This is a genomic window from Acinetobacter lwoffii, from assembly GCF_024129735.1.
Lineage (GTDB): Bacteria > Pseudomonadota > Gammaproteobacteria > Pseudomonadales > Moraxellaceae > Acinetobacter > Acinetobacter lwoffii_H.
Genome location: NZ_JAMXXK010000004.1, coordinates 1 through 57,671 on the forward strand (window position 1 = coordinate 1; position 57,671 = coordinate 57,671).

58 protein-coding genes and 2 pseudogenes (1 of these 60 running past the window's edge) are annotated in these 57,671 nt (G+C 44.4%); 24 read left to right on the plus strand and 36 right to left on the minus strand.

Going from position 1 to position 57,671, the window contains the following annotated elements; genetic code table 11:
- Positions 1–122: 122 nt before the first annotated feature.
- Positions 123–1,139, minus strand: a complete 1,017-nt coding sequence (gene tsaD / locus NI469_RS01965) for a tRNA (adenosine(37)-N6)-threonylcarbamoyltransferase complex transferase subunit TsaD (RefSeq protein WP_004280030.1) — start codon at positions 1,137–1,139, stop codon at positions 123–125.
- Positions 1,140–1,286: 147 nt separating this feature from the next.
- Here tsaD and rpsU point away from each other — a divergent pair, with 147 nt between their 5' ends.
- Entirely contained in the window at positions 1,287–1,502 is a 216-nt protein-coding gene (gene rpsU, locus NI469_RS01970; protein WP_001136722.1) for a 30S ribosomal protein S21, read from the plus strand.
- A gap of 33 nt (positions 1,503–1,535) precedes the next feature.
- The gene (locus NI469_RS01975) at positions 1,536–1,982 is read left to right on the plus strand and encodes a GatB/YqeY domain-containing protein (protein WP_004280076.1); all 447 of its coding nucleotides are present in this window, start codon (positions 1,536–1,538) and stop codon (positions 1,980–1,982) included.
- Positions 1,983–2,051: 69 nt separating this feature from the next.
- On the opposite strand, the gene NI469_RS01980 is transcribed toward NI469_RS01975, so the two are convergent.
- The 13 genes from NI469_RS01980 to NI469_RS02040 form a co-directional block, all read right to left on the minus strand.
- The gene (locus NI469_RS01980; RefSeq protein ID WP_005107293.1) at positions 2,052–2,411 is read right to left on the minus strand and encodes a hypothetical protein; all 360 of its coding nucleotides are present in this window, start codon (positions 2,409–2,411) and stop codon (positions 2,052–2,054) included.
- A gap of 107 nt (positions 2,412–2,518) precedes the next feature.
- The gene (locus tag NI469_RS01985; protein ID WP_253174307.1) at positions 2,519–3,961 is read right to left on the minus strand and encodes a M48 family metalloprotease; all 1,443 of its coding nucleotides are present in this window, start codon (positions 3,959–3,961) and stop codon (positions 2,519–2,521) included.
- Between the two features lie 116 nt (positions 3,962–4,077).
- Positions 4,078–5,043 carry a 2-hydroxyacid dehydrogenase gene (locus NI469_RS01990; protein WP_253174309.1) on the minus strand — a complete coding sequence of 322 codons (966 nt, stop codon included), beginning with the start codon at positions 5,041–5,043 and terminating at the stop codon, positions 4,078–4,080.
- 22 nt (positions 5,044–5,065) lie between these two features.
- Complete coding sequence (locus NI469_RS01995; RefSeq protein WP_253174311.1) at positions 5,066–5,710, minus strand: hypothetical protein; 645 nt, start codon at positions 5,708–5,710, stop codon at positions 5,066–5,068.
- A 204-nt stretch (positions 5,711–5,914) separates the two neighbouring features.
- Positions 5,915–7,804 carry a M48 family metalloprotease gene (locus tag NI469_RS02000; protein ID WP_253174313.1) on the minus strand — a complete coding sequence of 630 codons (1,890 nt, stop codon included), beginning with the start codon at positions 7,802–7,804 and terminating at the stop codon, positions 5,915–5,917.
- Between the two features lie 89 nt (positions 7,805–7,893).
- Positions 7,894–9,429, minus strand: coding sequence for an amidophosphoribosyltransferase (purF, locus tag NI469_RS02005; protein ID WP_180038885.1), 1,536 nt, complete (start codon positions 9,427–9,429; stop codon positions 7,894–7,896).
- 24 nt (positions 9,430–9,453) lie between these two features.
- Positions 9,454–10,035, minus strand: coding sequence for a CvpA family protein (locus tag NI469_RS02010; RefSeq protein WP_005246742.1), 582 nt, complete (start codon positions 10,033–10,035; stop codon positions 9,454–9,456).
- A 5-nt stretch (positions 10,036–10,040) separates the two neighbouring features.
- Positions 10,041–11,042 carry a quinone-dependent dihydroorotate dehydrogenase gene (locus NI469_RS02015; RefSeq protein ID WP_004729961.1) on the minus strand — a complete coding sequence of 334 codons (1,002 nt, stop codon included), beginning with the start codon at positions 11,040–11,042 and terminating at the stop codon, positions 10,041–10,043.
- A 90-nt stretch (positions 11,043–11,132) separates the two neighbouring features.
- Positions 11,133–11,612, minus strand: coding sequence for a type II secretion system protein GspM (gene gspM, locus NI469_RS02020; protein WP_253174315.1), 480 nt, complete (start codon positions 11,610–11,612; stop codon positions 11,133–11,135).
- Positions 11,612–12,751, minus strand: a complete 1,140-nt coding sequence (gspL, locus tag NI469_RS02025) for a type II secretion system protein GspL (RefSeq protein ID WP_253174316.1) — start codon at positions 12,749–12,751, stop codon at positions 11,612–11,614. The genes gspM and gspL overlap by 1 nt, the downstream gene beginning before the upstream one ends.
- 30 nt (positions 12,752–12,781) lie before the next feature.
- Positions 12,782–13,237: a phosphohistidine phosphatase SixA gene (gene sixA / locus NI469_RS02030; RefSeq protein WP_253174317.1), complete on the minus strand. Its 456-nt coding sequence runs from the start codon at positions 13,235–13,237 to the stop codon at positions 12,782–12,784.
- A gap of 76 nt (positions 13,238–13,313) precedes the next feature.
- On the minus strand, positions 13,314–14,387 hold the full coding sequence (locus NI469_RS02035) for an NAD(P)H-dependent glycerol-3-phosphate dehydrogenase (RefSeq protein WP_253174319.1): 1,074 nt from the start codon (positions 14,385–14,387) through the stop codon (positions 13,314–13,316).
- A 33-nt stretch (positions 14,388–14,420) separates the two neighbouring features.
- Positions 14,421–15,002: a nitroreductase family protein gene (locus NI469_RS02040; RefSeq protein ID WP_044112675.1), complete on the minus strand. Its 582-nt coding sequence runs from the start codon at positions 15,000–15,002 to the stop codon at positions 14,421–14,423.
- Positions 15,003–15,261: 259 nt separating this feature from the next.
- Between NI469_RS02040 and NI469_RS02045 the strand changes: the two genes are divergently transcribed.
- Positions 15,262–15,642 carry a hypothetical protein gene (locus NI469_RS02045; RefSeq protein WP_004646604.1) on the plus strand — a complete coding sequence of 127 codons (381 nt, stop codon included), beginning with the start codon at positions 15,262–15,264 and terminating at the stop codon, positions 15,640–15,642.
- Positions 15,643–15,702: 60 nt separating this feature from the next.
- On the opposite strand, the gene rhlB is transcribed toward NI469_RS02045, so the two are convergent.
- Together rhlB and NI469_RS02055 are read right to left on the minus strand one after the other, a co-directional pair.
- Positions 15,703–16,854, minus strand: a complete 1,152-nt coding sequence (gene rhlB / locus NI469_RS02050; RefSeq protein ID WP_004280098.1) for an ATP-dependent RNA helicase RhlB — start codon at positions 16,852–16,854, stop codon at positions 15,703–15,705.
- Between the two features lie 101 nt (positions 16,855–16,955).
- Entirely contained in the window at positions 16,956–17,171 is a 216-nt protein-coding gene (locus NI469_RS02055) for a cold-shock protein (RefSeq protein ID WP_004280099.1), read from the minus strand.
- 382 nt (positions 17,172–17,553) lie between these two features.
- Between NI469_RS02055 and NI469_RS02060 the strand changes: the two genes are divergently transcribed.
- The 5 genes from NI469_RS02060 to NI469_RS02080 all read left to right on the plus strand — a co-directional run bounded on the left by NI469_RS02060 (position 17,554) and on the right by NI469_RS02080 (position 20,308).
- Positions 17,554–17,787: a sulfurtransferase TusA family protein gene (locus NI469_RS02060; RefSeq protein ID WP_004280100.1), complete on the plus strand. Its 234-nt coding sequence runs from the start codon at positions 17,554–17,556 to the stop codon at positions 17,785–17,787.
- 136 nt (positions 17,788–17,923) lie between these two features.
- Positions 17,924–18,793: an RNA polymerase sigma factor RpoH gene (rpoH, locus tag NI469_RS02065; protein WP_004280101.1), complete on the plus strand. Its 870-nt coding sequence runs from the start codon at positions 17,924–17,926 to the stop codon at positions 18,791–18,793.
- A gap of 119 nt (positions 18,794–18,912) precedes the next feature.
- Positions 18,913–19,278, plus strand: a complete 366-nt coding sequence (locus tag NI469_RS02070; RefSeq protein ID WP_253174320.1) for a DUF423 domain-containing protein — start codon at positions 18,913–18,915, stop codon at positions 19,276–19,278.
- A 35-nt stretch (positions 19,279–19,313) separates the two neighbouring features.
- Positions 19,314–19,511: a sulfur carrier protein ThiS gene (gene thiS / locus NI469_RS02075; RefSeq protein ID WP_004280105.1), complete on the plus strand. Its 198-nt coding sequence runs from the start codon at positions 19,314–19,316 to the stop codon at positions 19,509–19,511.
- 14 nt (positions 19,512–19,525) lie between these two features.
- A complete protein-coding gene (locus NI469_RS02080) occupies positions 19,526–20,308 on the plus strand; it encodes a thiazole synthase (protein WP_004646601.1) in 783 nt (260 codons plus the stop codon).
- Positions 20,309–20,362: 54 nt separating this feature from the next.
- On the opposite strand, the gene NI469_RS02085 is transcribed toward NI469_RS02080, so the two are convergent.
- On the minus strand, positions 20,363–20,974 hold the full coding sequence (locus NI469_RS02085; protein ID WP_004729975.1) for a glutathione binding-like protein: 612 nt from the start codon (positions 20,972–20,974) through the stop codon (positions 20,363–20,365).
- Positions 20,975–21,191: 217 nt separating this feature from the next.
- On the opposite strand from NI469_RS02085, the gene NI469_RS02090 reads away from it, so the two are divergent.
- A complete protein-coding gene (locus NI469_RS02090) occupies positions 21,192–22,637 on the plus strand; it encodes a SulP family inorganic anion transporter (RefSeq protein WP_253174322.1) in 1,446 nt (481 codons plus the stop codon).
- A gap of 151 nt (positions 22,638–22,788) precedes the next feature.
- Complete coding sequence (gene trmB, locus NI469_RS02095) at positions 22,789–23,505, plus strand: tRNA (guanosine(46)-N7)-methyltransferase TrmB (RefSeq protein ID WP_004729978.1); 717 nt, start codon at positions 22,789–22,791, stop codon at positions 23,503–23,505.
- A gap of 228 nt (positions 23,506–23,733) precedes the next feature.
- On the opposite strand, the gene NI469_RS02100 is transcribed toward trmB, so the two are convergent.
- The 5 genes from NI469_RS02100 to NI469_RS02120 form a co-directional block, all read right to left on the minus strand.
- On the minus strand, positions 23,734–24,510 hold the full coding sequence (locus NI469_RS02100; RefSeq protein ID WP_253174360.1) for a Rossmann-like and DUF2520 domain-containing protein: 777 nt from the start codon (positions 24,508–24,510) through the stop codon (positions 23,734–23,736).
- An 83-nt stretch (positions 24,511–24,593) separates the two neighbouring features.
- Entirely contained in the window at positions 24,594–25,391 is a 798-nt protein-coding gene (locus tag NI469_RS02105; RefSeq protein WP_004280113.1) for a thioesterase family protein, read from the minus strand.
- Between the two features lie 62 nt (positions 25,392–25,453).
- Complete coding sequence (locus tag NI469_RS02110) at positions 25,454–26,122, minus strand: class I SAM-dependent methyltransferase (protein ID WP_253174323.1); 669 nt, start codon at positions 26,120–26,122, stop codon at positions 25,454–25,456.
- 309 nt (positions 26,123–26,431) lie between these two features.
- The gene (locus tag NI469_RS02115) at positions 26,432–28,120 is read right to left on the minus strand and encodes an AMP-binding protein (RefSeq protein WP_253174325.1); all 1,689 of its coding nucleotides are present in this window, start codon (positions 28,118–28,120) and stop codon (positions 26,432–26,434) included.
- Positions 28,121–28,218: 98 nt separating this feature from the next.
- A complete protein-coding gene (locus NI469_RS02120; protein ID WP_044112700.1) occupies positions 28,219–28,854 on the minus strand; it encodes a TetR/AcrR family transcriptional regulator in 636 nt (211 codons plus the stop codon).
- Between the two features lie 148 nt (positions 28,855–29,002).
- Between NI469_RS02120 and NI469_RS02125 the strand changes: the two genes are divergently transcribed.
- The 10 genes and pseudogenes from NI469_RS02125 to NI469_RS02170 all read left to right on the plus strand — a co-directional run.
- On the plus strand, positions 29,003–30,175 hold the full coding sequence (locus tag NI469_RS02125; protein WP_253174327.1) for an isovaleryl-CoA dehydrogenase: 1,173 nt from the start codon (positions 29,003–29,005) through the stop codon (positions 30,173–30,175).
- Positions 30,176–30,210: 35 nt separating this feature from the next.
- Positions 30,211–31,812 carry a carboxyl transferase domain-containing protein gene (locus tag NI469_RS02130; RefSeq protein ID WP_253174329.1) on the plus strand — a complete coding sequence of 534 codons (1,602 nt, stop codon included), beginning with the start codon at positions 30,211–30,213 and terminating at the stop codon, positions 31,810–31,812.
- Positions 31,813–31,823: 11 nt separating this feature from the next.
- Positions 31,824–32,618, plus strand: a complete 795-nt coding sequence (locus NI469_RS02135) for an enoyl-CoA hydratase/isomerase family protein (RefSeq protein WP_004280123.1) — start codon at positions 31,824–31,826, stop codon at positions 32,616–32,618.
- 19 nt (positions 32,619–32,637) lie between these two features.
- A complete protein-coding gene (locus tag NI469_RS02140) occupies positions 32,638–34,632 on the plus strand; it encodes an acetyl/propionyl/methylcrotonyl-CoA carboxylase subunit alpha (RefSeq protein WP_253174330.1) in 1,995 nt (664 codons plus the stop codon).
- Entirely contained in the window at positions 34,629–35,531 is a 903-nt protein-coding gene (locus NI469_RS02145; RefSeq protein ID WP_253174332.1) for a hydroxymethylglutaryl-CoA lyase, read from the plus strand. Before NI469_RS02140 ends, NI469_RS02145 begins: the two co-directional genes overlap by 4 nt.
- A gap of 93 nt (positions 35,532–35,624) precedes the next feature.
- The gene (locus tag NI469_RS02150) at positions 35,625–36,329 is read left to right on the plus strand and encodes a CoA transferase subunit A (protein ID WP_004729993.1); all 705 of its coding nucleotides are present in this window, start codon (positions 35,625–35,627) and stop codon (positions 36,327–36,329) included.
- A 2-nt stretch (positions 36,330–36,331) separates the two neighbouring features.
- The gene (locus tag NI469_RS02155) at positions 36,332–36,970 is read left to right on the plus strand and encodes a CoA transferase subunit B (RefSeq protein WP_004646586.1); all 639 of its coding nucleotides are present in this window, start codon (positions 36,332–36,334) and stop codon (positions 36,968–36,970) included.
- Positions 36,971–37,066: 96 nt separating this feature from the next.
- Positions 37,067–38,281: a TIGR00366 family protein gene (locus tag NI469_RS02160; RefSeq protein ID WP_276534045.1), complete on the plus strand. Its 1,215-nt coding sequence runs from the start codon at positions 37,067–37,069 to the stop codon at positions 38,279–38,281.
- On the plus strand, positions 38,272–38,973 hold the full coding sequence (locus NI469_RS02165; RefSeq protein WP_253174333.1) for an IS1 family transposase: 702 nt from the start codon (positions 38,272–38,274) through the stop codon (positions 38,971–38,973). The genes NI469_RS02160 and NI469_RS02165 overlap by 10 nt, the downstream gene beginning before the upstream one ends.
- 29 nt (positions 38,974–39,002) lie before the next feature.
- A pseudogene (locus NI469_RS02170) lies at positions 39,003–39,275 on the plus strand (TIGR00366 family protein); the annotation flags it as partial.
- A gap of 54 nt (positions 39,276–39,329) precedes the next feature.
- Here the strand turns inward: NI469_RS02170 and NI469_RS02175 are convergent.
- From NI469_RS02175 to NI469_RS02190, 4 genes are all read right to left on the minus strand, one after another.
- Complete coding sequence (locus NI469_RS02175) at positions 39,330–40,820, minus strand: OmpA family protein (protein WP_253174334.1); 1,491 nt, start codon at positions 40,818–40,820, stop codon at positions 39,330–39,332.
- Between the two features lie 182 nt (positions 40,821–41,002).
- On the minus strand, positions 41,003–42,238 hold the full coding sequence (locus NI469_RS02180; protein WP_253174335.1) for a dihydroorotase: 1,236 nt from the start codon (positions 42,236–42,238) through the stop codon (positions 41,003–41,005).
- A gap of 10 nt (positions 42,239–42,248) precedes the next feature.
- Positions 42,249–43,265: an aspartate carbamoyltransferase catalytic subunit gene (locus NI469_RS02185; RefSeq protein ID WP_004730000.1), complete on the minus strand. Its 1,017-nt coding sequence runs from the start codon at positions 43,263–43,265 to the stop codon at positions 42,249–42,251.
- Positions 43,266–43,489: 224 nt separating this feature from the next.
- Positions 43,490–43,834, minus strand: coding sequence for a hypothetical protein (locus NI469_RS02190; RefSeq protein ID WP_004280135.1), 345 nt, complete (start codon positions 43,832–43,834; stop codon positions 43,490–43,492).
- Positions 43,835–44,066: 232 nt separating this feature from the next.
- On the opposite strand from NI469_RS02190, the gene rlmKL reads away from it, so the two are divergent.
- A complete protein-coding gene (rlmKL, locus tag NI469_RS02195) occupies positions 44,067–46,271 on the plus strand; it encodes a bifunctional 23S rRNA (guanine(2069)-N(7))-methyltransferase RlmK/23S rRNA (guanine(2445)-N(2))-methyltransferase RlmL (RefSeq protein ID WP_253174336.1) in 2,205 nt (734 codons plus the stop codon).
- A 184-nt stretch (positions 46,272–46,455) separates the two neighbouring features.
- Here the strand turns inward: rlmKL and clpB are convergent, their stop codons facing one another.
- From clpB to crp, 4 genes are all read right to left on the minus strand, one after another.
- Positions 46,456–49,035 carry an ATP-dependent chaperone ClpB gene (gene clpB / locus NI469_RS02200; protein WP_253174337.1) on the minus strand — a complete coding sequence of 860 codons (2,580 nt, stop codon included), beginning with the start codon at positions 49,033–49,035 and terminating at the stop codon, positions 46,456–46,458.
- Between the two features lie 251 nt (positions 49,036–49,286).
- Complete coding sequence (locus NI469_RS02205) at positions 49,287–49,652, minus strand: antitoxin Xre/MbcA/ParS toxin-binding domain-containing protein (RefSeq protein WP_004646580.1); 366 nt, start codon at positions 49,650–49,652, stop codon at positions 49,287–49,289.
- A 143-nt stretch (positions 49,653–49,795) separates the two neighbouring features.
- Entirely contained in the window at positions 49,796–50,845 is a 1,050-nt protein-coding gene (locus NI469_RS02210) for an NADP(H)-dependent aldo-keto reductase (RefSeq protein ID WP_253174338.1), read from the minus strand.
- A 173-nt stretch (positions 50,846–51,018) separates the two neighbouring features.
- Positions 51,019–51,726, minus strand: a complete 708-nt coding sequence (gene crp / locus NI469_RS02215; protein ID WP_004280141.1) for a cAMP-activated global transcriptional regulator CRP — start codon at positions 51,724–51,726, stop codon at positions 51,019–51,021.
- A 147-nt stretch (positions 51,727–51,873) separates the two neighbouring features.
- Here crp and NI469_RS02220 point away from each other — a divergent pair, with 147 nt between their 5' ends.
- Positions 51,874–52,296, plus strand: a complete 423-nt coding sequence (locus NI469_RS02220) for an OsmC family protein (RefSeq protein WP_004280142.1) — start codon at positions 51,874–51,876, stop codon at positions 52,294–52,296.
- Between the two features lie 66 nt (positions 52,297–52,362).
- Here the strand turns inward: NI469_RS02220 and NI469_RS02225 are convergent, their stop codons facing one another.
- Positions 52,363–53,400 (minus strand): metallophosphoesterase, encoded by a 1,038-nt coding sequence (locus tag NI469_RS02225; protein WP_253174339.1) that lies wholly within the window; start codon positions 53,398–53,400, stop codon positions 52,363–52,365.
- A 188-nt stretch (positions 53,401–53,588) separates the two neighbouring features.
- Here NI469_RS02225 and NI469_RS02230 point away from each other — a divergent pair.
- Positions 53,589–54,736, plus strand: a pseudogene (locus NI469_RS02230) (IS3 family transposase).
- A gap of 96 nt (positions 54,737–54,832) precedes the next feature.
- On the opposite strand, the gene NI469_RS02235 reads toward NI469_RS02230, so the two are convergent.
- Genes NI469_RS02235 through NI469_RS02245 form a run of 3 tightly spaced genes read right to left on the minus strand, consistent with a single transcriptional unit; the run spans position 54,833 to position 56,545 of the window.
- Positions 54,833–55,708: an MBL fold metallo-hydrolase gene (locus NI469_RS02235; RefSeq protein WP_004280146.1), complete on the minus strand. Its 876-nt coding sequence runs from the start codon at positions 55,706–55,708 to the stop codon at positions 54,833–54,835.
- 2 nt (positions 55,709–55,710) lie between these two features.
- On the minus strand, positions 55,711–56,127 hold the full coding sequence (locus NI469_RS02240; RefSeq protein ID WP_086044894.1) for a DUF6691 family protein: 417 nt from the start codon (positions 56,125–56,127) through the stop codon (positions 55,711–55,713).
- 1 nt (position 56,128) lies between these two features.
- Positions 56,129–56,545, minus strand: coding sequence for a YeeE/YedE family protein (locus NI469_RS02245; RefSeq protein ID WP_004730018.1), 417 nt, complete (start codon positions 56,543–56,545; stop codon positions 56,129–56,131).
- A 120-nt stretch (positions 56,546–56,665) separates the two neighbouring features.
- On the opposite strand from NI469_RS02245, the gene NI469_RS02250 reads away from it, so the two are divergent.
- The gene (locus NI469_RS02250; protein WP_253174340.1) at positions 56,666–56,974 is read left to right on the plus strand and encodes an ArsR/SmtB family transcription factor; all 309 of its coding nucleotides are present in this window, start codon (positions 56,666–56,668) and stop codon (positions 56,972–56,974) included.
- 8 nt (positions 56,975–56,982) lie between these two features.
- On the opposite strand, the gene NI469_RS02255 is transcribed toward NI469_RS02250, so the two are convergent.
- Both NI469_RS02255 and dsbG read right to left on the minus strand, forming a co-directional pair.
- Positions 56,983–57,345: a YidH family protein gene (locus tag NI469_RS02255; protein ID WP_253174341.1), complete on the minus strand. Its 363-nt coding sequence runs from the start codon at positions 57,343–57,345 to the stop codon at positions 56,983–56,985.
- Between the two features lie 107 nt (positions 57,346–57,452).
- Positions 57,453–57,671 carry the 3' end of a thiol:disulfide interchange protein DsbG gene (gene dsbG, locus NI469_RS02260; RefSeq protein WP_253174342.1) on the minus strand. 522 nt of this gene lie beyond the right edge of the window, so only the last 219 of its 741 coding nucleotides appear in the window; its start codon lies beyond the right edge, outside the window — the gene reads right to left on this strand; the stop codon is at positions 57,453–57,455.

A 57,671-nucleotide genomic window follows, 5' to 3' on the forward strand; every position in this document is an offset into this window, starting at 1 on the left:
TTAAAAGCGTTATTTTCACCCGATAAAGTCCCCATCAAACAAGAGGAAGCTTAAATGAGCTTCCTCTTGTAAAAATTGTGGGACAGCAGTGGGCCTTAGCCTCTTTTTTTCAAGCCTGAAATCTATGCCTCTGTCGGATTAGTCAATTCCGTCATTGGCCAGCGTGGTGTGGTGGTCACCGCCAAGCCATCATGCTGCCCTGCTTTTAAACGCTGATAGCCCGCAAAAGCAATCATTGCACCATTGTCTGTACAGAGTGCAGGTTCAGCATAATAAACAGATGCACGGATCTTGGCTAAATCTGCTTCTAAACGCTCACGTAAACGCTTATTGGCACTGACACCGCCCGCAATCACCAGACGTTTAAGCCCCGTTTGCTTCAATGCTTTCACCGACTTTTTCACCAGAGTATCGACAATGGCTTCCTGAAAACTGGCAGCGATGTCGGCATCGCGGTTTTCATCACCCAGTTTTTTCATCTGTACAGAAACTGCGGTTTTTAGACCACTGAATGAGAATTCCAGACCTTGATGCAGCATTGGGCGTGGGAATGCAAATGCATTTGGATCGCCCTGTTCCGCCAATTTAGAGATATTCGGACCGCCCGGATATGGCAAGCCCATCATTTTCGCGACTTTATCAAAGGCTTCGCCTGCCGCATCATCAATGGATTCACCGAGCAATTCATACTGGCCAATGCCATAAGCAGCCATGAGCTGAGAATGTCCACCCGATACCAATAATGCAACAAATGGAAACTCAGGCGGAGTTTCTGACAACAAAGGTGCCAGCATATGACCTTCCATATGATGCACACCAATTGCGGGTTTATTCAGTGCAAAGGCCAAAGTACGACCAAACAATGCGCCTGTCATGAGTGCGCCCATCAGACCCGGGCCACGGGTATATGCGACTGCATCAATTTCTGATTTTTTCACGCCGCTCTGTTCAAGCAGCTCATTGATGAGTGGAATCAGTTTACGCACATGATCACGTGACGCCAGCTCTGGAACTACACCGCCATATTCTGCATGCAGTTTAATCTGGCTATAAAGCACCTGTCCGCGCAAACCCAACTCGCTGTCATACAGCGCAAGTCCTGTTTCATCACACGACGTTTCCAAGCCTAAAACGATCATTAAACTGCCCATAACCTGTATCAATTCTATTGCAGCAACTATTATAGACTTGTGGTATGAGATGTAAATGAGTAAAATACTGACCTTCACTTGTGATTGAGGGCAATTCAGCCCGAGATCTTACCCTAACTGATATGAGGATTCTTCATGCCACAAGTTAAATTGAAAGAAGGCGAACCAGTAGACGTAGCTATCCGTCGTTTCAAACGTTCATGCGAAAAAGCGGGTGTTCTTGCTGACGTACGTAAGCGTGAATTCTACGAGAAACCAACTCAAGAACGTAAGCGCAAAAAAGCTGCTGCTGTTAAACGCTACCAAAAGAAATTGGCGCGTGAATCAGTACGTACGACTCGCCTTTACTAAGATTAATTTGTGATTGATTGCCTGGAATAAATAATGACGACTTTAAAAGACCAAATCACGGATGTTTTGAAAGCAACAATGCGTGCCAAAGAAATGTCCAAGCTGACGGTCATTCGTAGTCTACAGGCAGCAATTAAGCAAATCGAAGTCGATGAGCGCAAAGAACTTGACGACGCTCAGGTTCTTGCGGTCATTGAAAAACAAATTAAACAACGTAAAGAATCGGTTAAAGCCTTTGCAGGCGCTGGCCGAGATGATTTAGCTAGTAAGGAACAAGCCGAAATTGAGATTTTGTCTCAGTTTCTACCAGAAGCTATGACTGAGGAAGAACTTGATTCCATGATTGCGCAAGCTATTGCAGCGCAACAAGCTACTAGCATGAAAGATATGGGTAAGGTGATGAATTCTCTGCGTCCGCTCATAGCCGGGCGCGCCGATCCTGCACAAGTTTCCGCCAAAATCAAAGCGCAACTTGCTTAATCCATACTCTCTAGCATTTTCTCTTTAACGTTGAACTGCCTTTAATCAAAGACAGTTCCTGACGTATTCTCATTGCAAATTACAATCGACCTGATAACGCTTAAGTAATTGCATCTCTTTCGACGATTTCACTTCTACAATTACATCCCGTTTACTCATATTTTGAAACTGACGATCCAGATAAGGACGATTCTGGTCAGCGGCCTGATATAAACGATCAACATAACGTCCTACAATTCCACAAAATTTTGCATTCTGCTCAGGACTAAATCCCTGTTGCTGCGGATTTAAACCACTTAAAAACTGACGCGATTCCTTTTTATAATCCGCATTAATTCGTTCTATTGCTTCTACATATTCAACTGCACTCGCAGCAAAAACCCCATAACTCCACCCCAGTAGACACACGCCCAATAGTATTTTTTTCATATTATGCTTCAGTTTGATTCACGCTGATCTTTCAAAAATATTGTAGCCTGATTGAATATATTCTTGCTATATCATCCTGATACAAAAACTTAAAACCCAGTTCAGCTTTAAATCTTATATTGATGTGCCTGCTGCATCTGCTTCAGACGCTGGCGAATAGTTGACGATAAAGATTGATTATTCTTTACGCTACGCTGTGCATGTAATAATGATTTGATCGCAGTTTCTTCATACCCTGACCAATATTCTACTTCTGCACGATAGCGCAGCACATTAGCAGCCTTGATCGGCGAATCCGGCTCTACATTGGCAGCAAGCTGCATCAGTCGCCAGCCACTCACATCCCGTGAATTGGCATTTAAAAATCGCTGCACTAAAATTTTTGCCTGATCAGGTTGCTTGGCACGAATCAACACTTCTGCATATTTATAATTGAGCGCTCGATTCTCCGGCATGATCCGCGCTGCTGACGCTACACTTTTCAAGGCAGCATCAAGCTGGTTCTGCGCTAAATAAATATCGGTCTGAAATAAAACCTGCAAAGGATGCATCTGATTATGCTTTTTTGCTCGATTTAAAGTAGCCTGCGCGGCCTGAAAATCACTTTGCTGTATTTGATAGGCAGTTAAGGCAAGCTGGCCTGCAAAATTATTTTGCCGGTCCATCAGGATAAGCTGCTCTGCATTGGTCTGACCAGACAATACCCTGCTATACCACTTGATAATTTCAAAGTCTTGATCATTGAGATTGCGTTTCACCGCAGGAAGCTGGTTGGCACGTAAACGCGCTTCACTCATACGCTCTGTGGTGAGTGGATGAGTGAACCAGAAATCTGGCAGAAAGCTCAATCGGCTGGTCGAGCGATGCATGACCTCAAAGAAGTCTGCCATGCTATGCGGGTTATAGCCAGAACGGTACATATACTGCATCCCGATCCGGTCTGCTTCGCGCTCCTGATTACGACTATAGGTGAGCTGTTTATCTAGAAGTGCTGCCTGTGAACCCATCATGACCGCTGTGCCGACATCACCATCTGCCTGAGAAGCGACCAAAACACCGACGAGAATTCCGGCTAGCGCCAGTAAACCTTGCCCTTTAAAGGCATCCCGAGAGCGACTGTAATGACGTTGTGTGACATGTGCAATTTCATGTGCCATGACTCCTGCCACTTCATCCATGTTTCGGGCTGAATTAATCAGACCAGCATTAAGTGCAAAGAGGCCACCCGGTACGGCGAAAGCATTAATTTGCGGATCATTAATGACCAACAAACCGATCGGCTGTTGCAATTGAGTTTGACTCAGAATATGAGAAAATACTGAAAGCAGCTGATCTTCAAGCCATGGATTTTGCATCACTGGCATTTGTTTATGCACTTCACGATAGACTTTTTCACCGATCATTTTTTCTTTTTGTTGATCGAGTAAGCCGACACCTGTACCAATATCAGGCACAGAAAATTGTACATTTACTTGATTAAAATCATGGTTAGAGCTGTGCCCTGCCACCATATACAGACTTAAGCCACACACCAGCGCCAATCGTTTCAATGAAAAATCTCTAATCCTGCCAATCTAATCTGTCTTGAATATAGCATTGAACCATGAGCAGAGACGCAAGAAAATGTTATTTTTTAATACCATTGAAACGACGAATCAGATGCATTTTAAAACTCTGGATTGACCGCATAACGGGGCAATCGTCCTTCTAAAGCATCGACCAGATTCTGATAAGCCAGTTCTGCCATTTTTTTACGGGTTGCTGCAGTGGCCGAACCCACATGTGGCAATGTAACCACATTGTCCAACTGGAATAATTCCGATTCTTTTAATGGCTCTTTCTGATACACATCCAGACCGGCAGCAAAAATCTGCTTGGCTTTTAAAGCTTCAACTAATGCTTGTTCATCAATGACCGAGCCACGTGAAATATTGACCAATACCGCATGAGGTTGCATTTTCGTCAATTCCGCTGCTGCAATCAGGGCTTTGGAATCCGTATTCAAATCTACTGCAACGACCACAAAGTCAGAACGCTGTAACAGCTCATCAAGCTGGCAATATTGCGCATTCAATCCTTGAGCGAGTTCTGGTTTTTCCCGGCGATTATGATACAGAATATTCATGTTAAAACCGTAAAAACCACGACGTGCGATTGCCGCCCCAATATGACCGAGACCAATAATTCCGAGGGTTTTTCCAAAAATATCCATACCAAATTGTGCTTCGCCCACGGTACGCTGCCATTGTCCCTGCTTGGTCCATTGATCCAGGTAGGCCACTTTGCGTGCTGCTGACATCAGTAAAGTGAAAGCCAGGTCAGCAGTGGTTTCAGTCAGTACATGCGGCGTATTGCTCAGATAAATTTTCTTTTCATTTAAATAATCCAGTTCATAGTTGTCATAACCGACACTGACACTGGAGATAATTTTTAATCGGGTGGCACTGGCCAGATTATCACGATTCAGCAAACGCCCTGCGCCAATCATGCCATCGGCATCCTGAACCTGCTGCAAAAGCTGTTGATTCACATCACCCAGCTTGGGTTGTATGTAGCTCACCTGATAATTTTGTTCCAGCTTGTTTTGAATATCAGGATCAATTTGACTAAATACAACCACTTTTTGTTTCATCTATTTCTATTCCACAGCAAGATTATTCCAGACTGGCAGTCCTATTTTGCATAAACTGCCATAAACGTTTTTTTAGAATCGGCTGATCCAGCATTTCTTGTAAAGATGCCAACTGGATCATTTTCGTATTTGATATATGCGCTACAGGCCCGAGGAAAATAATATTTTTCTCTGCACTCATTCCATCCAGAAAACCCTGAATATAGGATTCTACACCACGTCCATCCTGAACATTGGCCCAGGGAAATGGCCAGTTCAGCTCATGAAACTCACCTGGGACTGCACGCTGGATATTGCCCCATAAATTCTGGGTGTCTTCGGTCATTGCAGTTGCATCAATCACGATACTGCAATGTGCCAGACTTAAAGCCTGCAAACTGAATGGCGGGATTTGTACGATTTCACGCTGTTCCTGAACAGGTGCAATGTGAGTCGGTGCCGCAGGTGGTGTATCAACCTTAAGCGTAACAATTGGCTCTGGCTCAGGAATCGGCAGATCAGCCAACGCCTCTACGGAAGCAGGCTGAGGCAAGACGATATCGGTGTGAAATTCAGGTGCAGCCTGATCACGCCAGATCGAAACCTGGTGCGGCTGACATGCGCTGTCCCTAGGAATCCAGAGATCGATTCCTAATGTTGCCAGTATGTCACGCTGATGCCCAATCATCTTTTCATCATCACCAATTTCAGGCTGAACATTTTAGCCGGATTGCCTGTGCTTTGCCGAACTTTTTCAGCTTTTCTTTTTTATCCTGATGGATTCTAGTACAAAGTTTAGCTGTCTGCTAAAAACCGTGCTTTTAATACACCATCAAACCATTTCTGCTGTTATAACAGATTCCGGCTAAAGCTGCGCGTTCTCATTTATTTTCTACAGAATGGTTAAACTGTTCTTCTTTAACATTTGCTGAACGACCTGTTCTGCCTCAAAACCCAAGCGCCAATACAACAGCTCCATCACGTCCAACTCATCCTGTGTCACGATACGATCACTCCACAAACAGGCCTCTGCAATACCTAAAATACTGAGGCGATCACGCAATAACAGCCCCGCAATATCATTCAGGATTTCTGCCAGATCAATCGGCTCATCAGAAATTTCATTATATAAGTCCAGTTCCTGAGCGGTCAGAATCCGGTTTAAAATCCGCTCCCGCACCTCAAGCTGGTTGCCGCTATTAATCTGCTGTACATGCAGCAAGGCGTCGATCAAACGCACAATCTGTGGCTTGACCTCATCGAGTGCTGTAGGCGTATGTGCAGGAAGCAAATTCAGTTCGTATTTCACACATTCCAGTAATAATGCATCTAACAGGCCAATTTCGCCATCTTCCTGAATAATCCGTGCCAGCTTCATCAAAAACTGGCGTGCAACAGTTGTCGGCATGCCACCAATATTGTTACAAGCTTGCTGGAAAATCGAGATATGCACCCGCCCGTCCAGATTGAGCAATGAATCTACAATGGCACGGCTAACTTCAGCCTCAGTCGGAATAAATTCACGATATTGACGGATCATTAAAATGGCGACCATCACTTCACGAGAACCAGTTGCGGTTTGTAATGCACGCTCAATCAGTTCCGGACGTGGCATCTTGAGCCGAAGTTCCGGATTCAGTGGTTTGATCGCATCTTTAATCGCAAAACTGATCGGAGACAGCCGCAATAATGGCAAAGGCTGTGGCGAGCTCCAGCTCATTGCAGTTTCAGGCACCACTTCTTCTAAAGAACGGAACAAACTAAACAAAGGCTGATTTTTGAGTTTTTTCAGATTCTCAAGCTGTAAGTCCTGAATCAAGGCAGGATTTAATTCATAAATCCGCTGATTGATATGGGGATGAATATTCAGCCAGTTTTGTGGGCTCAAGGAATTGGCAAAGCACATATGTGAAATGGATTCAGCATATTCACTATAAATCTGGGAGCCAGAATGATGCACATGGATTCTGAGTAAAGTCTGAATATTGGCATCATTTTGAATCAGGCGTCGGGTCTTTCGATCATTTTCATAGGTCCGACCACCCAGTGAAATATATTTAATAAAACGGGAAATCAAAACACCCAAACTACCAATCAGCCAGATCACCGCACCGACTGCAACATAGAAAGTTTCAAACTTATTTTCACGCGGACTACCCGCTCGATAAAAACCGGACTTGGCAATCTTACTGCCACACTGACTAAACGTGGTTAAACTGCTATACAGGATTTTCAGGCGGGTATTTTCCGCAGCTTCACCAGAGAGAATTTTATTGAATTCATGGCTGAGCAAGCCATACAGCTCAACTTTATCCAGTGTTTGTATCGCACCCCAAGTCAGGATAATTGCGGTATCCCGCGGACTAAAACCTGCCGTCAATGCATTGACACCAACTTCATCGGGCAGCACATATACCGCCGGAACATCAATCAGAAAAGTCTCTGCCAGCTGCTGGTTAATGTGCAGTGCAGCACTTTCTTCTGGAATACTGTCCATCGGACTCAACCGACGCGCACCCAACTGCTTCGCCAGTGAATAACCACCATTCCGAAAAATATAAAACTCGTAGATGACCGAGATCATCATGGCACATAACAACAAAGCAATCAGGTAAGGACTCAGCGCATGCCAGAAGATTGACTGGCTAGGATCAGTATAAAAAACAAAGAGACCAACAACGGTATTAATAATAAAAATAGTCAACAGAATTGCAATCAGGCAAAAACTTACAGGCAGTACTATATTTTTGTTTTTTATAAAATCGTATCCTACGTTTCGCAATGCAGAATCCTAAAATGATGATTTTCAATGGGCTCATCATAAAACAAAAAAGCGGGAAATTCCCGCTTTTTCATGATGATTTTAACTACTTAGACTTCGCGTACGCCGGTCAAATCCACTGAAGCTGCATCAATATTGACATCAATATAATTGCTTTCTTTCATGGCACTGTCACTACGTTTTTGCTGAAGATCATCCAGATATTGCGCATCAATACCGCCCGAAACATAGATGCCATCAAAGACTGAACAATCAAAGTCTTTGACATCCGGTACTTTGGTGGTTCTTACCGCATCTTTCAAATCTTCCAGATCCTGGAAAATCAGACGGTCAGCACCAATAATTTCACGGATTTCTTCTACGCTACGTTCCGATGCAATCAGCTCAGATTTCGCCGGCATATCAATACCGTAAACGTTTGGATATTTCACCATCGGTGCTGCAGACGCAAAGAATACTTTTTTCGCGCCAGAATCACGAGCCATCTGGATAATTTCATTACAGGTCGTACCACGGACAATCGAGTCATCCACCAACAGTACGTTTTTACCTTTAAACTCAAGCTCAACCGGGTTGAGTTTCTGACGTACCGATTTTTTACGCAGCTGCTGTCCCGGCATAATAAAGGTACGGCCGATATAGCGGTTTTTCATGAAACCTTCACGGAATTTCACACCCAGCATATTGGCAAGTTCTAGCGCTGAAGTACGTGAAGTATCCGGAATCGGAATCACCACATCAATATCATGCTCTTCACCCCACTCACGCAGAATTTTTTGCGCCAGTTTCTCACCCATTTTTAAACGTGCTTTATACACCGAGATTCCATCAATAATGGCATCTGGACGGGCAAAATAAACGTATTCAAAAATACAAGGACGATATTCGGCATTTACGGCACATTGCTTGGTAAAGAAATTACCTTCTAAATCAATAAATACCGCTTCACCTGGCAGAATATCACGCTCAACTTTAAAGCCCAGCGCAGTAATCGCAACAGATTCAGAAGCAATAATATATTCCATACCCTGTTCAGTTTCACGTGAACCGTAGATCAATGGACGAATACCATTTGGATCACGGAAGCCCACCAGACCCTGACCGGTAATCATCGCCACCACGCCATAAGCACCTTTGCAACGCTCATGCACACGTGTTACCGCATGGAAAATATCTTCCGACGTTGGCACCAGTTTGCCATGTTTTTGCAGTTCATGCGCAAACACGTTTAACAGGACTTCTGAATCAGAATCAGTGTTCATATGACGCAAGTCAGTTTTGAACAGGTCATCATGAATTTCTTCGGCATTGGTCAGGTTACCATTATGTGCCAAGGTAATCCCGTACGGCGAGTTCACATAAAACGGCTGTGCTTCAGCACTGCTCGATGAACCGGCTGTTGGATAACGCACATGACCAATACCGTAATTTCCTTTCAAAGCACGCATATGACGGGTATGGAATACATCACGCACCATACCATTGTCTTTGCGCAGGAATAAACGTCCTTCATCACATGTCACGATCCCAGCTGCATCTTGTCCACGATGTTGTAACATCGTTAATGCATCAAACAACATTTGGTTAACGGGTGATTTACCAGCTATACCAACTACTCCACACATAGCAACCTCGCAGACAAGCTAGGATTAATAAAAAGGATTATTTGTAGACTCATCTGCAGCTCCAGACTTGGACGATGTTTCAGATGATGAAGCTGAAGGTTTCGATGTCCCTTCAGGCTTGATATGTTGTAGTGCGCCATTCGCGGCTTCTTTCGACATTTGAGTCGCCCAAGGTGCATAAGGCAATAAGGCTTGAATAAACTTGGACTGTTTCCAGTGAGGTGAGCTTTCTACCCACGGGCCAATTCCCTGCATGGTAATCAGAACAATCAGCAAACCTTTCAGGCTACCAAAGACACCACCCGCCAGACGGTTGAGAGGGCCCAGTTTAAGACTCTTTAAAATACGGTTCAACAGTGCAGTAACGATCCAGGTCAGAACTACAATCAGCAGGACGATAAAAGCGAAGGCCGCAATCTTTTGTACGACTGGATCTGTACTCAGAGCAACCATAGACGGCGCAAGTAGCGTTGAATATTTTGCCGCAACAATCAGGGCAAAGATCCATCCCACTAAGTTCGCAAAGGCTTTAATAAATCCTTGACGCAAACCGTTGAGCCCTCCAATGAGCAAGATAATCAGTAGAAAGATATCAATGGCATTCATAGGATTTAAAGTGCGTCTACACAATCTTTTACAAGTTTAGGTCCAGTATAGATGAGGCCACTATAAACTTGTACAAGGCTGGCGCCTGCCTGTTTCTTGGCAGCAGCATCTGCACCTGAAAGAATACCACCCACACCAATCAATGGAATTTGTCCTTTTAATACCGCAGCAAATGCAGCCAGACATGCGGTACTTTTCTCAAATACTGGCGCGCCAGACAAACCACCTGCTTCCTCTGCATGCTCCAGACCCTCTACACCTTCACGTGACAGTGTGGTATTGGTCACAATCAGGCCATCAATCTTGAATTGCAATAATTGCTTGGCAATAAAGGCAATATCGCTGTTATCCAGATCAGGCGCCACTTTCAGTACCAAAGGTACATAATGCTGGTATTCCTGAGCCAATTCAAGCTGACGCTTCTTCAGTGTTTCCAGCAGTTCGGTGAGTGCATCACCACTTTGCAGGCTGCGCAGGTTTTTGGTATTGGGAGAAGAAATGTTGACGGTAATATAAGAAGCATAATTATAGACTTTTTCTAAACAGATGAGGTAATCATCTACTGCTTTTTCTACCGGAGTATCAGCGTTTTTACCGATATTAATACCGAGAATGCCTTTAAATTTGGCCGCTTTGACATTTTCAACCAGCTGATCCACGCCATCATTATTAAAGCCCATACGGTTAATAATGGCTTTGGCCTGTGGCAAACGGAATAAACGCGGATGAGGATTGCCAGCTTGCGGTCGCGGGGTAATGGTACCAATTTCAATAAAACCAAAACCTTGACCGGCAAGGGCGTCAATATAGGCACCATTTTTGTCCAAACCTGCCGCAAGACCTACCGGATTGGGAAATTCGATTCCCATACAGGTCACAGGTTTCGCAGCAACGTTTTGACGCATCAAGCCCATTTTATGGGATGATTTCAATAGTGATAATGTCAGCTCATGTGCACGCTCTGGTGCTAAAGAAAACAACAAAGGGCGGGCTAGAGAATACAACATATCCAGAAAAGTCTACTGCTTTTTAAGTCGGCATATTATAGGCATAGGCTGACAAAAAAACCATGCTTTGCAAATCTTTATTTTTACCGTTTATTGTATGGTCGCCGTTAATTTAATCTGTCCTGCCTCATTATTTAGTTCCATTTTCTCGATACTTAGCCCCATTTGTGCCAGCTGAGTCAGGAAATTTGCCAGTACTGCATAATTTTCATGCATGACCGCCAATTGAATTTTTCCTTCCATTTGCTGGGAAGCCACCGACAATCCTTGCTGCTGTGCGACTCGCTGTACTTTCTCCGCTGCATCCAGTTGGGTGTCCCCAGCCGGTTTCATGGTTACTGCATTACTTTGCATCCAAACAATGGTATCTTTCATCTGATTTAAGCGTTTTTGCTGGGTATCTGCCGCCTGATGCATATACCAGAGTGCAGAACCGACTGCCGCCACAATCACAAAAACAGTGGTAAAAATCACCATTACCCGTTCACGTACCGACAAGCTGTCCAGATAATCACTCAGTTTTTCAAAAGACTGATCCATACGATTTTGTAGCGCTTCAATGCCTTTCATTATTGAATCCTCACCAGTCCGATCGCAGCTGTTCCGCTGGCCTGAATATTCCCCAGCTCCACCTTAAAGCCTTGCTGGCTTAATTGTGTGGTCAGTGCATTTAACGTTTCTGATGAATTGGCCTTAAGCTCCATACTTAACACAGAAGCATCATAATTCACCCGTTGTGCCACAATCTGATTTTGCATCAAGACAGGCCCCACCCGACTAATCAGCTGTAATGCATGCGTATCTGCGATCTGGCTTTGACGCAACTGCCCTTCAAACTGACTTTTGATATTCTGCTCAGTGACCGGATAATTTTGTCCAAACCAATATTTAAACTGGTCAATGGCTTGCGCGGCGGTCTGATTTGCCACTTTCTTATATTGATACCAGCGCACAGCATCATAACTAAACTGCAATACCCAAATACCCAGAAAAACTGCCGCGCAGGCTTTCCAGTAGCCGGAAATAGCGCCATCGGATTTTGCTTTAGGCAATATATTAAACGGATGCTGTTTTGGTTTTTTCAGTACAGGAATACCATATTGGAAAGATTCCAGTTGCTCCTGAGTGATGAACGCTTCAAGACTACGCAACTGCTCCTGATTCAGATTGCTCACCTTATAGCTGAGATCCTTGGGCTGATAATCCAGATAAAGGCTTAGATCATCCAGCGACTGGCCGATATATTCCGACTCGCGCACCAGCAAACGTCCACCGATTTGCGCAATCACACGCTGATTGGCATCAGGAACCGGCAGCACCAAAAAGTCCGGCAATAAAGCTGCCAGCTTGACTGGGATCAGGCTTAAAGCATGTTGCAAGGTCTCAAGCGTAGAATTCGCAACCCCCATAATGCTGATCTGATCCGGCTGCTGAAAATGATGTAGCACTTTCATAGCATCTACCGGCAGCACCACGTATTCTTCAAGCAAATATTTAATGCCATCATTGCCCATTTTCTTATATTGGCTCTTGGGCAAGGTCTGCTGCAAAATTTGCACATGACGGCTAGGAAAAAACACCACCGCCTCTTCGCCATGATGAGCCTGTATATCCTGAATCAGCTGCTCAAGTGTGTGCGCAGTGTTCCAGAACTCCCCAGTTGACCATTGCCAAACCCCATTGGCTTCAGGCATCCATAAATACAACATCGATTGTGTTCTGCCGTTTTAATTAATTTTTTATAGTGTAGGAATAAAGCTTTTTATCTGTGTGGATAAGCCAGGTGCAATCACCGCCTGATCATAAATACGTGCTTCTGCCAATGCATAGGGATGAAAAGATTCAGCCAGCAGAATGGAAGACATATGGGCCACCACATTCATATGACACACCACTGCAATCGACTCATAAGGCAGTTGCGATAACCATTCCACTGCGACTTTGGCATCATCATCCGGTTTGATCGTATTACAGATCACCACCGGCACATCTTTAAAATACTGCTGCAAATGTGCCAGAGTTTCCTGTGCACGCAATAACGGACTGACCACAAACACTTCAGGCTTAATCATCTCTTTCAAAAACTGTGCAGTTTGCTCAGCCTGTTGATGACCACGCTCCGTTAAAGGTCGCTTGGTATCATTACCATTGATCGGTGGCGCGGCCTCGCCATGTCGAACTAAAGTTAGTTGCATTTGATTTCCTTATATTCTTTTGCCTGCATGATATATAGCGGATATGACATTTCGCAGACAGTCCCTGTGTTATAGATCAGACTTGATGATGTGGCAAGACAAATTCAACATCACTGCGATGACCGTTTTTCATCAATGACAAGGCAATATTGAGTGGTGGCGCACCTTCAAAAATCACATCATACAAGGCCGAGGTAATCGGCATATATACATCGAGCTCTTCCGAACGTGCCTTGACCTGCACAATGGTATTAATCCCTTCTGCCGTTTGCCCCAATTCAGTCGTTGCCTGCTCCAAGGTTTTACCTTTGCCAAGTGCATAACCCACCTGATAATTACGGCTGAGCGGACTGCTACAGGTTGCGAACAAATCACCCACACCTGAAAGCCCAAGGAAAGTCAGCGGATTAGCACCGAGTTTTACTGCAAAACGGCTCATTTCGGCCAAAGCACGGGTCAGGATCATACTCTTGGTATTTTCACCCACGTTATACGCAGCAGCCATGCCCATCGCGACAGCATAGATATTTTTTAATGCGCCCCCGAGTTCTACCCCATGCACATCATCACTGGCGAATACGCGGAACAAGGCACTATGTAGGGCTTGTTGTACGGCATAACGCACCAGCTCGGACTGGCTGGCAATCACGGTTCCTGCCGGCTGTCCTGCCACAATTTCCTTGGCCAGATTCGGTCCTGATAACACACCATAAGGCACTTCAGGCAACACTTCACGAATAATATCGCTCATGAAACTAAAGGTTTTGGCTTCAATACCCTTGGTCAGCGAGATCACGGCTTGCGATGTAATAAAAGGTTTGATTTGCTGCAAGACATCCCGGAAAGAATGGCTCGGAATAGCGACTAAAATAATATCTCGATCACGCACAGCCTGTTCTAGTTCTGACACCGCCAGCAGATTTTCTTCTAACTTAAAATCTGGCAAATAGCGTTTATTGATATGCGTGACATTAATATCTGCCGCAACTGCTTCATCACGAATCCAGATCATGGTATTGCAACCATTACGCACTGCAGTATTGGCCATTGCAGTACCGAAGCTGCCCCCACCCAATACCGTGACTCTTAAAGCTGCCTTATGATCAACTGCAACCGGTTCTACCAGTTTTGAGAAATTTAATTCTGACATCTTATTTTTTAATATCCTGTTATACCCTGCAAACTAGCTGTTCTGGTTCCAATAACTGACAAAATCACCGGTTTGAATCTCTGCGCGTGCTGGAATTGCTTTTGCTGCAGTGCCAATATAAATAATACCTGAGACCAGATCATCTTTTGAAATTCCCAATGCCTGCTTAAACAGGCCAGACTCGACTACAGCACCGCTACGCCACATGGTCGAGAAACCCTGAACCTGAAGTGACAACAGAAAATTCTGAATGGCTGCGCCTGAACTCAGGATTTGTTCAAAATGCGGAACTTTAGGATGATCCTGCAAACGCGTTAAGGCAAGCACCAATAAAGGCGCACGAAATGGATGATTCTTGACCCGCTCAATCTGCGCTGTTTCAGTTTCACCCAAATCGACGAGCGCCTGCGACAGCAACCCTCCAAAAGCTTCACGCTGATTATCTGGAACCACCACAAATGTGGTCGGCTTGAGCCGATGATGATCGGGTGCAGTTAATGCCGCTTGAAAGGCTCTTTCCAGTTGTTCTGCATTGGGTGCGGGTGCCAGCAGATGACCAATCGATTGCCGTTGGTGAATATTTTGATGAACGATGTCAATCGCAGATTCCGTCATTGCCTTGTATATCTACACTTAAAAAACCATACTCAAGATTAGCATATTCAAAGAAAAATACGCTAGAAACTTCATAGCGATTCAGCACGCTCATCACAATTTGAAGATAAAGTTGCTTGGTTTTTCAATCCTGTGCTGCTCTATTTTTCACCTAACTCACATAGAGCTATACCAAAAATTGCCAAACCTATACAACAGCTACAAAATCTGCGCTGCTTGCTGTGTTGAAATATTCAGCATCGTATTTACTTGAGATTTCATGATGAAAAAAACAATCGCTTTCAGCGGATTAGCTATTTCCGCATTATTGCTTACTGCTTGTGCCTCAAACCCGACTGCATTGGCAGTGCAAAAGGAAAATAACCAGTACGAAGTGACCGGATTAGGTAAAAATCAACTGACCTCGAAAAACAACGCGATTACTGCGGCCAATAAAGCCTGTGGCTCTCGATCAACCCCAATTATTGTGGATGAAAAGACAGCTTATAACGGCGCTTTAAAAGGCGTGGTCGATGAACAAACAGGTCAGATGATTCAGGCAGCGGCTACCGTTCTCGGGAATATCGCAGGTACCAATACCGGTTTAAACCAGAATGATGATTATCAGACAGTGCTTACATTTCGCTGTCAGGCCAAATAAGCCTTAAACCACAGCGCAATAAAAAACCGCTCTTCAAGAGCGGTTTTTCTATGGTCTGGATTAGCAGTAACCTTCCAGGCGGGTCAAAGGCAATTTTTGCCCAATGGCTTTTTCAATTTCTGGCAGATAGAACGCATCATCTTCTGCAAGGAAACTGATACTCACACCACTGGTTCCCGCACGACCGGTACGGCCAATACGATGCACATAATCATCCGACTGTTCCGGCAAGGTGAAGTTCACTACATGCGATACACCATCAACATGGATGCCACGACCTGCAACATCTGTTGCAATCATGATGTTATGTTTACCATTTTTGAACTGGTCCAGCATTTTCAGGCGTTTGTCCTGAGCAATTTCGCCCGACAACATCACCACCTTATAACCATCACGTTTTAAATGATCATAAAGTTTGCGCACCTGATCACGACGGTTGGCAAAAATCATGACTTTTTCAATCGGCTCATCACGCAGAATTTCTTGCAACAATTTATATTTGTCCGCCTTGGCAACCATATAAACCCGTTGTTCGACATCGGCATTGGTTTTCTTTTCCGGTTCAATTTCAACTGTGACCGGTTCAAATAACCATTGTTGTGCAAGATTCAGCACATCGTAGCTGAAAGTTGCAGAGAACATTAAAGTCTGACGTTGTTCTTTACGCGGCGAGAAACGCACAATGCGCTTTACTGAAGGAATAAAGCCCATATCTAGTAAGCGGTCGGCTTCATCAATGACCAAAAATTCAATCTGATCCAGCCAGACTTCTTTTTGTTCTACAAAATCGATCAAACGACCCGGTGTAGCCACCATAATATCGACAGGCGCTTTATTAAGCTGGTTCTTTTGCTTGTCAAAATCCACACCACCCAGCAAGGTCACCACATTGAGACCAGCATATTTCGCCAGATCCTGTGCATCGCTTTCGATCTGTAACGCCAGTTCACGGGTCGGTGCCAAAATCAGCGCACGTGGCTCACCACGATAGCGTTGTTCCTGAATCGGATTATTTAAGAGATCATTCATGATACTAATTAAAAAGGCAGCAGTTTTGCCTGTACCTGTCTGTGCACGGCCAATGGCATCATGTCCTGCCAGCGTGAATTTCAAAACCTTCTGCTGGATAGGCGTCATGGTGGTAAAGCCTAAAGCATCAATCGCTTTTTTTAGATTGGGATGTAAATTTAAGGTTTCAAAACCAGATGACATAAAGCGGTGCTCTAATTGGGTAATCACTAAGATAGGGATAGTATAAACAAAAAACGCCCCAAGTTATATTGGAGCGTTTTCTTTTTAGCTTAATCCGAAGATTAGTCTAATGGTTGAACTTCTTCAGCTTGAAAGCCTTTTTGGCCTTTAACAACACTGAATTCAACACGTTGGCCGTCACGAAGTGAACGGTGACCGTCACCTTGGATAGCACGGAAATGAACGAATACGTCATCGCCGCCATTACGTTGAATAAAGCCGAAGCCTTTAGTATCGTTAAACCACTTAACTACGCCTTGTTCGCGAGCAGCTGTCATAAGTTAATCCTCATTGAAACTAAAAGAAGGACCACCCGGTGTTGCAAACAGCAGAGCAAACAAGTTTGAAAATATTATTTTTAAGCTTGTAATCATTCTGTAAAACTATCAACAAAATCCCGGTTACATCCATTTATGTAATAGGGTGAAAAACAATCACTTTGTTTATTCAAAGTCCCAAATACGCAACGAGCTTAACATGGGTTTATCACAATTAATAGATTTTTTTTAGCATGTTCTGTTTGATTTAGTTATTTTTTTCATGAAAATTGTCAAAAGACTTTATAAAGTCATTTAGATCTTCTTTTTCTGAAACCAGTTTGGTTCTGGCATCATATTTGCTACTATTTATAGCCTTTTCTGCTATCTAAATAAAACCGCAATGTCCGAATATCCAGCGCAATTCAGCCTTATAGACGCTATGGGAAAACCGTGCCCGATGCCGCTATTAATGTTAAAGCGCGCACTAAAGGCCGGAAATCAGAAAACATTCCTGCTGAAATCATCTGATCCGCATAGCCAGACAGATGTCAGCCGCTATTGTCAGCTGCATCAGCTCAAGCTTGAATTTAAAAAAATTTCTGATACAGAGTTTCACTACTTAATTGAATCTTAAAAAATTTCAATTAAACTGTTGATCCTCACTTTCGTATACTTTTTTACATTTCTCTACCCAAATATCCATTATTTGTGGAGAGATTGGATTAAGATAAAACCTAGTTTAGGGTTATCCCGCACTTCAAGGAGAACACATGAGTGACAGCCGCAATCAGTTGATGCCCCTGTCATTATCGGCGCCAGGTGTCAACCTCGGTGCTTATATCAGCACTGTCAATCAGATTCCGATTTTAACAGCCGAACAAGAAAAAGAGTTGGCTGAACGCTATTACTATGACCAAGATTTAGATGCAGCGAAAATGCTGGTCATGTCGCACTTGCGTTTTGTGGTACATATTGCGCGTAGTTATGCAGGTTATGGTCTGCCACAAGGTGACCTGATTCAGGAAGGCAACCTGGGTCTGATGAAAGCTGTGAAACGTTTTGACCCGAATATGGGCGTACGTTTGGTGTCATTTGCCGTGCACTGGATCAAGGCGGAAATTCACGAATACGTGATCCGTAACTGGCGTATCGTGAAAATCGCCACCACTAAAGCGCAACGTAAACTGTTCTTTAATCTGCGCAGCCTGAAGAAATCATCGAAAAAGTTGACGCTCGCAGAAGCACAGTCTATTGCCAATGATTTAAATGTCACACCAGAACAAGTACTGGAAATGGAAGGCCGTCTGACGGCGTATGATGCGGCTTTTGATGCATCAAGCGATGACGATGATGAAGGTTCCACCCATGTGGCACCAGCGTTATATCTTGAAGATAATCGTTATGACCCGGCTCGTCTGATTGAAAATGAAGACTATGAGGAGCAAAGCACCTCTGCCCTGCATGAAGCCATGGATCAGCTAGATGATCGTTCACGTAATATCTTGCAGCGTCGCTGGCTAGATGATGAGAAATCGACCCTGCATGAGCTTGCAGCCGAATATAATGTTTCTGCGGAACGTATTCGTCAGCTGGAAAAAAATGCCATGGAAAAAATTAAAGTGGCGATGTCATCCAATTAACACCAAATTCTGTTACTGATTTACCTCGAAAAAGCCTTCTTTGATGAAGGCTTTTTTATGTCCACATTTTGAATTTATGCTAAGGTTGAGCACAAACTTTATCAGGAAGATCAATTCAAATGTGGATTGCGATTTCAGCACTTAATTTGGCACTTGCAGTCATGCTCGGTGCTTTTGGTGCACATGGTTTAAAAGCGCGGGCGACTGAAGCACAGCTCGGCTGGTGGCAAACGGCAACGGATTATTTTTTCTATCATGCCTTAGGACTACTGATTCTTTCTTTAATGGCGAAAGTCATCCCTGCATTGCCCATTCAATGGAGCTTCGGTCTGATTCAGGTCGGCATTTTACTGTTTTCTGGCTCACTGTATATCATGGCCTTAGGATTACCCCGCGGTTTAGGTGCTATTACGCCCATCGGCGGGGCTTTAATGATTGCCGGATGGTTAATTCTGGCCTGGAATGCTTTAAAATACGCCAGATAAGTTTGAACAACACTTAATCATGGAGGGTTGCTAGAATGATGATTTACATCAATGGCGAACAACAGGAAACTCACTGCAAGAATCTGCTGGAACTGATTCAGAGTATGGCGCTTGAGGGTAAGCGTTTTGCAGTTGAAGTCAATGAAATGATTATTCCTAAAAGCAGATTGGGCGATACGCCAATTTGCGATACAGACAAAATAGAAATTATTCACGCGGTCGGTGGCGGCTAATACTCGGGACAATTATGCAAGATTTATTACAGATTGGTTCACGCCAATTCCAGTCACGCCTTTTGGTAGGCACGGGCAAATACAAAGATTTAAATGAAACTCAGCAGGCCATTGAAACCAGTGGTGCAGAGATTGTCACTGTCGCTATTCGCCGTGTCAATATTGGCCAAGATCCTGACCAGCCGAACCTGCTGTCAGTCATTCCTCCGGAAAAATATACCATTTTGCCGAATACCGCAGGTTGCTTCGATGCCAATAGTGCCGTCCGCACCTGTATGCTGGCGCGTGAGTTGCTCGATGGCCACAATCTGGTCAAACTTGAAGTTTTGGGTGATGAAAAGACACTTTATCCAAACGTAACCGAAACACTGAAAGCTGCGCGCACCTTGATTGACGATGGCTTTGAGATCATGGTTTATACCTCGGATGATCCGATCGTGGCGCAAGAGCTGGAAAGCATGGGCTGTGTTGCGATTATGCCATTGGGTAGCCTGATTGGTTCTGGTCTGGGCATTCTGAATCCACATACCCTGTCAATCATCAAGGAAAATGCCAAAGTTCCTGTCCTAGTCGATGCCGGTGTCGGTACAGCCAGTGATGCTGCGATTGCGATGGAACTGGGCTGTGACGGCGTACTCATGAATACAGCGATTGCGGCAGCGCAAAATCCGGTCTTGATGGCATCTGCGATGAAAAAAGCCGTTGAAGCAGGCCGAGAAGCTTTTCTTGCAGGCCGTATGCCGCGCAAGCGTATGGCCAATGCCAGCTCGCCGGAAACCGGCTATTTCTTTAAATAAATTTTCATCAACAAAAATAAAGGACTCAATTGAGTCCTTTATTTTTTCCAGTAATTAAGGAATCAGACCTTCATCACGCATGGCAATCTGTACAGACTGACGTTCTGCCACCTTATTACGGATATGAATAATATTTTTATATGGACTCAGATCATGCTCAATCTGGTTCGACCAGTTGGTCAAGACAAACAGATAAGCATCCGCAGGCCCAAAGTTATCATCCACCAGATAATCATTGTCCGATTCACCGATAGCTTTATCGATATAACTCAATAGACGATCAATCTCCGCATAGGCTTTTTTCTTTTCATCGTCGGATAACTTGCCACCGAAGAACACCGCATAGGCATCATGTAGTTCAGAGTTCAGATAACCTAACCATTCCAGCACTTTGGCACGTCCCATGCCCGATGGTGGAATCAAATCTTGTTTTGGATCGTGTTGAGCAAGAAACGGTAGAATTGCAACATTTTCTGTCAGGATCAGACCAGGGTTAATTTCTAACGCTGGTACATAGCCTTTAGGATTAACTTCGTAATAATCCGTACCTTTTTCTGTTTTATGTGTTTTTAAATCAACACGTTCCAAATCAAAATCGACATTAATTTCATTTAAAATAATATGTGCTGCCAGTGAGCAGGCACCTGGCGAATAGTAAAGCTTCATTTCTGATCCTTGTTATACACTTCTCAATGTTTTAAATCGCTTCTGACAAACTTTCAAGTGATCAAACCTGTAAATTGCAAAAAAGCGTAACTGTCATTTTGGGGCAGTTACTCATTCAATATTCAGGATATTCCGGGCTTTTGCAAGTCAATCTTGTGTAGATTTTTATCTCTATCTGTTTAACATACACAGGTTTTCAAAATATAGATGATATTTCGTGATTAGCCTGAAAAAAGAAGAATGGTTTTCTAATATCCGCACAGATGTACTGGCAGGTCTGGTGGTGGGACTTGCCCTGATTCCTGAATCAATTGCCTTCTCTGCCATTGCCGGTGTTGATCCGCAAGTCGGTTTGTATGCCTCTTTCTGCATTGCAGTATCCATTGCCTTTTTTGGCGGCCGTCCTGCCATGATCTCTGCGGCTACAGGTGCTATGGCGCTTTTGATGATTACCTTGGTAAAAGAACATGGTCTGCAATATCTGTTGGCTGCCACAATTCTGACCGGTATCATTCAGGTCATTGCGGGGTATTTTAAAGTCGCTAAATTAATGCGTTTTGTATCGCAGGCGGTGGTATACGGATTTTTGAATGCCTTGGCGATCCTGATATTTGTGGCACAAATCCCGGAAATTAACCGGATGGATAGCACCGGTTATCTGTTTATTGCGATTGGTCTGACAATTATTTATCTGTTTCCTTATATCCCTAAAATCGGTAAAGCCATTCCCTCACCTTTGATCTGTATTATCGTACTTAGCGGTTTAGCTCTCTTCTTGGGTGCAGATATGCGTACCGTCAGTGATTTGGGGCAATTTCCAGATACCTTGCCGGTGTTCCTGCTTCCCGAGATTCCACTCAATCTGGAAACCTTGCAAATTATCCTGCCTTATTCCTTTACCTTGGCGACTGTCGGTTTGCTGGAAAGCATGATGACCACTACGGTCATTGATGAAGTGACCGGAACTGAAGGTGACCGTCATCAGGAATGTCGTGGTCAGGGTATGGCCAATATTGTCAGCGGCTTTATGGGCGGGATGGCCGGTTGTGCCATGATCGGCCAGTCAATTATCAATGTGTCTTCAGGGGCACGTACCCGTTTATCGACTCTGGTCGCTGGCGTGTTTCTGCTGTGTCTCGTGGTTTTTTTGAAAGACTGGCTGGCTTATATCCCAATGGCAGCTCTGGTTGCGATCATGATTATGGTGGCATTTACTACCTTTCAATGGGGAGCAATCAAGCAATTCAGCAAACATCCGCTAGAATTTAATACCGTGATGATTGCCGTGATTATTGTCGTGCTTGCCACTCATAATCTGGCGCTTGGTGTATTTGTCGGCGTATTGCTCTCTGCCCTGTTCTTTATTAATAAACTGGAAAGAACTATACATGTCTATACGTATTTAAATACGGTCAATTCACGTAGCTATATTATTTCCGGACAGATATTCTTCAGCAGTACAGAAAAATTCTATCAGTTCTTTGATTTTAAGGAAAAGCTTGAGCATGTCGAACTGGATTTAACCCACGCGCATATCTGGGATGTGACCTCAGTGAACATGTTGAATAATGTGATCCAGAAATTTAAAGCCCAAAATATAGACGTAACAGTGATCGGTTTAAATGAAGCCAGCAGTACACTGATTGACCGGTTTAGTAGCTGATGAACGGTGATTAATAAAAGAGCCTCAATTGGCTCTTTTATTTTATCTGGAAGATCTCGCCAATTTTTATGGAGAAATACCGAGAAAAGTTTGACTTGCTCGGCTCAGGACTTAAAATACCGCATTCTGAATTTTTAGATTTGCCAAAGTTATGTCGAACGATCAATTAGACCAGCAAGTCGTGGAGCTGGAAAACTTAAGCGAGCACCGTGAAATCGTGACGTTTATGCGCCGCTCAATGCCGTTAAACACCTCTCAACGTACTGCGCTTGAACAATATGGTCACTTAATTTTGGAATATCCAGTGGGTGATTTGCGTCAGCACTTTGAACATCCAGAGCGCCCTTTGACTGTAGAAATCGGTTTTGGGATGGGCCGTTCACTGGTATTGATGGCCAAAGCCAATCCTGAGCGTAACTTTGTCGGGATTGAAGTGCATGTACCGGGTATTGCGCAATGCATTTACGAAGCAGGTGTTGAAGGCCTAACGAATTTACGTGTACTGGATGCAGATGCAATTCAGGTATTACGTGAAATGCCAGACAACAGTATCAATACTGTGCAATTGTACTTCCCTGATCCATGGCAGAAAAAGCGTCATTTTAAACGCCGTTTTGTTTCGCATGACCGTATGCCGCTGGTGGAGCAAAAGCTGGAGCTTGGCGGAACTTTCCATGCTGCAACGGACTGGGAACCGTATGCGGAATGGATGATAGAAGTATTGGAAGAACGTCCACGTCTGGAAAATCTGGCGGGCAAAGGCAATAGCTATCCTCGTCCGGAATGGCGTCCACAAACCAAGTTTGAACGTCGCGGGATTGAAGCAGGTCACAAGATTAATGATTTTATCTTCAAGAAAATTTCTTAATCCAAGATTCAAAAAAAGCGCTGATTAATCAGCGCTTTTTTATGGGAGAAATTTTGCAATCCACTTATATATAAAGACAAATGCACCCGAAATAACACTTAAGAAGAAAAATAGATTTTCATCTTTATACTATTTCCATTTTTTATTATTTTTTCTTTTCATTTTTCACCAAAATTAAAGAGGAAAAAGAATTGAGTATTTTATTTTAGACTAAAAAATCCGGCTCTTTTATTTTCGATGACGTTCTAGGATTTGCTCGCTCAACAACTGATAGACATTTTGCAAATCTTCCCGCTGCATATTAGCTAACATCTGCTGATGCATATTCAAGATATTCTGATCACCACGCATCGCTGGGCCGGTCTGCATTTGTTTGGGATCATTCTGCGTGGCTTTACTGGCGGTTTCCAGAATCAAGGGATACAACAAACTAAAATCGACCTGTTGTGCATCAACCACCTGCTTGCCCATGTCATAACAATAATTGGCAAAGTTACAGGCAAATACCGCTGCAAGATGCAAACTGAGACGTTGACTAGAATTATAAGTACAAACACGATTGCTTAGGCTATTTGCCAGTTCTAATAACAGGATTTGGTCCTGTTCATTCACCGCTTCAATCAACAGTGGCGTCTGCTGCCAATCAATCTGGCGTTCGAGACTAAAGGTCTGTAAAGGATAAAATACGCCTGCACGCGCATGCACATTTTTCAGTAAATTGAGATGGGTGCTGCCAGAGGTATGTACGATCAGATTCTGCTGTAGATACGGATGAATCTGTTCAATGACGTTGGCAATCGACTGATCACTGACCGCGATAATGACCAGATCCACCTCATGATCCAGCTGTTGAGGCTGAGCGATGGCCTGAGCGTTGAATTGCTCAGCCAGATATTGTGCTTTTTCTAGGGTTCGACTGTAGATCTGTACGATCTCATGGTGTGCTGACAATACAAGGGCAAGATGATATGCCACTCGCCCTGCCCCAATCATACTGATCCGCATCTTGTGCTGTTCCTGACTCATTGCGCACAGCATGCCAATAAATACAGATTGAGGCAATTGGCCTTGATGTTTTTGAATAGGCTTTAGAACTTTCGCAGGGTCAGAATCTGTTCACTTCGGCCAAAAGGTCCATGAACATCATGCAGAATCCCGCTAGTCAGACCGATACCATCTTCACCATATTGCTGCACCACTTCCAGTCCCAGCCATTTACCCTGCGGCAGACGGTGCATATGAATCTGCAGGTCCAGATTCGGAAATCCCCAACCGGAATTCGGGTCCTGACGTGGCACAATGCCATTGGCCGTATCGACCATACCGAGCAAACGACTAAAGTCTGTCGTCGGTTGACCTTCTACCATGTCCAGCGAATTTCTTAGCCAGACAATGCCCTTGCCTGCACGATGGTCAGCATGTGCCCGGGTTTCAATACTCTGGATATAACCGCCCGGCCAGCAGCGCATACCCTCCCAAACCGGTAAATATTCTGGACTTTCGATCGGAAAATCTTCCACTCCAGCAATGGCCGTGGTATTTGAAGTTAGCATTCTCCACGCGCGTGCCACGATACAGGTTTTACCATTGGCACACATTTCAGCTTCAACCAGTTCAATGGTTTTACCCGGACGGATCATGCGTGTGGTAATCGAAAATTCACCAAAGGCTATCAGGCCAAAAATATCCAGCCCGACCCGACCAATACGCATGTCAGCACGTGGCTGAAACTGTTCCAGTTCGACGCATAGAATACCGGTGGCTGGCGCCATGTGCTGCTCATGCGGATTCCACGCACCTTGTGCATGAATATTAGAACGGTAATAAGCCGTAGTACTGCCATCTGCATGCTGTTCGCGCTGAATAAAACTGTAATATGCCGACATTGTTTTAATACTTCCCTGAATATTCACTTAAACTTTAGAGTTTACAAAAAGTGCTTTTATCTTTATTTTCTGAGCAAAAAGCCATGATAATCCATGATTTGACAATAAATTTTGCACTGTTTAAATCCGACTTTGGTTAAAAGCGCTTTAAAATTATGCGCAGATAACAAGTAAAAATCCTGCTCCAAGCGTTCAATCATCTTGGTACTTTGCGTTACACTCAACCCTGTCTGTTGTGCCATCTTCTGCATAGTTTTAATGTCTTGCTGATCTTCAGGTTGCATCAGATCATAGGTCAATGCAAGACCATTGGTTTTAAGACACTGATAGATAGCCTGAAAAAATCCGTTTTTTTCGGAATTTGGAATGAAATGAGCCACCAGAATGGCCAATGCGGCATCGAAAGTATCCGGCTGATTCAAATCTTGAATCATACTTTGGATGAATTGCACCCTTTGTCGATCTATAGAATTCAGATTTTTACTAGCCTGTTTCAGCATGGCTGCTGATGGATCAATTGCAGTAAAGGTCCAGTCTGGATGTTGCTCTAATAAATACGACAATTCATAACCTGTTCCGCAACCCACTATTAATATATGTGCGGTTTCTGGGAGTTCAGTGCTGAGAATTGCTTCAATCTGCTGATGCACCAGTTCATAACCGGGAATCAGTTTACGGATATGATCGTCATAACTGACGACCACGACTTCACTGTGAAAGTTTTTTGCCATATTTTTACTCTAAATCTATGCACGAATCTAAAACTCAGGCGGGTATTTAGATAGATTGAATATTTAAATCTTGTAGCTTGATCTTATTTACTGTTTTCTTGAAATTTGATCATAGACCCGGCGACATGGATGTCGCCATTTTGCTGAGGGACATGGAAGTCCCTTCAGCAAAATAAAGGGATTTTGCTTACTTTTGGCCCATCAAAAGTAAGAAAAGCCTAAACATTGATATCGAAACCGTTATACAAATGGAGGCAATGCATGCATTAAATACTGCTTTGCCCCATTTAAGAATCGCATCAATACAATTTAAGCAATCTCTTTCAAGTTCAGCTCTTCACGCATAAATTCACGCAATTTGAACTTCTGCGCCTTACCGGAAGCCGTCATTGGAAATTCCTGGAAGAAACGCACATAACGTGGCACTTTATTGTGAGAAATATGCTCCTTACAATACTGACGGATAGTTTCCTCAGTACACGGATCATTTTCATGCAGGATGATGCAAGCACAAAGTTCCTCACCATATTTATGGTCTGGCACACCGATCACCTGTACATCTGAAACGGCAGGATGGGTATAAAGGAAATCTTCGATTTCTTTCGGGAACAGGTTTTCTCCGCCACGAATGACGACATCCTTGATTCGACCCTTGATTTTCACAAAGCCTTCATCATCCATTTCAGCGATATCACCGGTATGCATCCAGCGTGCAGCATCAATCACTTCCTGAGTTTTGTCCTGGTCTTCCCAGTAACCGAGCATGACGGAATAACCGCGTACACATAGCTCGCCCAATTGACCGCGTGGCACCACCTTGCCATTTTCATCGACAATTTTAACTTCCAGATGCGGATGTACCCGGCCAACCGTACTAACACGTCGCTCGACACTGTCTGCCGTTGAGCTTTGTGCACTCACTGGCGCAGTTTCGGTCATGCCATAACAAATCGTGATTTCAGACATATGCATGCGTTCAATCACGCGCTGCATAATTTCCTGCGGACATGGACTACCCGCCATAATCCCGGTACGCAGACTGGACAGGTCAAATTCGTCAAACTGTTCATGCTCAAGAATGGCGATAAACATGGTTGGCACACCATAAGCCGCAGTACATTTTTCCTGCTGAATGGCTTTCAAGGTTTCCAGCGGATTAAATACAGCTGATGGATAGATCATGGCAGAACCATGCGTAATACAGGCCAGATTACCCATCACCATACCAAAGCAGTGAAATAAAGGAACTGAAATACAGACGCGGTCTTCTGGACCTAAATGAATCGCTTCACCGACAAAGTACCCGTTATTTAAAATATTATTATGGGTCAGCATGGTGCCTTTCGGATTGCCCGTAGTGCCCGAAGTAAACTGGATATTAATCGTTTCATCGAACTGCAATTCACTGGAGATCTGTTGCAGTTGTTCCAGCTCTTGGGCGCTTGGCGAGCTTAGTAAATCCTGAAAACGGTGGATACCGGTATGCTGCTGATCATCAATTTTAATCACATGCTTTAAATGCGGCAAGCGCTCTGCATTGAGGAATTTACTTTCAGTCTGCATCAGCTCAGGTGCAATTTTAGTCAGAATTTCCTGATAGTCCGTCGTCTTAAACTGCGCTGCAATCACCAATCCCTTACAGGAGACCTTGTTTAGCACATATTCAAGCTCATTGCTTTTATAGGCCGGATTCAGGTTCACCAGAATAATGCCTGCCTTGAAGGCCGCAAACTGGGTAATGGTCCATTCCACACAGTTCGGCGACCAGATTGCCAGACGGTCACCTTTTTGCATACCCAGTTTCAGCAGCTGACAGGCAAAGGCATTGACCTGATCCTGTAGCTGCCGGTAACTGAGGCGTATGTTCTGATGCAAACTCACTACCGCATCACGTTCTGCATAGTGCTCGCAAGCCTGATCAAATTTTGCACCAATCGTCATGCCCAATAAAGGCTGGCTGCTGGTTCCATAGGCATAGCTTAACCGTACTTGTGTCATTGAATCGATCTCCTTGATTCTTTGTAATTCTGATTTTCAACTTTACTAATTGTTTTATGACCACGACGACCTTGTCTGTGTACCGGTTTTTTGTGTGTTTATGCTTGTAAATTTTCCTCCTGCCCACGTACTGCGTTGACACAAAAATCGGCAATCTGTTTGACAAAGTGATCCTTATACTTCTGATCAAACATGACATTTCGGGACGGATTTAAAGGTTCAATCACGACAAAGGTCATGGCACCAACCACACCTAATGCTGCCGTATTCAAATCTTCAAATTCGAATTCTCCATTGACCTTTCCTTCGGCCAGAATTTCCTTAATGCTCTGCTTAAGCAGCTGCTTACTGCGAAAACGCTCATGTTCCATTTCCGGATCAACCGGTTCGAACATCAGTGAATACGCCAATTGGGGGCTATTCATGGCACGCTTGACAAAAGTTGTAACAGATTTTTGCAATTTCAGTCTTGGCGACAAATCTGACTCGGCAATATGGTTCAGAATTCCGACTTCATGCTGAATCGCGGCCGACAAAACCTCAATTAAAATCTGGCTTTTGCTTTCGAAATATCGATAGACCAGCCCTGTAGAAACGCCTGCGCGTTCTGCAATCGCCTGAATCGATGCCTCCTTCAAGCCCCCTTGAATAATCAGTTCACGAGCAGATTCCAAAATCGACAGGCGATTTTGTTCCATTCGTTCCTGCATCAATGATGATCTTTTATAACTCATAAAATTAATCTCAACAAGATAAAATGAATTGTAAATCATTTTGTGAATATAGATTCACTTTTTTATTTTTTCGTTGTATGTTAAAACCACAAGCACAACAACAATGCTTTTTTGGACACAACAAATATAACCTCAGGATGGATGAAGAATGAATTTACAAAGCTTGGATTTCGGTTTGGATGAAACTCTAATAGCGCTTCGTGATTCAGTGGCCGCATTTTGCGCCAAAGAAATTACCCCGATTGCTCAACAGGTTGACCGTGACAACGAGTTCCCTGCTCACCTTTGGAAAAAATTTGGCGAGATGGGCCTGCTCGGTTTAACGGTCAGTGAGGAATATGGCGGTTCAAATTTCGGTTATCTGGCGCACATCATTGCCATGCAGGAAATTTCCCGCGCTTCAGCATCGATTGGTTTGTCTTATGGCGCACATTCTAACCTATGTGTAAACCAAATTAAGCGTAATGGTACGGAAGAACAGAAGCAGCGCTATCTGCCTAAACTGATTTCAGGTGAATATGTCGGTGCTCTGGCGATGTCTGAACCGAATGCCGGTTCGGATGTAGTCAGCATGAAATTGAAAGCAGAAGACAAAGGCGATCATTATCTCCTGAATGGTTCAAAAATGTGGATTACCAATGGTGGCGATGCCGAGGTCCTGGTGGTCTATGCAAAAACCGATTTGCAAGCCGGTGCCAAAGGCATGACTGCATTTCTGGTGGAGAAAAATATGCCAGGTTTCAGCCATGGCACGCATTTGGACAAACTGGGTATGCGCGGTTCAAACACTTATCCGCTGTTTTTTGACAATGTGGAAGTTCCGAAAGAAAACGTCATGGGTGGCGTCGGTAATGGCACCAAAGTGTTAATGAGTGGTTTGGACTATGAACGTGCTGTATTGAGCGCTGGCCCACTGGGGATTATGGATGCCTGTATGGATACCGTGATTCCATATATTCATGACCGTAAACAGTTTGGTCAGGCACTGGGCGAATTCCAGTTAATGCAAGGCAAAATTGCCGATATGTATTCGACCTGGCTGGCATGTAAGGCATTGGTTTATGCGGTCGGCGCTGAATGTGACAAGGCCGAACATAGCCGTAGCCTGCGTAAAGATGCAGCCAGTGCCATTTTATATGCTGCTGAAAAAGCGACCTGGATGGCGGGCGAAACCATTCAGACTTTAGGTGGTAACGGTTATATCAACGAGTTTGCTGCCGGCCGTTTATGGCGCGATGCCAAACTGTATGAAATTGGCGCCGGTACTTCAGAAATCCGCCGCATGCTGATTGGCCGTGAACTTTTCAACGAAACAGCCTAAACCTTAACACTTAGAATAAAACAAGGATGTTCGTCATGAATCAGTTATCGAGCAAAATCAATATACGTAGTGAAGAGTTTAAAACCAACCAGACTGCCATGCTGCAACTGGTGGATGATCTGAAACAGAAAGTTGAAAAAATTGCTTTGGGTGGTGGAGAAACTGTCCGCCAGAAACATCTGGATCGCGGCAAATTGTTACCACGAGAACGGATTAATCACCTGATTGATCCAGGAACCGCTTTTCTGGAAATTGGTCAGCTGGCTGCCTATCAGGTGTATCAGGATGATGTGCCTGCCGCAGGTGTGGTCGCTGGTGTTGGTCAGGTCAACGGTGTGACCTGCATGATCATCGCCAATGATGCTACGGTGAAAGGCGGTACTTATTATCCATTAACAGTGAAAAAGCATTTACGTGCCCAGGAAATTGCCGAACAGAACCATCTGACTTGTATTTATCTGGTGGATTCAGGCGGTGCATATTTGCCTTTACAGGATGAAGTATTTCCAGACCGCGATCACTTCGGCCGTATTTTCTACAATCAGGCACGTATGTCGAGCCAAGGTATCGCCCAAATTGCAGTGGTGATGGGCAGCTGTACTGCAGGCGGTGCTTATGTGCCTGCCATGTCAGATGAAACCATTATTGTCCGCAATCAGGGCACCATTTTCCTAGGCGGCCCTCCTCTAGTTAAGGCAGCTACTGGTGAAGTGGTGTCCAGTGAGGATCTCGGTGGTGGTGATGTGCATACCCGTTTGTCTGGCGTGGCTGATCATCTGGCTGAAAACGATGAACATGCACTTGCGATTGCCCGCAACATCGTGGCCAACCTGAACAAAAAGCCAAACAAGACCGCAGATGAAATCGAAGCGCCGCTGTTTGACAGTTCGGAACTGTACGGCATTGTGCCGAGTGACGCGCGCAAGCCTTTTGATATCCGTGAAGTGATAGCGCGTATTGTCGATGGCTCACGTTTTGACGAGTTCAAGGCACGTTTCGGCACTACCCTGGTGACCGGTTTTGCCAAGCTCTATGGCATGCCGGTCGGGATTATTGCCAATAATGGCATTCTATTTTCCGAGTCTGCCCAAAAAGGCGCACATTTTATTGAACTGTGTACCCAGCGCAATATTCCGCTGATTTTCCTGCAAAATATTACCGGCTTTATGGTCGGCCGCCAGTATGAAAATGAAGGCATTGCCAAAAATGGTGCTAAGCTGGTGATGGCCGTCGCCAATGCCAATGTACCGAAACTGACTCTAGTGATTGGCGGTTCTTTTGGTGCAGGCAACTATGGTATGTGTGGACGCGCTTACTCGCCACGCTTTATGTGGACCTGGCCAAACTCGCGTATTTCAGTGATGGGCGGTGAACAGGCCTCCAGCGTCTTGTCGACCTTAAAACGTGACCAGATTGAGCAAAAAGGCGGAACTTGGTCAGCTGAAGAAGAAGACCAGTTTAAACAGCCGATTCGTGACCAGTACGAACGCCAAGGCCATCCTTATTATGCGTCTTCGCGTTTATGGGATGATGGTGTGATTGATCCAGCGCAATCGCGTGAAGTACTAGCCTTGAGTCTGGCTGCAGCCCTGAATGCGCCCATCCAGCCAACCAAATTCGGCGTGTTCCGCATGTAAGAGGTGACAAAATGACATATCAATTTTTACAGCTCGAACAGCAGAATCAGGTGGCAACGGTTTGGATTAACCGTGCTGAACTGCACAATGCCTTTAATACTCAAGTCATTGAAGAACTGCATGCTTGCTTCCAGTCTTTAAATAACCGTGATGATGTACGCGTGGTGATTCTGGCGGGTCGTGGCAAAAGCTTCTCGGCCGGTGCTGACCTGAACTGGATGAAACAGGCCGGTCAGGCATCACAGGCAGACAATGAGGCGGATGCGCTCAAACTGGCGAAAATGCTGCAAAGTCTGGCAACCTTGAAACAGCCGACCATTGCCCGGGTACATGGTATTGCGTTTGGCGGCGGCATGGGTCTGGCTTCGGCCTGTGATATTTGCGTGGCCAGTACCGATGCAAAGTTTGCGACGTCGGAAGTACGTTTAGGTCTGGCACCTTCGACCATCAGCCCGTATGTAATTCGTGCAATTGGTACACGTCAAGCTTCACGTTATTTCCTGACTGCCGAGCGGATTACTGCTGAACAGGCCAAAAGCATTGGTCTTGCGCATGAAGTCACTCCACCAGAACAGCTCGACAGCAAAATTGATGAAATTGTGGAAGCACTTTTACTTGGTGGTCCTGCCGCACAGAGCGCATCGAAACAGTTGATTCAACTGGTTGACCAACAGGTATTGACCGAAGATTTATTGCTTAAAACAGCACAGCATATTGCCCATATTCGCCAGGGAGATGAGGCGAAAAATGGACTGAATGCATTTTTGAACAAACAAAGCCCGGCTTGGATCAAGACCACGGCATAACAACGAGAAGGATCCTACAATGTTTGAGAAGATTTTAATTGCCAACCGTGGTGAAATTGCCTGCCGTGTGATTCGTACAGCGAAGAAATTAGGAATTGCCACCGTTGCCGTCTATTCCGATGCTGATGCGCAGGCACAACATGTGAAACTGGCCGATGAAGCGATCTATATTGGTGAATCGCCAGCAGCACAAAGTTATTTGCAAATTGATCGCATTATTCAGGCAGCCAAAAACACTGGTGCCCAGGCGATTCACCCCGGTTATGGTTTCCTGTCCGAAAATGACCAGTTTGCCTTGGCCTGTCAGGACAACAATATTGTCTTTATTGGCCCGCCAGTCGATGCCATTCTGGCAATGGGTCTAAAGGCCACCTCTAAAGCGCTGATGGAAAAAGCCGGTGTGCCTCTAACCCCCGGCTATCATGGGACCAATCAGGATGCCGACTTCCTGAAACAGCAGGCAGACAATATTGGCTATCCGGTACTGATCAAGGCCAGTGCCGGCGGTGGCGGTAAAGGCATGCGTCTGGTGGAACGCAGCGAAGATTTTCTTAGCTCGCTTGCTTCATGCAAGAGTGAAGCACGTTCAAGTTTTGGCAATGAAGACGTTCTGATTGAACGTTATGTGATTCAGCCACGTCATATTGAAGTGCAGGTGTTTGGTGATACCCACGGCAATTATGTACATCTGTTCGAACGTGATTGCTCGGTACAGCGTCGCCATCAGAAAGTGTTGGAAGAAGCGCCTGCACCGAAAATGCCGGAAGACAAACTGGAGGCGATGCGTCAGGCGGCAATCGATGCTGCGCGTGCAGTAAATTATGTCGGTGCCGGTACAGTCGAGTTTATCGTGGAGCAAGACGGCACAGCTTACTTCATGGAAATGAACACCCGTCTTCAGGTTGAACATCCGGTCACTGAAATGATTACCGGACAGGATCTGGTGGAATGGCAACTGCGCGTGGCTTTTGGTGAGCCTTTACCAAAGCAGCAGTATGAATTACAGATTCATGGACATGCACTCGAAGCCCGTGTCTATGCCGAAGAACCGGAAAAAGGCTTTATTCCTGCGATTGGTCAGATCAGCTACCTGCATTATCCGGAGCAAAGTGACTGTGTACGTGTCGATAGCGGTATTGTCGAGGGCGACGAGATCAGCACTTATTATGATCCGATGATTGCCAAACTGATTGTCTGGGGCAAAAACCGTGAAGCAGCCCTAACCCAGATGCACCATGCACTGGGTCAGTTCCATGTCGATGGTCTGGGTAACAATATTGCTTTTCTAGATCGCCTAGTGCTGTGTGACTCGTTTAAAAATGCACATTTAGATACCGGCCTGATTCAACGTGAAGAAGAATTTCTGCTCAAACCTTCTGCGGATATCCGTGCCGAACTGGTAGTTAGTGCCGCACTGATTGAGCTCCTGGCACGTCAAGCACAGAATCCCGCTCCAAGCAATCCGGTATGGCAGCAGCAAGCATTCTGGCGCCTAAACCAGCAAAATAGCCATACAGTGCAATTACAACGCAATGGCATCAACCTGAAAGTTCAGTTCCGCACTCAGGATCAAGGCTTTGTCGCCAGCTATAACGGTCAGCAAATTCAAATTCAGGGTCAGCTCGTCGATGCCCATACTTTAGCGTTACAACTGGCGGGTAAACAGCAAAAACTGGCTTTTAGCCAGACTGAGCAAGGCATTACCCTATTCCAGAATGGTCAAAGCTATAAGTTCAATTACCTGAAGTCTGATTTTAATAATCAGGATGAACAAGGCACGGAAAATAACCTGATCGCGCCAATGCCAGGCGTCATTACCCAGGTGCTCGTGGCAGCCAATGACAAAGTCAAAAAAGATGATGTGCTGATGACGCTGGAAGCCATGAAGATCGAATACTCGATTCGCGCACCGCATGACGGCATCATCGCAAGCTCATATTTCCAGAAGGGTGATCAGGTTAAAGCCGGTGATGAACTGGTCGAGTTCCAGCCGCTGGCGGAGGAAGTGGCATGACGAATTTTGTCAAAATCGTAGAAGTCGGGCCACGCGATGGCCTGCAAAATGAAAAAACACCTTTGACATTGGATGACCGGAAAAACCTGATTGTGGACCTGATGAAAACCGGTCTGCAGTCCATCGAAGTTGGTTCCTGCGTTTCAGCCAAATGGGTACCGCAAATGGCAGACAGTGATGTGCTCTTTGCCAGCCTACCTCAAGATCCAAATATTCAGTTCAGTCTGCTGACCCCAAATCTGAAAGGTTTTGAATCGGCACTGGCTGTGGGTTGCAAGGAAGTGGCAGTATTTACCGCTGCTTCTGAAAGCTTTACCCGCAAAAACATCAACTGCTCGATTGATGAAAGTTTTGAGAAGTTTGCCGATGTGATGTCAGCCGCCAAAGCCAATGACATCAAGGTACGCGGTTATGTCTCCTGTATGGTGGACTGTCCTTATGAAGGTGCGATTGATCCCAAGCAGGTGGTGAAAGTCACGCAGCGTTTGCTGGAGATGGGCTGCTATGAAGTGTCGTTGGGTGAAACCATTGGCACGGCCACCCCAGACCGGGTTAAATACGTCTGGGAAGCTTGTTTGGCTGAACTTGATGCCAAAGTGCTGGCCGGTCATTTCCATAATACCTACGGCATGGCGATTGCCAATATTTATCAGTCACTGTTGCAAGGCATTCGGGTCTTTGACTCCTCCATTGCTGGACTGGGTGGCTGTCCTTATGCCCAAGGTGCATCTGGCAATGTCTCGACCGAAGACCTGTATTACCTGCTCTCGAATATGGGCTTTGAAACCGGTATTCAGCTGGATGCACTGATGCAGGCCAGTCGTAATATCAGTGAAGTCTTGCAGCGCAATAATCCATCCAATTATGCCAATGCCTACTGGCAAAAAGCCTGTGCTTAACAATAATCATGCTTGAGCAAAATAAACTTAAGCAACCCATAAGGATATAAACAGCAGATTTAAGTCTGCTGTAATAACAATAGAGGTGACAAGATGTCAAACAAGGTTTATGACAGCGCTCAATCCGCCTTAAAGGATGTGGTGCAAGATGGTCATACTCTGGCTGTCGGTGGTTTCGGCCTATGTGGTATTCCAGAAGCTTTGATCACGGCCCTAAAAGAAACTGGTGCCAAAAATTTGACCTGTATTTCCAATAATGCCGGTGTAGACGGCTTCGGTCTGGGGCTTTTACTGGAAACAAAACAGATTAAAAAAATGATCTCCTCTTATGTCGGTGAAAACAAGGAATTCGAACGTCAATATTTAAATGGCGAACTGGAAGTTGAGCTGACCCCACAGGGTACACTGGCAGAAAAATTACGTGCTGGCGGTGCCGGTATTCCGGCTTTTTATACGGCGACGGGTGTCGGAACCGTGATCGCTGAAGGTAAGGATGTCCGTGAATTTAATGGCAAGTCTTACATTCTGGAAGAATCTTTAACAGCTGATGTTGCTCTGGTTAAAGCCTATAAGGCCGATAAAGCCGGCAACCTGATTTTCCGTAAAACCGCCCAGAACTTTAATCCGGTCTGTGCCATGGCCGGCAAAATTACCATTGCTGAAGTCGAAGAGATTGTCGAAATTGGCGTGCTGGATCCGGACGAAATCCATCTTCCGGGAATTTATGTGAACCGGATAGTCCTGAATGCTCAACCGGAAAAACGTATTGAACAGATGACTTTAAAGGCGGAGGCTTGATCATGGCTTGGACACGTAATGAAATGGCGCAGCGCGCGGCACAAGAGCTTGAAGATGGTTTCTACGTCAATCTAGGGATTGGCCTGCCGACGCTAGTCGCGAACTATATTCCGGAAAATATCAATGTCTGGCTGCAGTCGGAAAATGGCCTGCTGGGGATTGGCGAATTTCCAACCGAGGAGACAGTGGATGCCGACCTGATCAATGCCGGTAAACAGACGGTTACCGCGCGTAAAGGTGCTTCATTTTTCTCAAGTGCCGACTCCTTTGCCATGATCCGTGGCGGTCATGTCAATATTGCCATTCTGGGTGCTATGGAAGTGTCCGAAACTGGTGATCTGGCCAACTGGATGATTCCAGGCAAAAAGGTCAAAGGCATGGGCGGTGCCATGGATCTGGTCGCGGGTGTACAAAAGGTCGTGGTCTTGATGGAACACTGCGCCAAAGATGGTACACCTAAGATAGTTCCAGAATGTAGTCTGCCGCTGACCGGCCAGGCTGTGGTGAACCGGATTATTACCGATCTCGGTGTACTGGATGTTACTCCTGATGGAATTCGACTGGTTGAACTGGCACCAGAGGTAAGTTTTGAAGAGATTCAAAAAGTCACGGGGGTAGCGCTACTACGTAACGCTGCCTGATCCAGCCAGCCCTTAAGAATGAAGCATCTTAAGGGCTTTTTTATATATAGCTGTTTCATTTCAAAATAATAATCGCAGAATAAATGGATTTTAATCATGCAAACTCAACAAAATATTTTGCAGCGCTTCGCCTTGCGCGTCAGCGACTGGTCTGAAAAATGGTTTCCGGATTCTTATATTTTTGCCCTGCTTGGCGTCATCATTGTGGCGATTGCCGCCATCGGAATTGGTGCACCCGCACAGGATGTCGCGATTTCCTTTGGAGACGGCTTCTGGAGCCTGATTCCCTTTACCTTGCAGATGTGCATGCTGATCGTGGTCGGTTATGTGGTTTCCGTATCTAAGCCTGTCCAGCTTCTGATCCAGAAAATGGCGCGCCTGCCACATTCCGGTCGTGGTGCGATTGTCCTGGTCGCCACGTTCAGCCTGTTAATTTCTCTGATTAATTGGGCCATGAGTACTGTACTGACTGCACTCCTAGTGATTGCACTGGCACAGCGTAAAGAGCTTAACATGGATTACCGCGCTGCTGCGGCTGCCGCGATTATCGGGATGGGTGCGACCTGGGCACTGGGGATCAGTTCTTCAGCTGCACAGTTACAGGCCAATAAAAGCAGTCTGCCTGAACCGATTTATAATCTGACGGGCGTGATTCCATTTACCGAAACCATTTTCCTGCCGCAATCCATGATCATGACGGCGGTACTGATTGTAGCTTCAATTGCGATTGCTTACTGGTCAGCACCTAAAGGGTCTGACATTAAAACCATTGAGCACTTTCCGATTCAGATTGAAGAAGAAAAACCGGACTTATCTGCCGAAAAAAGACCGGGGGATTGGCTGGAAAATTCACCCATTTTAAGCATTCTGATTGTGATTCTGGGCGCAGTCTGGATGTTTAACGAATTTTCCAAAAGCAATCCGATTCTGGCCATTTCCAGCTTAAATACCTATAACTTTATCTTCCTGATTTTGGGCGTGGCCTTACACGGTACACCGCGAAATTTCCTGAATGCGGTATCCAAAGCCGTACCCGCCATTTCTGGGGTACTGATCCAGTTTCCGCTGTATGGCAGTATTGCCTTTATGATGACCAATGCGCTAAACCCGGCCGATCTGTCATTGTCACATTATATTGCCGAGTTTTTCGTTTCGATTGCCTCGCAGGAAACCTTTGCCATCGTGATGGGCTTATACTCGGCGATTCTGGGTTTCTTTATTCCTTCTGGCGGAGGGAAATGGGGTGGTGTATCAAAAAGTATGCTAAAAAAAAGCAGGTTGAATTTTGATAAAATAGAGAAATGCAAATAACTCTAGAAATCAAATGTCCAACCTGCCTCAGTGACAGTATAAAGAAAAATGGCATCAAAGTAGATGGGAAACAAAACTACCAATGCAAAGACTGCAAACGTCAGTTTATTGGTGACCATGCTCTGAGCTATCTAGGATGTAATCCTGGCATTACTCGTAAAATATTACAGTTAATGGTCAGAGGCAGCGGTATACGAGATATCGCTGAAGTTGAGCGCATTAGTATCGGTAAAGTCTTACGGACTTTAACTGAATCGGCCTATCAAATTCAGCCTAAACAAAGTCATTATGAATCTCTCGAAGTAGATGAATTCTGGACTTTTGTTGGAAATAAAAATAATAAACAATGGCTTATTTACGCCTACCATCGAGAAACAGGTGAGATTGTTGCTTATGTTTGGGGTAAGAGAGATTTAGCTACAGTCCAAAGGTTGAAGACAAAGCTTAAACAATTAGGTATTCACTACACCCGAATTGCAAGTGATCATTGGGACAGTTTCATCACTGCTTTTAAAAACTGCAAGCAAAGTATTGGTAAGTTTTTTACTGTAGGAATTGAAGGTAATAATTGCAAAATAAGGCATCGAATAAGGCGTGGTTTTAGAAGAAGTTGTAATTTCTCCAAAAAGCTTGAAAACCATTTTAAAGCCTTCGACTTAACCTTCTTTTACATCAATAATGGCTTCATTTAATGTCAGCATACTTTTTAAAACACCACCGGAAATGGATTATCGAAGCGCCCTATGTGATGCAGGCTGCGCATGACCTGAAAGTGCATCTGGGCTGGTCGGTACAGATTTATAATGCGGCAGAAGCCTTGCCGAATCTGATTAATCCATTCTTTATGCTTCCGATGTTGGGTATCCTGAAATTAAAAGCCAAAGATGTGATTGGATTTACGGTGACCCAGTTGATTTTCCATCTGCCTTTGGTACTGTTCCTGCTATGGTTCCTTGGTCGGACATTGACTTATAGCCCGCCGGTATTTTCTTAATTTAAGATAATAAAAAAGGACGAAGATTCGTCCTTTTTTATTTAGGCTGCTCTCTTAATTTCCTGTCTTCTCAACCACACCTTCATCATCTACTTCACGCACAATTCCCGTTTCAGTATTCACGACCTCAAAGGTCACGCGACGGTTCTGAAACTGTCCGGCAGGTGTCGCATTGGGTTCAACCGGCTGATCCTCTCCCATTCCAACCGCCTGTAATTGTGCAGGATCGACACCTTTTTGCACGAGATAACTGGTAATCGCCTGAGCGCGCTGTACGGACAGCACCTTATTTTCTGCTTCGCTGCCCTGAGCATCAGCATGTCCTTTAACTTTCAGGATAACTTGTGGTGCACGTTGTAATAATGCAGCAGCTTGATCCAGCACCAATTTATTGACTTCCGGAACTTCAGTCGATGCCGTATCAAAATTAATGATCTGTAAATTAAGTGCAGTCGCCACATCCAGTGCTTTAACATTATCGGTCTTGATACTGGCCAAAGCTTGTTCTGCTTCGCTATTGGCAGTATTAATCACGTCACTTCTATTGAGCGGCTGTTGGGTAACCACAGTGACATTCTTGGCCAGACTACGAATTTGTGCTGCCAGACGCTCGGCTTCTGCATTCGTTGCTGCACGCACTGAAACCTGATTGCCAATCCAGTCAAGTGACACATTTGGCATTCCCTGCATTGTTCTCAACACAGTCGGAATAGTATCCTGATCAATAAATTCTGAATGATAAACCTCACTGCTCAGCGCCCCACAACCAATATTATAATTAAAGATCTGTTTGATCTCGTTTTGCAAAATTTCCATATACTGCGGATTATTCAGCTGTAATTGACAACTGACAATTTCGCCATTACTGCCGGTACTTAATCGCAAGGATGCAGGCTGAGCTGCAGCAACTTCGCTCGTTGCCTGGGTATTTGAATCTTCAACATCATCCTGCATGCAGCTACGAACCAAAAACAGGATCAAACCCGCCAGGATCAGAAAAATAATAAACGGCCATAAAAAGCCGGTTTTTCTTTCTTCCTGAACAATGATGGTCTGCTCCGCCAATACAGGTTCCTGATTTAAATTCTGCCCTGCCAAGGGTGAAACTCCAAGCGCTGCCAGAATAGGGCCAGCCCAAAGGGGTAATGCGCGCTGAATCGAATCGGCGTGGGTTTCCAGCAAATGGCTAATCGCTTCCGGACTCGAAGCACCTGCTTCAGTCTGTAAAAAATTCATGGTCGGTACAATTGACCGGTTCAAGGTATGCTCTATTTCATCTTGCGGCGCGCTCTGATCCACTTGATCGAGAAATTGCTGCTTGAGTGCCGGGTTTGCATTGAATAATTCATGAATTTTTGGATTAAGTTGCTGACCAAGATTCTCGATCCAGGCGGGACGTGAACGCAATATACTTAAAAATATGGGATAGAATTGAGCCAAAGCTTGATCTTTGGCAAATAAATGCTCGGTTTCACCTTGAAGCACAATCGCCGTAACATCGCTTTTTAGGCGTTCTATAAAGTCTATATTCATAATCGTCACCATTCTTTTGATTTTTCTAATGTTTAATATTTAATCAGTGTAACGATCCCCATTTTTTGAAAATGTAAATAATTGTATGAATATCATAAAGTTTCACTATTTTTGTTGAGTACTCATTTTACCAACACAAAATTTAAAAAATAAAAAAAGCCAGCCGAAGCTGACTTTTATAAAATTGGGATCACTTAAGCAGCAAAAGTTTGAACCACTTTACCCAGCACTTTTTGATTAATTAGCGGGGTATTTTTACCTTGTGACACGATGCTTTCTTTATTCAGGGTCCATTCCAGTTCCGGATCTAGCAGCACCCAGCCTGATTCATTTATCCATCGATCTGCCATTTGTGCAACACGAGCCGGAGCTAGGGTCACTTTTTCCACCCATTCCAGTGGAGTCAACAACCCCTCACGAATCAGTTGCAGACCAAAAGGCACATAGGTATCAAAAGCAGTGAATCCTGGCTGCGTTTCAGCAAACGGCGCCATTTTCGCAGAGCTGCTCAGCGGTTCATGATGAGTACAAATCGCATCAATCACACCTGATTTTACACCCTGACGCAGTAATTCTTTGTCCTGTTCAGAACGGAGTGGCGGACGTACATGTGCAAGAGAGTTAAATCCATCAATCAAATGATCGGTCAGATGTAACTGATGAATGGCCACATCACAGGTCACTGGTAAGCCTTTTTCCTTGGCAATACGGATCAATTCCACCGAAGCACCACAAGACAACAGACCAAAGTGTGCTCGTACTTTGGTTGATTCAATCATCAACAGATATTTGGCAATCGCCACGGTTTCAGCCAGTGCCGGAATCATCGGCAAGCCCTGACGTGATGCAATAAACCCTTCATGCACACAGCCGTCTTTGGCAATTTGTGGTTCTTCTGCATAGAACACCACCGTCAGGTCTAAACCTGCAGCATATTCAAGGGTACGCAGTACCACATCATCATTGGCAAACGGCGCACTGGCATTGGAAACCGCAGTACATCCGCCCTTTTTCAAGCCTGCCATATTTGCCGGTTGTTGACCATTTAAGCCTTGGGTTTGCGCACCAATCACCTGTAGATAGATACCACCATCCAGCATGGCTTTTTCAACCAGGCCATGAATCAGGGCACCGTTGTCTTGCACGATTGGCTTTGAATCGGGTGGCGTAAACACGTGCAAAATGCCATTTTCACGTGCCGCTTTCCCTTCAGACTTAAGCGTACCGTGTTGCTGTTGACCCGGTTCACGTAAGCGTGCACACAAATCGACCATTGTGGGCATTAACCATTTGCCTTGACCATCAATCGTTTCAGAGACATCTGCTATTTCTGCAACGAATTTGCCATTTTCCAGATACACGGTCTGGATAGAATTAGTGTTTTGGATGGGATCAAGAACACGGACATTTTCAATTTTTACAATAGTCATGACTTATTCCTTAACCCGCAATCGCTTCAATCAAACCTTGTTCTTGTAACTGGCCTTGCATCGATAAAGCCAACACCGCCATACGCACTGCAATACCATTAGTCACCTGCTTCAAAATCACAGATTGCGGACCATCCGCAATACTTGAGTCGATTTCAACGCCGCGGTTCATTGGTCCCGGATGCATCACGATACAATCCGGTTTGGCCATGGCCAGACGTTCTTTATTCAAGCCATACATTTTGTAGAACTCAGCTTGCGAGGCCAGTGCCGGAGAATCAATCCGCTCATTTTGAATACGTAAGGTAATAATCACGTCGCAGTCTTTGATGCCGTCTTCCATATTGTTAAATAGACGAACACCATCGCCATATTCTTCAAAGCCTAATGGCAGCAAGGTATTCGGTGCAATCACCCGGATATCCTGGCAGCCTAAAGTCTGCAAGGCGGCTACATCTGAACGCGCGACACGTGAATGCTTGATATCACCAATAATAGCGATCGACATTTCTTCGAATTTTTTCTTGGTTTCACGGCGAATGGTCAGCATATCCAGCATCGCTTGAGTCGGATGCGCATGACGGCCATCACCGGCATTAATAATTGCCACGGTTGGGCAGACATCTTTGGCAATAAAATGCGCTGCCCCTGAAGATGAATGACGTACCACGAAAATATCGGCCGCCATGGCTTCCAGATTCCATAACGTGTCACGCAGGGTTTCACCTTTGGAAGTACTCGAACGGGCAATATCGATATTGAGAACATTGGCAGAAAGGCGCTTGGCAGCGGCTTCAAAGGTGGTGCGGGTACGAGTAGAATTTTCGAAGAACAGGTTCATCACCGTTTTGCCTTCGAGCAAATTATTGGTGATCAGCTGATTTTGGTCATTAAAAAAGGACTGTGCAGTGTCCAATATTTTTGTCAGGGTTTCTTTAGAAAGACCTTCGATGGTCAAGAAGTGTTTTAGATTACCTTCTTTATTGAGTTGAATCTGGCTCGGTGTATGCAATGCCGCCAAGTGCATGAGAGATTCCTTATGCGTTAAGTCAACATATTATACAGAGATTGGCGAATTTTTATAGTTGGCCATGCTGCTACTTGTACAAAAAGCATCTGAACAATAAAAATAAAAAATCAGATTCCTTTGTATTTTTTCAATAAGATAATTTAACCTAATTTGCATCTTGCTGATTTTAAGTACAAAACCAACGGGCGCTTCAGTCTGGAGCATTCACACCCATCTCAGGTTTAACGCAGTGCACCAATATAACGATGTGACACCTGTGCACGATAGATATCGTCTTCATCCGGTTCGACCGAGATCAGCCCTTCCTGCTGGCTTGGGTGTGCAGATTCTGTTGGTGAATCTTGTGCTGTTTCCGAAATCTCCAGTACCATTTTCAGGCGCTGGATCAGATGATTCAAATCTGGGTCTTGGGTCTGCTCTGCCAGTTGAATCACATGCCGGGCATAATCCAGGTTCTCTGCCAGATAAATTGCATCAATTACCCGACCGGAAACCCGTCGTAAACGTGCATAAATTAAAGTAGCCACTGAAAAAGCGTCATGGTTGCGTAACTGATTCTCTAACATCTTAACCCCCATTATAAAATTGAAAAATCAGGCAGCCATCGCTCCCCATCGACTGACCGCCTGATTTGCCATGTATAGAGCAAAATGCGTACCAGTTCCTCAATTTATAGTGTGAATATTATTTTTCTCTATCACATGCCACGGCCTTTCAGAGAATTTCAAAAGCTTTCAATATAAAAATACGGTAAACTTAGCGCAGTTTTTTATTTATCTTTTTTGGTCTCTCTATTATATGAATACCTCTCCACGTTTAAGCAATTATTGGGTCACCTGTGCCGATGGTCTGGAAACCTTATTAGAAGAAGAAATACAAGGCTTAGGTGTTCAGAATATTGAGCGTTTTCTAGGCCGTTTAACCTTTAAAGGTACACTGGAAAATGCTTATCGTATCTGCATGTGGTCACGTCTGGCTTCACGTGTCTTGATGCCGATCCACACGCATGAAATTGAATTTTCTCATGATGCCCGTGATGTGGCAGAAGAACTCTATGAAGGGGCTCTCAGCTTTGACTGGTCGCTGATTTTTGCACCACAAAGTACCTTCGCAATTCGTCTGCATGTCGAACGTGATATCAAGGTCAATACCCAGTTTGCCACTTTGCGTGCTAAAGATGGTGTTGTGGATTCATTCATGGAAGCCGTGGGTAAACGTCCAAGTATTGATACCAAACAGCCAGAAATCACCATGTATATTCTGGCTGGTAAAAAAGCTCATACCTACTGCCTGGACCTTTCTGGTGATTCTCTGCATAAACGTGGCTATCGTCGCTTTATGACTGAAGCACCAATCAAGGAAAACCTGGCAGCAGCGATCCTGCAAAAAGGTGGCCTGAAAGACATCAACCCGGATATTGTGGTTGATCCTATGTGTGGTTCAGGTACCTTTATTATTGAATCTTTAATGATTCTGACTGATCGTGCACCAGGCCTGGTCCGTCGTTTCGGCTTTAACGGCTGGAATGGTCATGATCATGAATTGTGGATGGGTATTAAAGCCGAAGCTGCTGAACGTCATAAAGCTGCGCTGGAAAATCCATTACCACAATTCTATGCATTCGATGCGGACTGGGAAGCGGTTAAAGCCACCAGACAAAATATTATCGCGGCGGGTTTTGAAGCTGCTCTCGACAATATCATGATCGAAGAACGGACTTTAAATGACTGGCCTGATTTCCATGCGGAAGGTAAGAAAGTATTCTTCGTGACCAACCCTCCTTATGGCGAACGTCTCGGTGATAAAGCCCAGAACCGTTCTTTATACCTGGGTTTATCAGCTTTATTGCAAAAGAATTTCCCGAATCAAAAAGCAGCTGTGATTGCCTCCCAAGTGGAACAGGCCGATGTGCTGGCGTTCAATGATCCGCAAATCCTGCGTTTGATGAATGGTAAATTGCCGATCTATATCCGCTTCGGTACGGTTAAACCGGCCGCAGTGGTACGTCCATTCCTAGAAAGCTGGCAGCCTCAGCAGTTTGAACCGATTGAAGGTGCGATGGAGTTTGCCAACCGTCTGACCAAAAATATGCAAGCTCTAAAAAAATGGGCAGTCAAGGAACAGATCCATTGTTTACGTCTCTATGATGCAGATTTACCTGATTTTAACGTCGCAGTAGATCTGTATGGCGAGCGTTTGCATGTACAAGAATATGCGCCACCTAAAACTATTGATCCGGAAAAAGCCAAAAAACGTTTCAACCTGGCCTTACAGGCCATTCGTGCCGTGACCGGTTTGGGCCGTGATGCGATCTTTATCAAGACCCGTGCACGTCAGGAAGGTAAAAACCAGTACACCAAACAAAGTACAGCATCCAAGCGTTTTATCGTTCAGGAAGGTCAAGCCAAGATTCTGGTCAACCTGACCGATTATCTGGATACCGGTCTGTTTCTGGATCACCGTCAAATGCGTTTACGCATTGCACGTGAAGCAAAAGGCAAACACTTCCTGAACCTGTACAGCTATACCTCAACGGCAAGTTTACATGCTGCTTTGGGTGGTGCTGCAAGTACAACCAGCGTCGATCTGTCGAATACTTATTTGAACTGGTCTAAAGAAAATTTTGTTCTGAACGGCTTAACCGTGGATCATGCGGATGAACAGCATCAGTTCTTTGCCTCTGACTGTTTCGAATGGCTAAAAGAAGGTCATGAGCAATATGAGCTGATCTTTATCGACCCACCAACCTTCTCAAACTCGAAGAAATTCTACGGGACCTTTGACGTACAGCGCGACCATTTGTCCCTGTTAAAACGTGCGATGAACCGCTTAACCACTGATGGTACCTTGTATTTCTCAAATAACTATCGTGGTTTTGAGATGGATGAAGAAATTCTGGCCTTCTTTGATGTTGAAGAAATTACCCAGGAAACCATTGGACCTGACTTCAAGCGGAATCAAAAGATTCACCGTGCCTGGAAAATCCGTCATCCGCAAGTGTAATTTGATGATGAATTAACTGTCTTTATCACGATTGATATCTTCTTTATTTTCCCTGAGCTGAGTTTTAAGCCATGCTTTAAAGCTCGCCGCAACAAGAATACAAAAGTGTTGCAATGCTCGAAGTTAAAAATAAGATTAAAAAAACCCAGCCTAGGCTGGGTTTTTTGTTGCAAGGAGAAGCGGTTTAGTTAAGTTTCATTTTTTCAAAGATTAACTCACCTGCTTCAGCTTTCACCAGAATGGTATCGCCCGGCTGGAATTCTCCGCCCAGGATTTTCTGCGCCAGACCATTTTCAATCCGCTGCTGGATTGCACGTTTCAGTGGACGTGCTCCATACAATGGATCAAAACCGGCCTCGATCAGCTGATCGAAAGCGCTGTCATCTACCGACAAGCGCATATCGCGTTCTGCCAGACGTTGACGTAAACGGTCCAACTGGATATCGGCAATACCGCGAATCTGGTCTTTTTCCAGCGCATGGAACACTACCAGTTCATCAATACGGTTGATAAATTCCGGACGGAAATGTTCCGATACCGCATTCATCACCACCGTACGGACTTCTTCTTTAGTGGCATTACCGCCCAATTCACGTACATCCTGCGAACCCAGGTTCGAAGTCATGACGATCACAGAGTTTTTAAAGTCCACTACCCGGCCTTGCGAGTCAGTTAAACGGCCATCATCCAGTACCTGTAGCAAGATGTTAAATACGTCCGGATGCGCTTTTTCGACTTCATCAAACAAGATCACACTATACGGTTTACGACGTACGGCTTCAGTAAGCACCCCACCTTCTTCATAACCGACATAGCCCGGAGGCGCACCAACCAAACGGCTGACCGAATGTTTTTCCATAAATTCTGACATATCGATACGCACCATGGCATCGTCGCTGTCAAACAGGAAATTCGCCAAGGCTTTGGTCAATTCTGTTTTACCGACACCCGTTGGCCCCAGGAACAGGAATGACCCACTTGGACGGTTCGGATCTGACAGACCGGCACGTGAACGGCGTACTGCATTGGATACCGCCACCACGGCTTCATCTTGCCCTACTACACGGTTATGCAGGAATTCTTCCATATGTAGCAATTTGTCACGCTCGCCTTGCAGCATTTTCGCAACCGGAATACCGGTCGCAGCACTCACTACTTCAGCAATTTCATTGTCGGTGACTTTGTTACGCAGCAATTTTGGCGTTGCGCTTTCATCGGCTTTTTCAGCCAGTTCAAGCTGCTTTTGCAACTCTGGTATCACGCCATATTGCAAACGCGCGGCCTCGCCCAGATCACCTTCACGTTGCGCTTTTTCAAGTGCTGTACGTGCCTGATCCAGTTTGATCTGTACGTCTTTATTGCCTTCGACCAGCGCTTTATCTGCACGCCAGACTTCTTCCAGGTCATGATACTCTTTTTCAACTGTGGCGATCTGATCGGACAAGTATTGAATCTCAGCTTTGGCACCTGAGTCTTCATCTTTTTTCACCGCTTCCAGCTGCATTTTTAACTGAATCAGACGGCGTTCCAGTTTATCTAAAGCTTCTGGCTTAGAATCGAGTTCCATTTTGATGCGCGATGCTGCTTCATCAATCAGGTCAATGGCTTTATCCGGCAACTGACGGTCGGTGATATAACGGTGTGACATTTTCGCAGCAGCAATAATGGCTGAATCCAGAATCTGTACCCCGTGATGGGTCGCATAGCGATCTTTCAGACCACGCAGAATCGCAATGGTATCTTCCACGCTTGGCTCATCCACCAGCACTTTCTGGAAACGACGTTCCAGCGCTGCATCTTTTTCAATATACTGACGATATTCATCCAGTGTGGTGGCACCGACACAGCGCAGTTCGCCACGGGCCAGCGCAGGTTTAAGCATATTGCCGGCATCCATCGCGCCATCACCTTTACCAGCACCCACCAGGGTATGCAACTCGTCGATAAACAGGATGATTTCGCCTTCGTGTTTGGCAATATCTTTCAGAACGGCTTTTAAGCGCTCTTCAAACTCACCACGGTATTTGGCACCGGCCAGCAAAGAACCCAGATCAAGTGATAAAACACGTTTACCTTTGAGTCCTTCAGGCACTTCACCATTGATAATCCGCTGCGCCAGACCTTCGACGATTGCAGTTTTACCGACCCCTGGCTCACCGATGAGTACCGGGTTGTTTTTAGTACGACGTGACAGAACCTGAATAGTACGGCGGATTTCATCATCACGGCCAATCACAGGATCAAGCTTGCCTGCCAACGCACGTTCAGTTAAATCAATGGTGTACTTATTCAGTGAATCACGCTGATCTTCATGATTATTGCTCATGACTTTTTCATCGCCTCGAAATTGATTAATCACTTGACCTAAAGTTTCTGCCTTTACGCCAACACTATTTAATAAAGTTTTGGTATTTCCGGTTTCAGCCAACGCCAACAGCACCCAATCCGTAGATAGAAACTCATCTCCGGCTTTTTGCGCAAAGCTGTCTGCCAGATGCAATACTTTTGCCGCTTCAGGACTAAGGTTGACATCTGCTGATGGATTGGTCAGGGTTGCCGCATTGCTCAATGCTGTTTGCAGCTTGGTTTGTAGCTCACGCAGATTAGCACCGGCCTGTTGCAGCAGGCTGACATTGGATGCTTCATCCATCAAGGTGGCCAAGATATGGATCCCATCAATGGAGGTATGATCCTTACTCATGGCCAGCGATTGTGCATCGGAAAGGGTTTGCTGCAGGCGATTGGTAAATTTTTCAAAACGCATTCTTGTTATTCCTCACAACAAATTTTCTACTTGATAGATATATGGGTGCACTTGATAAAATTTCAAATCATTTTTATATATTTTTCAAAAACTTAATATAAACATTTAGACAGTCTTTAATAATAATATTGGTGTAATCAAATCATATTTCAAGTGAGGTTAGAAGAATTTTTAAGGTGAAGATAAACAATTCATATTTTATTTAATTTACTCTGCTATTTTTCAGCTTAGTAGAGAATAGAGAGATATTTTTAGTACGGTTGCAACCTTCCTAGTAATCGCAATACTTCACTCAAACCATGTTCTGTTTGCATCAAGGATCTTGGCGTTTGATGATTCAAAAGCTTGTTAGGTGAATTGATAAAATGGCGCATCCAGCTCAAGTCTCCACCATGCAAGCTAAATAACTTTTGATAGATATTTACTAAAGCTATAGCTTTTTCGCCTGCTGTAGTATCTGGTTCTAATTCTTTTTCATTTATAACCAGAGATAATTCCGCCTCAGATAAACCCAGAATCAATGCAAGTTCGAATTCTTTCAGTTGCAACTGCTCAGCTAAGTTGAATACTGCTATAGCTAATACTTGGGATTTAGAAATACCTGTTTCACTATTCATTTTTATCAAATCATCTTGATGCGTCTTATTTCGATTATGCTGCTTTTATTGTTTTCCGGCCATGTTGTTTATCATCAAATTTAATTTCTCATAAAATTAAAACACCCTCGCTTGGAGGGTGCTTTAAAATAACAACACCATGATTATGGTGCCGGATTCGGTTGCTGACGGTGAATTGCCTCAATACCTTTCAGTATTTCCTCAGACAGATCAATTTCAAATGCCTGAATATTTTCTTTCAGCTGATCCAGATTGGTGGCACCAATAATCGTACTGGTCACAAAGAACTGCTGCTTGATAAAGGCCAAAGCCAATTGGGTAAGACTTAAGCCATGCTGTTCTGCCAGCTGGGCATATTGCTCGGTTGCCCATTCACTTTGCGGATTGCTATAACGGCTAAAGCGGGAGAACAGTGTTACACGCGCATTGGCAGGACGTGCACCATGCCGGAATTTACCGGTCAGATAACCAAATGCCAAAGGTGAATACGCCAACAAGCCCACACCTTCATAATGGGCAATTTCTGACATGCCGATTTCATAAGTACGGTTCAGCAGGTTATATGGGTTTTGTACACTGACAAATTTGGACAAACCTAATTTCTCTGCGAGGTGCAGAAATTTCATCGTGCCCCACGGGGTTTCATTGGAAAGACCAATATAACGGATACGGCCTTTTTTAATTTCATCCTGCAAGGCGGTCAGGGTTTCTTCGAGATCCGTTACGGCACGGTCTTCTGCCGCTTCAGCATTGCCATAACCCAACTTGCCAAAGAAATTGGTGGGGCGTTGTGGCCAGTGTAACTGATACAGGTCGATATAATCCGTTTGCAGGCGTGACAATGACTGGTCTATTGCTGCTGAAATTTCATCGGCAACAAAACGGGTTTGACCATCCCGGATATGACTACCACCTTGCGATGGTCCGGCAATTTTTGAGGCTAAAAAAAGTTTGTCACGGCCACCACGGGCAGCGATCCAGTTTCCAATCATGCGCTCGGTGGCGCCCTGCGTTTCAGGTTTTGGCGGTACCGGGTACATTTCCGCAGTATCCCAGAAATACAGTCCCTGATCTAAGGCATAATCCAGTTGCTGAAAAGCCTGTTCTTGCGTGTTCTGCTCACCAAAGGTCATGGTGCCCAAACAAATTTCTGGCAAAAGAATGCCGGTATCCGCCAACGGTCTGAATTGCATAAAAACATCCTGTGAATTTTATTCAGTGAATTGAGATTAAGTGGGCTATAGCCTATCGGAATTCTAAGGGAGACTTAAATCATCTTTTCTGAGAAGCTTGTTCTAAATTTTTATGTATTGAGTAATGACGCATAAAAAAAGCAAATCCGAAGATTTGCTTTTTAATATCTGGATTATTCGTCTATGGCACCATCTGCCACTGCTTCAGATGCTTCTTCTAATGAAGCATCAAAGATCAGGATGGCTTTACCATCGGTTTCGATCATGCCCTGCTCTTCCAGGGTTTTTAGTACACGTCCGACCATTTCGCGGGAACAGCCAACAATGCGACCAATTTCCTGACGGGTAATACGAATCTGACGGCCATTCGGCAAAATCATCGCTTCTGGCTGTGAAGACAGGTCGATCAGACAACGTGCAATCCGGCCTGAAACATCAATAAATGCCAGATCAGTGACTTTACGTGTGGTATTTTTCAAACGACGTACTAATTGAGCAAATACCGCATAGCTCAGATCAGGATATTGCTTGCTGATTTCGTGAAAGTTTTCATAGGTAATTTCGGCAATTTCACACACATCACGCGTACGAACTTCCGCAGTACGTTGCGGATTAACCTCGAATAGACCCATTTCCCCAAAGAAGTCACCCGCATTTAAATATGCCACGACAATTTCACGATCATCATCTTCACGAAGAATGATAGATACAGACCCCTTCAGAATTAAATATAAAGATTTAGATTCTGATCCTGCATCAATGATCGTGGTACGTTTTGGATAACGATTAATATATGCACGTTTTAACAGTGCTTTCACGGATTCTGGTAATTGCCCCGGAGAAAGCGCATCAGTGCTTAATTGTGAAAAGTTTGAAGTCATGCTAACAGTTCCGATTATGGATAATTTATAGATCGCACAAGACCTAATGTGAACTTGTCACACAGTGGGATTGAAATTCCGTATCAACCCAATTTATGTTAGTGTACAGTTACTTGACAAATTTATAGCTTTTTTTAGGTAGTTGCAATGCAAACAAGCGTTCATTGGTTAGAGAATGTTGCTTTTGAAGCAAAAACTCAAAGTGGTCATAGCCTTATCATGGATGGTTCAGCTGAATACGGTGGTGAAAACCGTGGTCCCCGTCCTATGGAACTGCTTTTAACGGGTCTGGGCGGTTGTGCGTCTTTTGATATTGTTACCATTTTAAAGAAGGCTCGTCAGGATATTACCGATGTACGCTGCGAATTAAAGGCTGAACGTGCAGATACAATTCCGGCAGTATTCACGAAAATTCACTTGCATTTTGTAGTGACCGGCAAAGCGATTAAAGAGAAACAGGTCGCAAAAGCCGTAGAACTTTCTGCTGAAAAATATTGCTCTGCCAGCAAAATGCTGTCTGATGGCGGTGTTGAAATCACCCATGATTATGAAATAATCGAAGCAGAATAAAATCTAGATTCTGTAAAAAAAGCGGCTGGAAAAGCTGCTTTTTTTGTATCAGAAAATTGCCTTTTCTCAGAACCGCTGAACTGAATACTGATTGCCATCTTCAAAGCTCAAGATATTTTCTGGAAATCTTAAGGCGCCGAGTCGATGTCTGAACGCGACACCCTGTTGACGATCGAGATAGCGTTTACCCACTGAATAATCCACACAAAATACGTTTTGTTGCTGTCCATACCATTGCAGTGCATCGATCGATTTGAGTAAACCGGTTTTTTCTTCAGTAGATTTAAAGTTCCGCCAATAATGTCCAGTAATGACTGGAATTTGGTCGGTATAGCTGTCCCACCATGGCACGCGGTCGATCATCCGCCACCTTCCACCGGCATAAATCGGTTCTAAGGCGATTTTTTCCGCACCAGAAGTAATGACCCGAATCGGATTGTGCATTTGCTCACGCAGCTCTTTTTCTGCGAGATGTTGCAATAAAGGTAAAGTTGCAGCCGGGTCTTTGAACTGGTGTTGGTAGCGTTGCTGCTCTATCTGGATGAATTCATTAATACTTAAGGCTTGCAGATCCAGCGCTGTATGTTGAACGAAATCAGCATAGGCTTCACCAAGCGAAGTAAAACCAGAATTGCGTAATTGATCAATTGATCCCTCATGCCAACAGGCATGCACAACACGCAGCTGCTCCGACTCTAAGGCCAACGGTAAGCTATTTAAAAAATCCAGAATCCATTGTCGATCTTTGATTGAGGCTTGGATCGAATCAAAAGGTTTCAGATCATCTTGGTGCGGTGAACCAAAAAACCAGCCATTGCCTTCCCGCAAAGTATCGGTCAATAGGTTCAATTCATGATTACCCATCACACATTGTGCATAGCCTTCATCTACCAGCTGTTTGACACGTTGAATCACCGCAACACTGTCTTGTCCCCGATCACAGAGATCACCGACAAAAATTAGTTTGCGCTGCTCTGGATGATAACCATTCCGGTCATAGCCTAATACCCTGATCAGTTGTTCCAGCGCGGTAATCTCACCATGAATATCACCTACGATATCCACAGGGCCAGTGAAAGCCTGCTGTATAAATGAATACGTCATTTATGCATCCTGAATTAAGTCTAAAACAGAATATATCCCTATGAGTATGCTTTAAATTTATGTAGATCTGAATACAAGACGAGTCTTCATTTAAATAATTTAATATTTAGTAATGCAATTCCCTTGAATAGCCACCGATTTTGTAGACACCTTTTAGTTAGATAAAATGGCTAATTAACGAGGTGCTTATGAGCAGTAAACGATACCCTAAAGAATTCAAAATTGAAGCAGTAAAACAAGTCACTGAGAAAGGTCATAGTGTGGCTGAAGTTGCTGCACGTTTAGGAACCACTACGCATAGTCTGTATGCCTGGATCAAACGTTATGATCCACAGCAACCCAAGACAACAGAATCTAGTGATCCAAGTACAGAATTAGCAAAGTTAAAAAAAGAGCTACAAAGGGTCACTGAAGAAAGAGACATATTAAAAAAGGCCGCGGTGTACTTCGCAAGCCAGTCCAAATGAGGTACGCCTTTATTCAGGACAATCAGAACATATGGCCTGTCCGTCGTTTATGTTCAGCTCTGGATGTTCATCACAGTGGTTATTACGCATGGTTAAAGTAACCTACCAGTAAAACTGCCAAGAAACGGCAACAGCTTTCAGGATTGATTAAACAATTCTGGCTGGAATCTGGTGGAGTTTACGGCTATCGCAAGATTCACTGTGATTTGAAAGATGCTGGCGAAAGTTGTGGGATCAATCGAGTACATCGACTGATGAAAGCAAATGGTCTTAAATCACAGCGTGGTTATCGTAAGCCTAGAGCTTACGCTGGTACTCCGGCTGTTATTGCCGCAAACACTTTAGACCAACAGTTTAATCCAACTCAGCCGAACCAATTATGGGTGACTGATATTACCTATATTCGTACCAATGAGGGATGGTTGTATCTTGCTGTTGTAATCGACCTGTTCTCACGACTTGTGGTTGGTTGGTCTATGAAGTCGAGAATCACTACAGATCTGGTTTTAGATGCATTATTGATGGCCTTGTGGAGAAGGAATCCAAAGAGCAAGGTCCTGATCCATTCTGATCAAGGTAGCCAATACACCAGTTATGAATGGCAGACATTTCTCAAGCATCATAATCTTGAAAGTAGTATGAGTCGGCGTGGAAACTGCCATGACAATGCTGTTGCCGAGAGTTTCTTTCAGTTATTAAAGCGAGAGAGGATCAAGAAGAAAATATATTCATCAAGAGCTGAAGCAAGATCAGATATCTTTGAATATATTGAGATGTTTTATAATTCAAAACGCCGACATGGTTCCAATGGTCAGCGTTCTCCATTAGATTATGAAAAAGCCCATCAGAAGATGGTTATGTGTGTCTAGAATTTTGGTGGCTATTCAATGAAATTAACTCCAGTCTGATTCAGGCAAAAAAAGCATGTGCTCTCTCAAAGACAACCCATGCTTATAAGGAAGGTTTTAAGACTTAAAATAATTCAATGGCAATTTCAAATAAGACATCCCATTGGCTTCTGGCTCAGGAAACTGCCCTGCTTTCATATTGATCTGAATCGCCGGTAGAATCAGTTTAGGCATACTCAGTCCTGAATCCCGCTGGTTGCGCATCTGAGCAAATTCAGCTTTACTGATTCCCTGATGAATATGGATATTCTGTTTTTTCTGCGTCTGGATATCAGTTTCACACACATAGGATTCACGTTTTTCAGGCAAATAGTCATGACATAAAAAGACCCGGGTATCTTCTGGCAACTGAAACAGGTTTTGTACCGAATCATAAAGCTGTTCTGCGCTGCCTCGCGGAAAGTCACAACGTGCTGTACCATAATCTGGCATAAACAGGGTATCACCCACAAAAACCGCATCCCCAATCACATAACTCAGACAAGCGGGAGTATGTCCCGGTGTAGGAATGTTATAGGCCTTCAATGTTCCGATTTGGAACGACTCATGATCTTCAAATAAATAATCAAAGAGCTGCTGAGCATTCCATTGTTTAATATCCAGATGATAAATCGCGCCAAAAGTTTCCTGTACCACGGAAATCTTCTGGCTCATGGCAATTTTGCCACCTAGTTTTTCTTTGAGATATTGCGCAGCTGTTAGATGATCAGCATGGACATGGGTTTCGAGAATCCACTCGACCGTTAAATCCTGCTCTTTAACATACGCAATAATCTTATCGGCATGAATAGTTGAGGTACTTGCCGATGCCGGATCGTAATCCAGAACGCTATCAATAATGGCGCAGGCATTGGTCGCAGGATCACGTACAACATAACTGAAGGTATTGGTATCTTCGTGAAAAAAATCTTTTACTATAGGTAAGTTTGACATCGTTAAGCTCCTGACCATTTACGGTGAATCCATACACCCACCAGCATTGCTACAACAAAATAGAGCACTTGATAGTGACCCAAACCGATCAAGGTGAAACTTGGTGCCGGACAGATGCCCGCAATGCCCCAACCTGCACCAAATAAAACCGCACCCGTGATCAGCTTCTTATCTATCTGATTATTTTTAGGCAAATCAATAGGTTCATTAAATACTGTTTTCGGTTGAGCCTTACGTACTGCTTTCTGGAAAGGAATAAAGGCCACCGCAATCGCGCCCATCATCACAAAGGCCAGACTGGCATCCCAATCACCAAACAGATCCAGGAAATCGAGTACTTTTTCCGGATTGGACATGCCCGATACCATCAAACCCACAGAGAACAGTGCACCAAATAAAAAGGCAAACACATTTTTCATTTTAGAATGCTCCTGTGATATGACGGATAATATAAACAGCGACAAAACCTGCAAACATAAAAGTCATGGTCGCGATGATAGAACGTTTAGACAGGCGACTGATGCCACAAATTCCATGACCACTGGTACAGCCCGAACCCAGACGTGTCCCAAAGCCCACCAGCAGACCTGCCACAATCATCATCAATGGGCTGGCATTCAATTCGATTTCAGGTTGTACAAACAGACCATAAATAAACGGTGTGAGGATCAAGCCTGATAAAAACCAGATTGCAGGTGTTTTAAACATGGTTTTTGAGTTTATGACTTGCCCAATCAAACCACTGATTCCTGCAATACGGCCATTGACGTACAGATAGCCGACCACGGAAAGCCCGAGCATCAAGCCGCCAATAAATGCGATGAGGAAGTCATGCATGATGAATTAATCCCTATACAATATACTTTTTTATATTATATAATAAAAAATATTAATCAAGCAGTTTTATGGTAAATTATGTAAACTGCACGGGCTACATCAAAAGTTGTGAGGACATTTATGGATATGATTGCTGCAAATGCCAAAATTGATTTTTCACAGGTCGATTTCGTCAGCCAATGCCTAAAAGTTTTAGCCAATCCTGATCGTCTGAAAATCTTATGTATCTTAGTCGACGGGGAAATGAATGTTCAGGAAATTGAAGAATCTACCGATATTCATCAACCTACACTTTCACAACAGCTGACTGTACTGCGTAAGGCCGACATGGTTGGCACCCGACGTGAGGGCAAACAGATTTTCTATCGTCTGAGTGATCCCAAGGTCTTGAGCCTGATGCAAAAGCTGTACGAGCTGTATTGCGCCTAGCCCTCCTCTTAGTGCAGCCAAAAAGAAATGATCAGAAGCAGTCCGCTAAAAGCAGTAAACAGATTTAGCCATACGGGATACTGGGTGTAATAACCTTCAATAAATTCCGGCGGTCGCAGTGATGTCAAACCCCGTCGATATTGCAGGATTGAGGCGAAATTCACCAATATACCAAATACAATCACCGCAATTCCCAGCCATTGTGAATAAGCTATTTTCTGTGCATAAGTGTCTGGGTCCACCAGTTGCACTAGCAGATTGGATTTTTCAATCACAAAACCAAAAGCAATTAATGCCAAACCACTCCGGTTCCACGCCAGAGCGGTTCGTTCCAAAGCAAGCAGTACCCGTGGATCATCCAAATTTGACATTTCTTATCTGCTCTTCATGCTTAACCTATCCACCAATGTAAATCTGTCTCCCTATCATGTATAGATGTTTTAAGTAAAAATTACTTTTCTATCATGCAGTTAAAATATTATTGTTCAAAAATTTCCTTGACATCCATCGCCAGGCCTTGAGTAGATTTAAATTCACCCTGATTGTTTTTCCAGGCCATCGACGGTGTGGAGAAAAAGCCGTATTTCCCCATCAAGGCCTGATTGGCATCAATCTTTGCAGCAATTTCGGCAGGAATCTTTTCCATTTTCTTGAGCTGCTTTTTGCCTTTATTCTTGTTCATATCGTTAAAAACTGC

What these genes read in the sequence shown, in the direction of transcription:
- NI469_RS02155 (WP_004646586.1), top strand. Translation starts at nt 36,332, where the DNA reads ATGGCTTGGACACGTAATGAAATGGCGCAGCGCGCGGCACAAGAGCTT.
- clpB (WP_253174337.1), bottom strand. Translation starts at nt 49,035, where the DNA reads ATGCGTTTTGAAAAATTTACCAATCGCCTGCAGCAAACCCTTTCCGAT.
- NI469_RS02085 (WP_004729975.1), bottom strand. Translation starts at nt 20,974, where the DNA reads ATGAAGCTTTACTATTCGCCAGGTGCCTGCTCACTGGCAGCACATATT.
- rpsU (WP_001136722.1), top strand. Translation starts at nt 1,287, where the DNA reads ATGCCACAAGTTAAATTGAAAGAAGGCGAACCAGTAGACGTAGCTATC.
- rhlB (WP_004280098.1), bottom strand. Translation starts at nt 16,854, where the DNA reads ATGTCATCTGGTTTTGAAACCTTAAATTTACATCCCAATCTAAAAAAA.
- NI469_RS02235 (WP_004280146.1), bottom strand. Translation starts at nt 55,708, where the DNA reads ATGTCAAACTTACCTATAGTAAAAGATTTTTTTCACGAAGATACCAAT.
- trmB (WP_004729978.1), top strand. Translation starts at nt 22,789, where the DNA reads ATGTCGAACGATCAATTAGACCAGCAAGTCGTGGAGCTGGAAAACTTA.
- NI469_RS02175 (WP_253174334.1), bottom strand. Translation starts at nt 40,820, where the DNA reads ATGGTGACGATTATGAATATAGACTTTATAGAACGCCTAAAAAGCGAT.
- rlmKL (WP_253174336.1), top strand. Translation starts at nt 44,067, where the DNA reads ATGAATACCTCTCCACGTTTAAGCAATTATTGGGTCACCTGTGCCGAT.
- NI469_RS02110 (WP_253174323.1), bottom strand. Translation starts at nt 26,122, where the DNA reads ATGGCAAAAAACTTTCACAGTGAAGTCGTGGTCGTCAGTTATGACGAT.
- NI469_RS02150 (WP_004729993.1), top strand. Translation starts at nt 35,625, where the DNA reads ATGTCAAACAAGGTTTATGACAGCGCTCAATCCGCCTTAAAGGATGTG.
- NI469_RS02205 (WP_004646580.1), bottom strand. Translation starts at nt 49,652, where the DNA reads ATGAATAGTGAAACAGGTATTTCTAAATCCCAAGTATTAGCTATAGCA.
- NI469_RS02045 (WP_004646604.1), top strand. Translation starts at nt 15,262, where the DNA reads ATGATGAAAAAAACAATCGCTTTCAGCGGATTAGCTATTTCCGCATTA.
- NI469_RS02245 (WP_004730018.1), bottom strand. Translation starts at nt 56,545, where the DNA reads ATGCATGACTTCCTCATCGCATTTATTGGCGGCTTGATGCTCGGGCTT.
- NI469_RS02220 (WP_004280142.1), top strand. Translation starts at nt 51,874, where the DNA reads ATGCAAACAAGCGTTCATTGGTTAGAGAATGTTGCTTTTGAAGCAAAA.
- gspL (WP_253174316.1), bottom strand. Translation starts at nt 12,751, where the DNA reads ATGTTGTATTTATGGATGCCTGAAGCCAATGGGGTTTGGCAATGGTCA.
- NI469_RS01975 (WP_004280076.1), top strand. Translation starts at nt 1,536, where the DNA reads ATGACGACTTTAAAAGACCAAATCACGGATGTTTTGAAAGCAACAATG.
- NI469_RS02055 (WP_004280099.1), bottom strand. Translation starts at nt 17,171, where the DNA reads ATGACAGCTGCTCGCGAACAAGGCGTAGTTAAGTGGTTTAACGATACT.
- NI469_RS02160 (WP_276534045.1), top strand. Translation starts at nt 37,067, where the DNA reads ATGCAAACTCAACAAAATATTTTGCAGCGCTTCGCCTTGCGCGTCAGC.
- NI469_RS02115 (WP_253174325.1), bottom strand. Translation starts at nt 28,120, where the DNA reads ATGACACAAGTACGGTTAAGCTATGCCTATGGAACCAGCAGCCAGCCT.
- NI469_RS02180 (WP_253174335.1), bottom strand. Translation starts at nt 42,238, where the DNA reads ATGACTATTGTAAAAATTGAAAATGTCCGTGTTCTTGATCCCATCCAA.
- NI469_RS02140 (WP_253174330.1), top strand. Translation starts at nt 32,638, where the DNA reads ATGTTTGAGAAGATTTTAATTGCCAACCGTGGTGAAATTGCCTGCCGT.
- NI469_RS02130 (WP_253174329.1), top strand. Translation starts at nt 30,211, where the DNA reads ATGAATCAGTTATCGAGCAAAATCAATATACGTAGTGAAGAGTTTAAA.
- NI469_RS02165 (WP_253174333.1), top strand. Translation starts at nt 38,272, where the DNA reads ATGCAAATAACTCTAGAAATCAAATGTCCAACCTGCCTCAGTGACAGT.
- NI469_RS02105 (WP_004280113.1), bottom strand. Translation starts at nt 25,391, where the DNA reads ATGTCGGCATATTACAGTTTTATTCAGCGCGAACAGCATGCAGATGGC.
- NI469_RS02120 (WP_044112700.1), bottom strand. Translation starts at nt 28,854, where the DNA reads ATGAGTTATAAAAGATCATCATTGATGCAGGAACGAATGGAACAAAAT.
- tsaD (WP_004280030.1), bottom strand. Translation starts at nt 1,139, where the DNA reads ATGATCGTTTTAGGCTTGGAAACGTCGTGTGATGAAACAGGACTTGCG.
- NI469_RS02010 (WP_005246742.1), bottom strand. Translation starts at nt 10,035, where the DNA reads ATGAATGCCATTGATATCTTTCTACTGATTATCTTGCTCATTGGAGGG.
- NI469_RS02080 (WP_004646601.1), top strand. Translation starts at nt 19,526, where the DNA reads ATGCAAGATTTATTACAGATTGGTTCACGCCAATTCCAGTCACGCCTT.
- NI469_RS02185 (WP_004730000.1), bottom strand. Translation starts at nt 43,265, where the DNA reads ATGCACTTGGCGGCATTGCATACACCGAGCCAGATTCAACTCAATAAA.
- NI469_RS02035 (WP_253174319.1), bottom strand. Translation starts at nt 14,387, where the DNA reads ATGTCAGAATTAAATTTCTCAAAACTGGTAGAACCGGTTGCAGTTGAT.
- crp (WP_004280141.1), bottom strand. Translation starts at nt 51,726, where the DNA reads ATGACTTCAAACTTTTCACAATTAAGCACTGATGCGCTTTCTCCGGGG.
- NI469_RS01980 (WP_005107293.1), bottom strand. Translation starts at nt 2,411, where the DNA reads ATGAAAAAAATACTATTGGGCGTGTGTCTACTGGGGTGGAGTTATGGG.
- NI469_RS02145 (WP_253174332.1), top strand. Translation starts at nt 34,629, where the DNA reads ATGACGAATTTTGTCAAAATCGTAGAAGTCGGGCCACGCGATGGCCTG.
- purF (WP_180038885.1), bottom strand. Translation starts at nt 9,429, where the DNA reads ATGTGTGGAGTAGTTGGTATAGCTGGTAAATCACCCGTTAACCAAATG.
- NI469_RS02255 (WP_253174341.1), bottom strand. Translation starts at nt 57,345, where the DNA reads ATGTCAAATTTGGATGATCCACGGGTACTGCTTGCTTTGGAACGAACC.
- sixA (WP_253174317.1), bottom strand. Translation starts at nt 13,237, where the DNA reads ATGCAACTAACTTTAGTTCGACATGGCGAGGCCGCGCCACCGATCAAT.
- NI469_RS02225 (WP_253174339.1), bottom strand. Translation starts at nt 53,400, where the DNA reads ATGACGTATTCATTTATACAGCAGGCTTTCACTGGCCCTGTGGATATC.
- NI469_RS02040 (WP_044112675.1), bottom strand. Translation starts at nt 15,002, where the DNA reads ATGACGGAATCTGCGATTGACATCGTTCATCAAAATATTCACCAACGG.
- NI469_RS02100 (WP_253174360.1), bottom strand. Translation starts at nt 24,510, where the DNA reads ATGCGGATCAGTATGATTGGGGCAGGGCGAGTGGCATATCATCTTGCC.
- NI469_RS02240 (WP_086044894.1), bottom strand. Translation starts at nt 56,127, where the DNA reads ATGAAAAATGTGTTTGCCTTTTTATTTGGTGCACTGTTCTCTGTGGGT.
- rpoH (WP_004280101.1), top strand. Translation starts at nt 17,924, where the DNA reads ATGAGTGACAGCCGCAATCAGTTGATGCCCCTGTCATTATCGGCGCCA.
- NI469_RS02250 (WP_253174340.1), top strand. Translation starts at nt 56,666, where the DNA reads ATGGATATGATTGCTGCAAATGCCAAAATTGATTTTTCACAGGTCGAT.
- NI469_RS02210 (WP_253174338.1), bottom strand. Translation starts at nt 50,845, where the DNA reads ATGCAATTCAGACCGTTGGCGGATACCGGCATTCTTTTGCCAGAAATT.
- gspM (WP_253174315.1), bottom strand. Translation starts at nt 11,612, where the DNA reads ATGAAAGGCATTGAAGCGCTACAAAATCGTATGGATCAGTCTTTTGAA.
- NI469_RS02060 (WP_004280100.1), top strand. Translation starts at nt 17,554, where the DNA reads ATGTCCGAATATCCAGCGCAATTCAGCCTTATAGACGCTATGGGAAAA.
- NI469_RS01990 (WP_253174309.1), bottom strand. Translation starts at nt 5,043, where the DNA reads ATGAAACAAAAAGTGGTTGTATTTAGTCAAATTGATCCTGATATTCAA.
- NI469_RS02135 (WP_004280123.1), top strand. Translation starts at nt 31,824, where the DNA reads ATGACATATCAATTTTTACAGCTCGAACAGCAGAATCAGGTGGCAACG.
- NI469_RS02125 (WP_253174327.1), top strand. Translation starts at nt 29,003, where the DNA reads ATGAATTTACAAAGCTTGGATTTCGGTTTGGATGAAACTCTAATAGCG.
- NI469_RS02190 (WP_004280135.1), bottom strand. Translation starts at nt 43,834, where the DNA reads ATGTTAGAGAATCAGTTACGCAACCATGACGCTTTTTCAGTGGCTACT.
- thiS (WP_004280105.1), top strand. Translation starts at nt 19,314, where the DNA reads ATGATGATTTACATCAATGGCGAACAACAGGAAACTCACTGCAAGAAT.
- NI469_RS01995 (WP_253174311.1), bottom strand. Translation starts at nt 5,710, where the DNA reads ATGATTGGGCATCAGCGTGACATACTGGCAACATTAGGAATCGATCTC.
- NI469_RS02070 (WP_253174320.1), top strand. Translation starts at nt 18,913, where the DNA reads ATGTGGATTGCGATTTCAGCACTTAATTTGGCACTTGCAGTCATGCTC.
- NI469_RS02015 (WP_004729961.1), bottom strand. Translation starts at nt 11,042, where the DNA reads ATGTTGTATTCTCTAGCCCGCCCTTTGTTGTTTTCTTTAGCACCAGAG.